The following is a 57,671-nucleotide window of genomic DNA, read 5'->3' on the forward strand; positions in this document are numbered from 1 at the left end:
GCATTCCCACGCTGGAGCGTGCGGAACGATAATCCCGACTATCGTGCGGCGCTCCGCGTCGCATGCAGTTCTGGACGATCTGCGTCCGGTCTTGAGGTTGCGGCGCGGCGCAGATTTTTGACGCGGAGCGTCACGAACGGCATTCCCACGCTGGAGCGTGCGGAACGATAATCCCGACTATCGTGCGGCGCTCCGCGTCGCATGCAGTTCTGGACGCTCTGCGTCCGGTCTTGAGGTTGCGGCGCGGCGCAGATTTGTGACGCGGAGCGTCACGAACGGCATTCCCACGCTGGAGCGTGCGGAACGATAATCCCGACTATCGTGCGTCGCATGCCGTTCTGGACGCTCCGCGTCCGATGTTGGGTGCTTGGAACGGCATGGATGATGACGTGTGCTCAGCGCTGTGACGGTCAAAGCTCGAGCTTGTATCCCACGCCGTAAAGCGACTGAATCGGGTCCTGACCAGGACAGGCCTGCTCCAGTTTGCGACGCAGGTTGCGGATGTGGCTGTCCACCGTGCGGTCGGTTACTACGCGATGATCCGAGTAGAGCCGGTCCAGCAGATGGTCTCGGGAAAAGACCCGGCCCGGTGAGCGGGCGAAAGTGGCCAACAGACGCAGCTCAACCGGGGTCAGGTCCAGGCTGACACCATTGAACGAGGCTTGATAATGCGCTTCGTCCACCTGCAAACCCTTGGGCGTGTGCGGGTCGGTTGAGGAAGTGCGACGCAGTATTGCCTTGACGCGGGCTACCATCTCACGCGGGCTGAACGGTTTGCAGATGTAGTCATCCGCACCGAGGTCCAGGCCCAGCAAACGATCGATTTCCTCGACCCGCGCGGTGATCATGACAATGGGTACGGCGCTGAAACTGCGCAGCTCCCTGCAGATGTCCATGCCATCGCGACCGGGCAGCATGATATCCAGCAGGATCAGTTGCGGCGGCTGGGCTCTGACTGCTGGCACTACCTCCAGACCGTTGCTCAGGCAGTGGGTCGAATAACCGGCAGCGATCAGGTAGTCGCGCATCAGCGAAGCCAGTTTGGGTTCGTCCTCGACAATGAGAATCGGCGTTTCGGTGGTCATGGAGGTCATGGTCGCAGCCGTCCAGGCAGGCACAGGGTCAGCCAGAGGCCGCCTGTAGGCGAGTGGTCGGCGCTCAGGGTGCCGCCGTGGGCGAGGGCGATGCTGTGACAGATCGCCAGCCCCAGACCCGCACCACCGCTGGCGCGGTTACGGGATGTTTCACCGCGATAGAATCGTTCGAACAGCCTGGGCAATTGTGCGGGATCGACGCCGGGGCCGGAATCCATGACTTCGATACGTACTTCATCATCGCGCATGGCTGCGCGAACCTGCACCGTGCCACCGGCATCGGTGTAGCGCACCGAGTTTTCCAGCAGGTTGCTGATCAACTGTTGCAGGCGGCCTGGGTCTGCGTGTACCGACAAGGGTTGAGTCGCAAGTTCCAGCTGCAAACTCAATTGACGCGCTGCGCAACGCTCTTCGAACATGTCAGTGATATTCGTCAGCAGCTCCGCCAGATCACAGTCGACCTTGCGGTAGGTCAGGGCGCCCATATCCGCCAGGGACAGCTCATACAGATCATCCACCAGCTTGCTGAGCATGCCGACTTCGCCCTGCAGGGACTTCATCGACGCCTGATCCAGTGTGCGCACGCCATCCTCGATGGCTTCCAGTTCGCCACGCAGTACCGACAGCGGGGTGCGCAGCTCATGGGAGACATCGGCCATGAATTCGCGGCGCATCTTCTCATTGCGCTCCAGGGTGTACGCCAGCTGATTGAAGTCGCGCGCCAGTTGACCGACCTCGTCATTGGAGGAAACCGCCACTCGGCTGCTGTATTCCCCGGCGGCGAGCCGATGGGTTGCTGCGGCCACACGTTTGACCGGGTCGAGCAGCGTGCGGGCAATCCACCAGGCAATCAGCACGGCCAGCAGCAGCGACAGCACACCCATCGCCAGGCTGGCGCGCAGCTGGTACTGCTGAAAGCGCTCGCCACCCGCTTCACTGACGCTCTGAAAAGGTGTGACGGCCAGCCAGCCCACGATTTTGCCGGCGACTTCCACCGGGCGCATGAACTCATCGTCATGCACGCCCGGAAACCCCATTACCAGGTTCTTCTGCGCATCCAGCAGGGCGATTCGAAACACTGCACCAGTCAGATCGGAAGTGGGGGGTGTTGCCAGTCCGGGAATGGCGAAGTCCTGTGCGGGCTCCGGGCGCATCACCTCAAACCAGCGATCCTTGTTGTCACGCATGAACTCCCAACTGCCTTCGCGAGCATAGGCCACTGCCAGACGCGGCAGGACCGGCGACATACGCTGCATGGCCTGCTCGTTGAGATAACCCAGAAAACCACGGGCAAAACTCCAGTTCGCAGTCAGACCCATGATCAGGATCACCGACAGCACGCTGGCCAGCACCGCGACAAACAGTTTGGTGGAGATGCTCGATTTCATGAAGGCTTGGGTTTTCCCTGAAGACGGCGTCCATTTAGGCCTTCGTGACCGCAAGTTTCAAGTCGGCGCAGCAATCTTCAATTTTCCTGCACATTTGCCTCGCACTCTGACATCAGGCTTTCGCCACAACGTCCTGAGGCAAACATGTCGAGCAAGATTTTCGCCAAATACCTGATGACGGTGACCTTTGTCATCTACGCAGCCCTTATCAGTCTTCTAAGCGGTTGTTCAGAGGATGATTCGCCGCCCGCTGCGCCAAAACCGACGGTTTCGGTCATCACTGTGCAGCCGCGCAGCCAGGCGCTGACCACCGAGCTGGCGGGGCGCACTCAAGCGTTCATGGTCGCCGAGATCCGTCCTCAGGTCAGTGGCATCGTTCAGCAGCGGCTGTTCGTCGAGGGGGCTGACGTCAAGGCCGGTCAGCCTTTGTATCAACTCGATAGCGCGACTTACCAGGCTGCGCTGGCAGAGGCACAGGCCGCGCTCGCCAAGTCCCGTGCCACGCTCAAATCGGCGCAGGCAACTGCCAAGCGAGATATAGGGCTGGCAAAGATAGATGCCATCAGCCAGCAGGATAAAGAAGACGCCGAAGCCAGTCTGTTGACCGCTGCGGCCGAGGTAAAAGTGGCGGAGGCCGATGTACAGACCGCGCGCATCAACCTGACATATACACGTATTACCGCGCCCATCAGTGGCCGTATCGAGACCTCGACCGTCACACCTGGCGCATTGGTGGTGGCCCAGCAGGACACGGCGCTGACCACGGTTCAGCAACTGGACCCGATTTACGTCGATGTCACGCAGTCCACCACCGAGTTGCTGCGTCTCAAGCGCGACCTGGCCAGCGGAAAGCTGCAAACCAACGGCGATGGGCAAGCCCGAATCACCCTCAAGCTGGATGACGGCAGCACTTATAACCACGACGGCCGCCTGCAATTCAGTGGCGTCAGCGTCAACGAAGGCACTGGTACCGTGACGCTGCGTGCCAGCTTTGCCAATCCAGAGCGGTTGTTGCTGCCCGGCATGTACGTGGTGGCGGTGCTGGAGCAGGCGCAGGATCACAACGCGATTCTGATTCCGCAAAAGGCCGTCACCCGCAGTGCCAGCGGCCAGACCACCGTTTTACTGGTGGTCGACGGCAAGATCGAGCAGCGGGTGATCAGTGTCGACCGCACAGTGGGCAACCAGTGGTGGGTGAGCAGCGGGCTCAAGGCCAATGAGCAGGTGGTGCTCGAGGGCGGGCAGAAAACGCCGGTGGGCACCGAAGTCAGTGTTCAGAACGCCGACAGCCCGAATTCGCCATCGCCGAGCGGCACTGTCGCTGCCACTGACGTGAAGGAGCGCTGAACATGGCTCGTTTCTTCATTGATCGCCCCATCTTCGCCTGGGTCATTGCCATTTGCATCATGTTCGCCGGCGGGTTGTCCATCAGCCAGCTGCCGCTTGAGCAATACCCCAATATCGCGCCGCCAACGGTAAAAATCTCCGCCACCTACACTGGCGCATCGGCCAAGACCGTCGAAGACTCGGTTACCCAGGTGATCGAGCAGCAGATGAAGGGGCTGGACCGGCTGACTTATATGTCCGCCTCCAGCAGCTCTGCGGGCAGTGCGAGCATCAACCTGACCTTCGCCGCAGGCACCGACCCTGATGTGGCGCAGATGCAGGTGCAGAACAAGCTGCAACAGGCTGAATCACGTTTGCCGCAAAGCGTGCAGAGTGAAGGTTTGACGGTGACCAAGGGCAGTTCCGATTTTCTGATGCTGGTTGCCCTGGCATCCGATAACGAAAGTGTCACGGGTACGCAGATAGGTGATTACATATCCAGCACGCTGCTCGACCAACTCAGCCGTATAGATGGCGTCGGCGACGTGCAGACCCTGGGTTCGGGTTACGCCATGCGTATCTGGCTGGACCCGGCCAGGCTGGAAAAGTACGCACTGATGCCCTCCGACATCAGCTCGGCGCTGGAGGCGCAGAACACCGAAGTTTCGGCAGGACAGTTGGGTGCCTTGCCGGCGGTGGCCGGGCAGCAACTGAATGCGACCATCAGCGCCCGCAGCAAGCTGCAGACGCCTGAGCAGTTCGAGAACGTGGTCGTCAAATCTTCCAGTGACGGCGCTGTCGTGCTCCTGCGCGATGTGGCGCGAGTGGAGCTGGGCAGCGAGAGCTACGACATCAACTCGGCGCTCAATGGCAGGCCAGCGGCGGCAATGGGCATTCAACTGGCGTCAGGCGCAAACGCGCTGAGCGTTGGCGAAGCGATCAAGGCCAAACTCAAGGAACTGGAGCCGTTCTACCCCACGCAGATGCAACTGAAGACAGTGATTGCCTATGACACGACACCGTTCGTGAGTCTGTCGATCAAAGAGGTGGTGAAGTCGCTGGGTGAGGCAATCGTACTGGTGGTGCTGATCATGTTTCTGTTCATGCAGAACCTGCGCGCCACGCTGATTCCGGCGATTACCGTGCCGGTGGTGCTGCTGGGCACGTTCGGCGTGCTGGCGCTGTTCGGCTATTCGATCAACACCCTGACCATGTTCGCCATGGTCCTTGCCATCGGCCTGCTGGTCGACGATGCGATTGTGGTGGTGGAAAACGTCGAGCGGGTGATGGGCGAAGAGCAACTGAGCCCGCTGGAGGCGACCCGCAAATCAATGGATGAAATTACCAGTGCGCTGATCGGCATTGCGCTGGTGCTGAGCGCCGTATTCATCCCGATGGCCTTTTTCAGCGGCTCCACCGGGATCATCTATCGGCAGTTCTCGGTAACCATTGTTTCGGCCATGCTGCTCTCTGTACTGGTTGCAATGACCCTGACGCCAGCGTTGTGCGCAACGATGCTCAAAGCCTCGGATGCTCAGTTGCATGCACAACGGGGCGGCTTTTTCGGCTGGTTCAACCGCACCTTCGACCGCAGCGCCGACCGTTACCAGCGAGGCGTTAGCGGTGTGATCAAACATCGTGGACGGGCTCTGCTGGTGTACGTGCTGGTGCTGGTGGCCATGGCTGTGGGTTATGTCAGCCTGCCCACGTCGTTTTTGCCGGATGAGGACCAGGGTGCGCTGATGGCGCAGATCCAGCTGCCGGTGGGCGCTACTGACAGCCGTACGCAGGCGGTGATGAGGCAGTTCGAGGCTTACATGCTCAAACAGCCGGAAGTCGAGGCGTTGATCAGTATCTCCGGGCTGGGGATGGGCGGTAACAGCCAGAACACTGCCAGGGCGTTCATCAAGCTCAAGGACTGGAGCGAGCGTTCCGGCAAGGGGCAGGGCGCAGCGCAGGTGGCTCAGCGGGCAACGCTGGCGCTGTCAAGCATTGGCGACGCCAGCGTGTTTGTCATGCAACCGCCTGCGGTGCGCGGGCTGGGGCAGAGTTCGGGGTTTGATGTGCAGCTCAAGGACCTTGGCGGCGTGGGGCATGAGGCGCTGGTCGCGGCACGCGAGCAGTTTATCGAGCTGGCGAAGAAGGACCCGAGCTTGCTGGGCGTGCGCAGCAACGGCCTGGACGACACCCCACAGTTAAAAGTGACCATCGATGACCGCAAGGCCGGTGCGCTGAGCCTGTCTACCAGCGACATCAATTCGACCCTGTCCACTGCGCTGGGTGGCAGCTACATCAATGACTTCCTCAACCAGGGGCGAGTGAAGAAAGTCTACGTGCAGGGCGAGGCTGCTTCGCGCATGCAATCAGCCGATCTGAACCACTGGTTCGTGCGCAACAGCAATGACGAAATGGTCCCGTTCTCGTCGTTTGCCCGCAGTAGCTGGAGCTATGGCTCGCCGTTGCTGGAACGCTACAACGGCAATTCGTCGCTTGAAGTGGTGGGTGATCCTGCGCCGGGTGTCAGCTCGGGCACGGCAATGGATGCCGTTGAAGCAATCATCAAGCAACTTCCCGAAGGCATCGGTTACGAGTGGACCGGGCAGTCCTATCAACTGCGTTTGTCCGGCGCTCAGGCGCCCATGCTCTACGCGGTTTCAGTGCTGTTCGTGTTCCTCTGCCTGGCGGCTTTGTATGAAAGCTGGTCAGTACCGTTTTCGGTCATGCTCGTGGTGCCTCTGGGCGTTGTCGGCGCGGTTCTGGCGACACGGCTCAGCGGTTTGAGTAATGACGTGTACTTTCAGGTGGGCTTGCTGACCACCGTGGGCCTGGCGGCGAAAAACGCGATTCTGATCGTCGAGTTCGCCAAACATCTTCAGGAGCAGGGCAAAAGCCTGCATGAAGCGACCCTTCTTGCCGCCCGGCAACGACTGCGTCCGATTCTGATGACTTCGCTGGCGTTCATGTTCGGTGTGCTGCCGCTGGCCCTCAGCACCGGCGCAGGCTCGGCTGGGCGCAATGCAATCGGCACTGGCGTGCTGGGCGGTATGTTCAGCGCCACCGTGCTGGGTATTTTTCTGGTGCCGCTGTTCTTCGTCGAAGTCCGTCGCCGCTTCAGTCGTTCTGCAGGCAATGCTCCTGTTGCCCAATCCACATCTACAGGTGAAGCATGATGCGTCTTTTCTGGCCTTCGCTGGCTGTCACGGCGCTGCTCACAGGCTGCGTCAACCTGGCTCCGGATTATCAACGCCCCGAAGCGCCTGTATCGAACCAATGGCTGGCGGCGACGGCGGGCCAACCTGTTGCGTCAGGCAGCGTGCCCACGGATATCGACTGGCAGAACTTTTTCACCGACAAGCGTTTGGTACGTCTGCAAACCCTGGCGTTGGTGAATAACCGTGATCTGCGCCTGGCCAGCCTGAATGTCGAGAAAGCCCAGGCTCAATACCGTATCGAGCGTGCAGCGAGCCTGCCGACCATTGATGCCAGTGGTAGCGGCACGCATACACGCACGCCGTCATCGACCTCAATGACCGGAAAGTCGTCGATCAGCCATGAGTACAGCGCGCAACTGGGTTTGAGCAGCTATGAACTGGATGTGTTCGGGCGTATCCAGAACCTTCAGGACGAAGCGCTTGAGGATTACCTGGCCTTGACCGAAACCCGGCGCAGCACGCAGATCAGCCTGATTGCCGAAGTCGCGACCGGCTGGCTCACCCTGGCTGCCGACAACCAGCTTTTGAAACTGGCTGAAGATACGCTGGCCAGCCAGCAGCAAAGCTACGACCTGACCAGAAGCAGCCATGCGCTGGGCGGCTCTTCCGGCCTGGAAGTGGCTCAGGCGCAAACCACGGTAGAGTCGGCGAGGGGCGATGTGGCGCAGTATAAAAGCCAGATTCTTCAGGACCGCAACGCCCTGCGCCTGCTGGTGGGCAGCGATCTGCCGGAGGAGCTTCTGCCCACTGCCGACGTGCCATCCGTGGCGCAACTGGTGCAGGTGCCGGACGAATTGCCCTCCAGCCTGCTGCAACGTCGTCCGGATGTGCTGAGCGCCGAACACAGCCTCAAAGCAGCGAACATCGACATTGGCGCAGCGCGTGCCGCGTTCTTCCCCAGCATCACCCTCACCGCCAATGCAGGCTCTGCCAGTACCAGCCTGTCAGGTCTGTTCACGTCCGGGAGCGGCTCATGGAGCTTTGCGCCGAGCATCAGCGTGCCGATTTTCGATGGCGGGTCCAATCAGGCCACGCTTGACTCGGCCAAGGTGGAAAACCAGATTCAGATCCAGACCTATCAGCAGACGATTCAGACTGCGTTCAAAGAAGTGGCCGATGCACTGGCGGTGCGCAGCACGCTGGACGAGCGGGTGGCTGCACAACAGGCCTATACCGATGCCAGTCGCAAGAGCTACGAACTGGCCGATGCCCTGTATCGCGGCGGGTCGCAGAGTTATCTGGAGGCACTTGAGTCCCAGCGCTCGCTGTACAGTGCCGAGCAGGAGCTGATTTCCCTTCGCCTTACCGAGCAGAGCAACCGGGTAACGCTCTACAAGGTCATGGGCGGCGGATGGAATCCGGGATGACTTTTTCTACTAGCCTTTGAATAATTGCCTCGCTTAAACGTTTTACCCTTACCTGCAGTGCGGTCATTTAGGTGCTCGCACTGTGGTTTTGATCCTTCATGAACAGGAGTTCTCATGAAACCCTCCCAGCCGAAGTACGTCCGCGCTCTGTCGCTGCTGGTCACTTCACTTATCATTCAGACGCCAGCCCAGGCTCGTACGCCGTCCTCTGCAACTGCCGACAACATTGCCCAGCTTGCGGTGGTCAAGCCGGTCAGCGCGTGCTCTGCGCTGACCGGCGTGGACCTCAACGATATCGGCGGGCAGGGCAGTCGTGTGCTATCGGCCAGTGAATCAATGCGCAACGATGTAGCAGTGTGTGCCGTGGAAGGCCGATTGGCACCGCAGATAAACTTCAGGCTTGAACTGCCTACCGGCACCTGGGCACAACGCTACCTGCAAGTCGGCTGCGGTGGGCTGTGTGGCAACATCAACTCGACCGTACGCGCCGCTGATGGCTGTAAGCCGCTTGATACTGGTGCATTTGCAGTAGCCTCCACCGACATGGGGCATCAGGCGGCAGATAACCATTTTGGCGACGACCCGCAGAAACGCGCCGATTTCGCTCACCGTGGCGTGCACCTCACCGCGCTGGCGTCGAAAAAACTGATCACTGCGTTTTATGGCCGCAAAGCTGAATACGCCTACTTCAGTGGCTGCTCGGACGGCGGCCGGGAGGCCCTGATCGAGGCCCAGCGTTACCCGGACGATTTCGACGGCATCATCGCCGGAGCTCCTGCGCTCAACTTTCAGGTACAGAAAACGCTGTACCACGGCTGGATGGCCCGCTCCAACCGAGGGGCAGACGGCAAGCCGATTCTCCTCGCGTCCAGACTGCCACTGCTGCACAAGGCCGTACTCGCCCAATGTGATGTGCTGGACGGGCAAATCGATGGCCTTGTATCCGACCCACGCATCTGCCACTTCGACCCCGCCGTACTGCAATGCAAGACAGCAGCCGACACTGCCAACTGCCTGAGCGCAGAAGAAGTGGCTGCTGTCAGACGTTTTTACGAGGGGCCGAAAGACCCTGTCAGTGGCGAACATTTGACCTTGGGCGGGCCGCAGCCTGGCTCGGAACTGGCCTGGGCAGGCGTATTCGTACCGGTCAGCGCCGATCAGACCGTCTACAGCGAAACGGCTGCACTGGAGGCCATTCGCAATGTGGTGTTCGAGAAGAACCCGAGCGCGGATTTCGATCTGAACGCACTGAACTTCGACAAGAAAACCTTTGATCAACTACGCCCGCTGCATGCGCTGTACGATGCCACCAACCCGGACCTGTCGCCATTCGCCAGCCGCGGCGGCAAGCTGATTCTCTGGCACGGCTGGGCCGACCCGAACATCTCGCCGCTCAACACCCTGGCGTACCACGAGGCGGTCGAAGCACAGATGGGCAAGACACGCACCGAGGCGTTCTCAAGGCTATATATGTTGCCCGGTGTTTATCACTGCGGCGGCGGGGAAGGGCCAAGCCTGGTTGATCTGCTGACGCCGATCATGGCCTGGGTTGAAAAAAGCCAGGCACCGGATGCGATTGTCGCCCGACAGGCAGGCCCCGAGAAGGCTGGCAACCGGCAGAGACCGCTGCCAAAAGCCCTGCCAGCATCGATGGTCAAGGAAAACGTCGGTAATCGCGGGCGTACCCGCAAGGTCTTCCCGTACCCGTTCATGGCCGAGTACGACCACAAGGGCTATTCGAAAAACGCGAACAGCTACCAGCGCGCCCAGCCATTGACCACGGAAAAAACACCGCACTGGATGGGGGCAGGCTTCTTCAAACCGTATGCGCCTCTGGAGCGTCAGGTTGATTAGCTGTTACACCTGCGCGCAGTGAGCGAATTATTTTCTCCTCGTTCTTGACATGACATGCGAACCAGTACAGAATTGCGTCCATTCCTGAGCGAGGAATTGAAAAAAACCCTTTAGATTCAATGGGTTGGAAGCCAAAGAAATACCGGTTTCCCGCGAAATGAAAATACGTTTGATGTTTAAGTGAAGCATCTTTCGTTTGAGGCCGAGTAGCAAAATGGTTATGCAGCGGATTGCAAATCCGCCTACGCCGGTTCGATTCCGACCTCGGCCTCCACTATTCAAAGCCCCGCAGATTAACGTCTGCGGGGTTTTTTATTGGGCGCGATGAAAGTGATGGGGTCCGAAAACCGAGCTCAGCCGCTATTTAAAGCGGCTTGCGTTGATATAGCCGTATTGGTTTTGCTGATAAATCGTGTAAGGCAGGAGCAGTGTATCTACGATGCCTGATAAGCCCATGTCCAGTAAAACCCACTCGGGAGCATTGGTCTTCTGATAAGCGCTACTCTGTTTGGGCTCTGCGTTCAGTTCACAAAAATCGAGCATAACTCCGCTGTAAACGCGCGGAATGGAGGAGCAATTTGATTTCCAGTCAGTGAGCTTTTCACCTGCGACGGAATCGGGCCTGAACGTTGTGTTGATTGTTCCGCATCCCGTCAACGCAAGCGTGAGCAATAGCAGGCACTGAATTTTCAGATGAAGCACACATGACTCTTTTTGGGTTACGAAACCTGGCTTCATGACTACGTTCCTTGTGTTTTCAATGCAATTGGGACGGCAGAGCGAGCGCGCGAGGCACATGCCCGTCGGTGTTGCATGATCGCCGTGGGTGTTCAATGGATGGTTGTTTCGCCGGGAATTGATCTGTCACATGCAGCACGATTATTGCTTGCCATGCCCAACCAGCCTGTCAGGCATAACCGAGGTAAACCCGATGAGCAAACCCCTTGTCCGATGGCCGATCAACCCGCGCAGAACGGCGGTCATCGTCGTAGACATGCAAAAAGTCTTTTGTGAGCCCACTGGAGCGTTGTATGTAAAAAGTACGGCGGATATCGTCCAGCCGATCCAGAAGCTGCTGCAGGCCGCGCGAGCTGCTCAGGTGACGGTGGTTTATCTGCGCCATATCGTGCGCGGCGATGGTTCGGACACCGGGCGCATGCGCGATTTGTACCCGAATGTGGATCAGATACTGGCACGGCATGATCCGGACGTTGAGGTTATCGAAGCGCTCGCGCCCCAGTCGGGTGATGTGATTGTCGACAAGCTGTTCTACAGCGGCTTTCACAACACGGACCTGGACACGGTGCTGCGCGCGCGGGATGTCGATACGATCATTGTCTGCGGTACGGTCACCAACGTGTGTTGTGAAACCACGATCAGGGACGGCGTGCACCGGGAATACAAGGTTATCGCCCTGAGTGACGCCAATGCTGCGATGGACTACCCGGATGTCGGTTTTGGTGCGGTTTCAGCCGCAGACGTTCAGCGTATATCGCTGACGACTATTGCCTATGAGTTCGGAGAGGTCACCACGACCGCCGATGTCATCCGGCGTATTGAAAGTGCGTAGCCGCACGGGAGATAAATGTGCGCAGTTCTGGGCCGTTTTTCATCTGTGCGCATTCAAACCATGCGTTCCGTTTCAGACCGTTTGATCTGGCTTGAACGGTCGATACGGCTAACTGTTTGTATGAATTGTGAATTCTTCCAGTGGCATGCTTTCTGCTCTCGTCTCGCTGACCTTCACCCTTGCCGGTGAAACTTTCCCGCACCGTGTCAGCGAGAGGAAACAGCCGTATGACTCTGCACTATGTGCCCATTATCAACCTGGCCCCTTATTTTTCAGGAGAACCGGACGGCAAGGCAGCCGTGGCGCAGGCAGTCAATCAAGCGTGTAAGGACATTGGGTTTCTGGTAATCACCGAGCACCAGATTCCCAAAGAACTTATCGATAAGGTCTCCGGTTTGACCCGCCAGTTCTTTGATTTGCCGCTAGCGGAAAAACGCAAGGTTGATCGTCCCAGCCCGGAGATGGTGCGTGGTTACAGTGCGATAGCGGAGGAGAGCCTGTCGTATTCTCTGGAAGAAAGTGCGCCGGGGGATCTGAAGGAATCCTTCTCCATCGGGCCGAGCAACGTGCCGAACGAAGATTATTACCACAACGCCGAAGCAGGCTCGCACTTCGCGCCGAATGTCTGGCCTGCCGAGGCGTTGCTGCCTGGGTTCAAAGAGGCTTATCAAGCTTATTTCGAGGCGATGAGCGAACTGGCGCAATCGTTGATGCGCCTGTTTGCTCTGGCATTGGAGCTGGAAGAGTGCTTTTTTGATGATAGAATCGACCGGCATATCAGTATGTTCCGCAGCCTGAGTTACCCGGACATCAAGACCGAAGTCGAGGCCGGCCAGCTGCGCGCCAGCGCGCATACTGACTACGGCAGCCTGACCATCGTGCGCCCCGACAATGCGCTGGGTGGCTTGCAGGTACGTAATCAGCAAGGCGAATGGGTCGATGTGCCCTATGTCGAGAACGGTTTTGTGGTCAACATCGGCGACCTGATGATGCAGTGGACCAACGACCAGTGGATTTCCACCCTGCACCGCGTGGTCAACCCGCCCATTAGCAGTGAGCAGGACAACCGTCGGCAGTCACTGGTGTTCTTCCATCAACCCAACTACGACACCTTGATCGAGTGTCTGCCCGGTTGCCTGCCGCCTGGCACCGCGCCACGGCACGCGCCGGTCACCTCGGGCGATCACTTGCTGGCCAAGTTCGTCAAACAGACGACCTTCGGCGGCAGCAAGGTGGCCTGACATGAGCACACTTTCATACGTCAACGTGTTCGCGCAGGACATCATCGGTTTAAGCGGTTTTTACTCGAAGCTGTTCGGCTTCAGTGAAATCGAGGCCATCAGGTCGCCTATTTTTCGTGGGCTGGACACAGGCAAATCCTGCATCGGTTTCAATGCACTCGATGCCTACGAATTGTTGGGGCTGGATGAGTTTACTGGTAGCACCGGTTGCCGGTTTCTCCTCAACATTGATGTCGATGAGCAATCCGAGGTGGACAGGTTGGTGCCTCAAGCAGTGGCGCTGGGTGCGCGATTGATCAAGGCGCCGTATCTGACGTATTACCATTGGTATCAGGCGGTTTTGCTGGACCCCGAGGGGAATATATTTCGGATTAACTTCATGCTTTAAGTGCTGCGGGCACGTACAACAACGGTGGCGGGTTGGGCAGTTCACCAGCCCTCACGTTTCAGGTTTTCACAGAAAAATCTACTGGCTGTACTGCTAGCTATCCGGCCCATGGAAGCAGGTCTTCAATTGTGCAACAGGCAAGGCATGCCTGATTCAAGAATTGGGGATATGGAAATGAGTGAATCTGATAGTAAGCAACCCAGACACGGTAGGGTTATCGAGCCTGCATCGCGGGGCTCGTATGCCATGGATCAGGGGATGGTACTGGAGTGGCATCTGCACGGAATAGAAAGTGGCAAAAACTTCCCTGATAAATTAGAAGGCCCTGCACACGATTTTCCTCGCACAGACGAGTATGCAGATGGCGATGTTGATAGTGCTGTCCCGCCAGTAGATGGACTGATAGTGAGTGCAGGCTGGACTGATGAGCGCGACTGTTTGAATTACACCGATACAGAGCTCACTGAGGCACTGAAAAAGAAGGGCATCATTAACACTGAAGGCTGGCCTCGCCTGAGCGTGAAAAGTGGGAGTACGTTTGACGTAACCTGGAGGTATGAAGCGACTCATGTGACGCGTGGTTATCGTTGGTTCATTACCAAAGATGGATGGGACGAGAGCACCCGATTGACGCGCAATCACTTTCAAGAGAACCCTTTTGACGAAAAAATTTCCCTTCTTCAGCCTTTTGACAAACACCGCGGTGAGCTTGAGCCGGCAATAATAGATTCGGCAGTGTTGCCGGAGGGCAAAAAGGGTCACCATTGCATTCTTCTGCTCTGGATTGTTGCAGAGTCGCCGATGGCGTTTTACCAAGCATTTGATGTCGACTTTGGTGAGTAAATCGGCATTCTGCAAGGCCTGCGGTTTAACCGCAGGGTGCTCCCAGGCTCGGGTTCCGTCTTGCATCCTGGGTGTTCAGGTTACTGGAGTGCAGCGACAGACGTGAAGACTGCGCAGCAAGCCCCAGCGATCCCATTCGCCGGTATCACTAAGGGATGTTCTCCAAATGACTCGCTCACTCTCCAGTTTGCAGCGATACCTGAAACGGTCGCCATGGTCCCGTCGATAGGCTATCTCACGTGGACTTTGCTGAACCGTCTTCATGGTTTTGGTTTTACGACCCACTTTAACTGAAAGAGTAGCCTTGCATATTTCCGAGGGCGAGAAGTCAGCGCCTTGGGCTCTGGCAACATGAAGAGGCTTAAACTGACTCACGCTTTTTATGTGGAGTTTCAAGTGTGAACAGTCTTTTAGAACGATTGCTTGCCCTTGTTTTGTTTGTGCCTCTGATGTTTGCAGGTGCGTGGCTTGGGTTTGAGATACCTGGAATAGATCACGGCACACGGACAGTATTTTTCGTCGGCTGGATGATCGCGATGGCATTTGTTGTCGATCGAATCTGCACAAGAGTACTCAGGGGAAAGTAGGCAGTAGATCCGGGATCTGTACGACCGCGCCTGGCATCTGGGTAGGGATCTGGAGATGATGCTTTCAAACCTGAACATTTCCAATAGGAAGAGCAGGAATCCAGCGTGTGTCTCGCATTTGTAACGTCGTCATCGGTTGGGGGGGCCGGGTTGCATGCTTGCGATCGTGCCGGCGAACAGAGACAAGGAAACCCGACTGGCCTTGCGCCCAATCGGGTCTGAAGCTTCACCGATAGCTATTGAAAAGGCATGGCACCAGTGGTTGGCCTACAGCCGAGCATTCACTGCCTTTGTTGTATAGAGGCTGCATCAACGACCCCATGACAAAGCCAAATAAGATGGCCACTACTAAGTAGGCTTTGGCTCGTTCTTTCGGTTTATCAGTGTTGTCCATCCAAGCCCCGAGGGTTCGTAACTGACGGCCAGCGAGGTATAGGAGGCAAAAAGCCAGAGGAAGGGCGAAGCTCAAGATTCCAATTTCAAAGCCTGGTTTCATGTTCAACTCCTCATATTTGGATCCAATCTTATAAACAATCTGTTCTTTTCTTTCAACCCGAACTTCGCGAAATACTCAGTCTTCGGTGTAGTCGATGTTCATGATGGGGGATTCTCAACTGCTGTATTTGCATACAGCAGTTGAGTCTTTCAGATTTGGGGAAGTGGTGTTCGTCAGCAGGACGCCGGAGAAAGATTTTTTTGGAATTGCGGACCACGACTGTTTTTGCAGACCAAAACAAAAAGGGCCTACTGAGCAAAATGCCCCGTAAGCCCTTGATCTATATATGGTGCCCCGAGCCGGGGTCGAACCGGCACGTCCAAAGGACGAGGGATTTTAAGTCCCTTGCGTCTACCAATTTCGCCATCGGGGCGGTAGCGCCAAGAGCAGGGAATATATACACCCGGCCCCCATGAAGCAAGCTTGAAAGCGTCACAAATGACTCGGAATGCCGCTTTTTTGCCTGCCGGAAATGCTTGGTAAATCATGAGGCTACGAAATTTTATTGGAGCAAAGGCTGACGTGCCGCGTTCAGGCGGCTCAGGCTTTGCTCTCTTTCACCACCGCATCGCTCACTACTGCCTCGACCTTGTCAGCCAGTAATCGCAGGTAGCTCGCCAGGGCGACTTCCTCCAGGCGCAGGCCTTTGCGTTGTCGGGAGCGGGGGAGTTTGGCCAGGTTGCCGAGCAGGAAGCCTTCCAGTACTGCGGGGTGGATGTAGCATTTTCGGCAGATGGCAGGGGTGTTGCCCAGTTGTTTCGAGACCGCCTTGACCATGTCGACGATGTGCCGTTTGGCGTCGGCCTCCGGCTCCCAGTGCAGTTTCTGCAACGTCGCGAGCGCCAGTGCGCTGGCTGCCCAGGTCCTGTAATCCTTGGCGGTGAAATCCGAGCCGGTGAGGCTTTGCAGGTAGGCGTTGATATCGGATGACGTCACCGCATGGCGCACGCCATCTTCGTCCAGGTACTGAAAGAGGTTTTGTCCCGGCAATTCCATGCAACGCTTGATCACATTGGCCAAGCGCCGGTCTTTGACGCTGACCTTGTGTTCAACGCCGCTTTTACCACGGAACTCAAAGAGGATCTGGCCGCCCTTGACCTCGACATGCTTGTTGCGCAGCGTGGTCAGGCCGTATGAGCGGTTTTCCTTGGCGTACTGGCTGTTGCCGATGCGGATCAGCGTCGCATCCAGCAATGAAATGACCGTCGCCATGACTTTTTCCCGGCCCATGCCCGGCTGCGCGAGTTGTGCTTCGATCTGTTTGCGCACCTTGGGCAGCGCATGACCGAACTCTATCAGGCGCGAGTATTTGTCCTGGTCGCGTATCTCGCGCCAGCGCGGGTGGTAGCGGTATTGTTTGCGGCCGCGTGCGTCACGTCCGGTAGCCTGCAGGTGGCCCATCGGGTCGGCACAGATCCACACATCGGTGTAGGCGGGCGGGACTGCCAGCGCGTTGATGCGCTTGATCTCCGACTCGTCCTTGATGCGCTCACCTTCAATGTTGAAGTAGGCGAATTTGCCGCGCAGTACCTTGCGCGTAAGGCCCGGCTGAGTGTCGTCTACATAATGCAGGTCACTGGCGGGCTGGCTGATGGCAGTCGAGTCAGGCATGGCTAATTTCCAAAGGCAGTTAAAAACACTGACCTCGGTCTTTTACCGTGGTGCCGTTTATTTGCTGACTGACCGGTTTTTCAGGGCTTCAGGCCAGTACGGCAACCGCCTTGATCTGCGCCCAGAGCGACTGACCTCTGTGCAGGTTCAACTGGTCACTGGAGTAGCGCGTGATGCGCGCGAGCAAAGGCGTGCCCCCGGCGTCCAGTTTCACCAGCACATGTGCCGAGTTGTCAGCCAGCGCTTCCTCCACCACCGTGACCGGCAAGCGGTTGAGAATGCTGCTTTGATCGTCGGGTTGCAGGTTCAGGCTGACATCCCGGGCCTGAACCTTGACGCGCAGAAGGGTGCCGATCTGCATTTCGGCGTGTGCGACGCGCATGCACAATGTGCTGTCGGGCAGCGTCACGCTCAGTAACTGGTAATGACGATCATAGGCACTGACCGTGCCTTCAATGACCACGCCTGCATCGCCGCCCATGGCCAGTGGCAGGTCCAGCCGCGCCAGTGTTTCGCGAATCGGGCCGCTGGCCAGTACGTTGCCGGCTTCAAGCAGCACCAGATGATCTGCCAGACGTGCAACCTCATCCTGAGCATGGCTGACATACAGCATGGGGATGTCCAGCTCCCTATGCAGGCGTTCGAGGTACGGCAGGATTTCACTTTTGCGCCTGGCGTCCAGTGCCGCCAGAGGTTCGTCGAGCAGCATCAGGCGCGGGCTGGTCAACAGTGCGCGTGCAATGCCCACGCGCTGACGCTCCCCACCGGACAGCTTGTCAGGTCTGCGCTCCAGCAGATGGTCGATACCGAGCAGTTCAGCGGCCTGCGGCAATTGAATGTTGCGCTGCTGACGCGGGATGCGTTTCATGCCGAATTCCAGATTGGCCCGCACGGACAGGTGCGGGAACAGGCTGGCTTCCTGAAATACATAGCCGATCGCCCGTTTGTGCGGAGCGAGGAAAACGCCTTTTTCAGTGTCTTGCCAGACTTCATCATGAACACGAATGAAGCCCTGGCCAGCTTTTTCCAGCCCGGCAATGCAGCGCAGGCATGTGGTCTTGCCCGAGCCTGAAGGCCCGAACAGTGCTGTGATGCCCGACCCCGGCAGGGTCAGGTCGGTACGCACGGTGAAATCCGGGTAGGTCATGTGCAGGCGGACTTCCATCGGTGAGGCCATGACTCAGCTCCATCCTGCTTTGGATTTACCGCTGGAATACAGCGCCAACAGCACCAGAAAGGAGAACACCAGCATCGCTCCGGCCAGCCAGTGTGCTTGCAGGTACTCCATGGACTCGACGTGATCGAAAATTTGCACCGACACCACGCGGGTTTTCTCGGGAATGTTGCCGCCAATCATCAGCACCACGCCGAACTCGCCGACCGTGTGCGCGAACCCCAGAATCGCCCCAGTGATAAAGCCAGGTTTTGCCAGCGGCAGAATCACGTGGAAGAACGTGTCCCATGGACCCGCTCTCAAGGTGGCTGCCACCTCCAGCGGACGGGCGCCAATGGCTGCAAATGCGTTCTGCAGCGGCTGGACGACGAAAGGCATCGAGTACAGGACCGAGCCGATCACCAGTCCGGCAAAGCTGAAAGTCAGTGTGCCCAGTCCCAGGCTTTGGGTAAGCTGGCCCACAGCTCCGTTGGGGCCAAGCAACAGCAACAGATAAAAGCCGATGACTGTCGGCGGCAAAACCAGGGGCAGGGCGACGACCGCGCCAATCGGCCCCTTGAGCCATGAATCAGTGCGCGCCAGCCACAGCGCGATGGGCGTGCCGATGATCAACAGGATGATGGTGGTCAATGACGCCAGCTTCAGTGTCAGCCAGATCGCCGCGATGTCGGCACTTCCCAGTGGCATTTACAGCTGGTATCCGAAGGACTTGATGATGGCGGCGGCTTTCGGGCCTTTCAGGTACTCGACCAGCGCCTTGGCAGCGGCGTTGTCCTTGCCCTTGTTGAGGATGACGGCATCTTGCTTGATCGGGTCATGCAGGGCGTCCGGCACGATCCAGGCCGACCCGCTGGTCAGTTTGCCGTCCTTGTAGATCTGCGACAGGGCCACGAAGCCAAGTTCCGCATTGCCGGTGGAAACGAACTGATAGGCCTGGGTAATGCTCTGGCCTTCGACTATTTTGGCTTTGGTTGCGTCGGTCAGGCCCAGTTTGCTCAGCACTTGCGTCGCTGCCAGACCATAAGGGGCAGCTTTTGGGTTGGCGATGGACAAGTGTTGATACTGATTGGTCTTGAGCACTTCGCCCTTGCTGTCTACATAACCGTCCTTGGCCGACCAAAGCGCCAGGGTGCCCACCGCATACGTGAAACGCGAGCCCTTGACGGTGTCGCCTTCCTGCTCAAGCTTTGCCGGGGTGGTGTCATCGGCCGACAGGAACACCTCGAAAGGGGCACCATTCTTGATCTGTGTGTAGAACTGACCGGTAGCGCCAAACGCGGCAACAAGCTTGTGGCCGGTGTCCTTCTCGAAGTCAGCGGCAATCGCCTGGATGGGCGCTGTGAAGTTGGCCGCGACGGCGACCTGCACCTCGTCGGCAAACGCGTTGGCTGTAGCTGATACGGCGAAGGCCAGGGCAGAGAACTTGAGAATGGCGCGCAGCGTGGTCGTTCGCATGGAACAGCTCCTTGATGATGAAAACGCACGCCGTCGAAATAAAGGCGTTTCGCTATATAGTTAAATATATAGCGATAGCCTGTTGTTCTGAAAGCACTGTTTTACCGGGGCGAGAGAATTTTCAGCGCGTTTTCAGCCAGTTGCCGAGTCAGTTCGGTCGCACCCAACTGGTGTTTGATACCAACTGCCTGACCTGCCCAGAGGTTGGTAAAGTCACTGCTGCCCTGTTTTTCCGCTTGTGCGCGCAACGGCATCAGGGCACCGCCTGCCATAGGGAACGCAGGAGCGAGTGGGCTGACGGGGCCAGCTTCGCGCATGATCCGGTTGACGATGCCGCGCGCCGGACGCCCGGTGAAGAGGTTGGTCAGCGCAGTCTGGTTGTCCGTTGCAGTGTGCAGCGCCTGGCGATGCAGTGCACTGACGCTGGCTTCAGGGCAGAACAGATACGCAGTACCTACCTGAACCGCCGAGGCACCCAGAACAAACGCCGCAGCAACCCCGCGGCCGTCTGCAATACCGCCCGCAGCGATGACCGGAATGCGCACGGCGTCCACTATTTGCGGCACCAGCGCCAGAGTGCCGACCTGAGTGTGCAGTTGATCGCTGAGGAACAGGCCCCGATGACCACCGGCTTCGTAGCCCATGGCAATGACCGCATCGCAGCCATGCTGCTCCAGCCAGACGGCTTCCTCGACCGTGGTCGCCGAGGAAATGATCTTTGCCCCGGTGGCTCTGACCCGTTCCAGTAGCGCTCGCTCGGGAAGGCCGAAGTGGAAGCTCACCACCTCCGGCTTGAGGCGCTCGACCAGAGCACAGGTGGCGCTGTCGAAAGGGGCACGGCTGGAGACGGGCGTCGGTGCATCGAAATCGGCCCCCAACTCTTCGTAATAGGGTTTAAGTGCCTGTTTCCAATGCTCGGCGCGTTCGGCATCGTAGGCCGGAGCCTGATGGCAGAAGAAGTTCAGGTTCAGGGGCAGATTGCCGGTATGTTGCCGAAAGGTGGTGACTTCCTGTTCGATTTGCTCAGGGGTCAGCATTGCGCAGGGCAGCGATGCCAGCCCGCCAGCCTTCGCGACAGCAATAGCCATTTGTGATCCGGTGGCTCCGGCCATAGGCGCTTGCAGCACCGGCAGCTCTATAGTTAACAGGTCAATAATGCGGGTGTCCGGCCATTGGCTCATGTGTTTCTCCGGCTTGTATTCGGGCAGTCATGCACAGGGCATTGAGCGCGAGAATAGCGTGAATGGCAAACGGCATTTCCGGCGCAACACACAGACCGCGCGGCGAGGTTGACATAAAAAACGATCGGTCTAATATTCCTGCATGACTCAATTGCCTTTAAAAACCAGACGCCCCGGGCGGCCACCGAAAGTGGACCGCGACAACCTCGAGACCCGCGAGGCACTGTTGCGCCGCGGTCTGGAAGTGCTGACCGAGCAAAGCTTCTCGGCCACCGGGCTGGATTACATCCTCAAGGAAATCGGCATTCCCAAAGGCTCGTTCTATCACTACTTCACCAGCAAGGAAGCCTTCGGCCGGGCGGTACTGGATGAATACGCTCGCTATTTTGCACAGCGGTTGGACCACTGGCTGCTGGACGAAGCGCTTTCGCCACTGGAGCGACTGGTGGGCTTTGTCCAAAGCGCCAAGAGCGGCATGGCGCGGCATGATTATCGACGCGGTTGCATGGTCGGCAATCTGGGCCAGGAAGTCGGTCTGTTGCCGGAGGGGTTTCGTGCCGTACTGGAGCAGACGCTGCTGGACTGGCAGTCGAAGCTGGCCTGCTGCCTCAGGGCCGCACAGGCGCATGGTGAGTTGGCTAGAAGTGCCGATTGCGATGAATTGGCCGCGTTTTTCTGGATCGGCTGGGAAGGGGCGGTGCTCCGCGCCCGGCTGGTCAAAAGCGACACACCACTGAACACGTTTATTGCCGGTTACCTTCGTGGTTTGCCGCAATGACTTTTTTTCAGGGCTATTTAAAGACGATCAGTCTAAATTGGAGGCGCACATGTTCAAGGGCATTTTGATCGACAAGGATGAGGCAGGTTATCGCGTCAATCTGACCGATATCGACGAAGCACAGTTGCCTGCAGGTGACGTGACGATAAACGTGTCGCACAGCACGCTGAACTATAAGGACGCGCTGGCAATCACCGGCCAAAGCCCTATTGTGCGCAGCTTTCCGATGGTGCCGGGTATTGATCTGGCGGGTACGGTGCAAGCCAGCGATACGCCTGAGTACAAGGTGGGTGACAACGTCCTGCTCAATGGCTGGGGTGTTGGCGAAGGGCACTGGGGCGGTCTGGCACAGAAGGCGCGGCTCAAGAGCGAATGGCTCATTCCATTGCCGGATGCTTTCACGCCCGCGCAGGCGATGGCCATTGGCACGGCGGGGTATACCGCAATGCTCAGCGTGCTGGCCCTTGAGAAGCACGGTTTGACACCCGACCACGGCGATGTGCTGGTGACCGGTGCCAATGGGGGAGTCGGCAGTTTCGCCATCGCTATTCTTGCCAGGCTTGGCTATCGGGTGATTGCCTCCACCGGGCGTGTTTCGGAAAGCGAATATTTGCATCAACTCGGCGCAGCGCAGGTCGTCGACCGGGCGACCCTTTCGCAGCCGGGGCGACCTTTGGTCAAGGAGCAATGGGCGGCGGCAATCGACTCTGTCGGTAGTCATACGCTGGCCAATGTGTGCGCCGGTATTCGTTATCGCGGCGTAGTCGCGGCCTGCGGTCTGGCGCAGGGTATAGAGTTTCCCGGCTCGGTTGCACCGTTCATTCTGCGCGGCGTCACCCTAGCCGGTATCGACAGCGTTACTCGCCCGCGCGCTGACCGGCTGGAAGCCTGGTCCAGGCTGGCGAGCGACCTGGACCTGGCGCTGCTGCCGCTGATCAGTCGTGAAGTTGGCTTGAGGGAAGTGATCGACATCGCGCCGCAATTGATCGCGGGTCAGATCCGTGGCCGGGTTGTGGTGGACACCGGGCGCTGAGTCGGTCAAAAAACGCTGGGTTCGCCCTTGCCACCTGACCGCGCATGTTCAATTGCGCGATGCATCCGGGCGGTGCCGAGCCCGGTTTCGCATAATTGCAACGGGATGCAACCGCCAAGTGCTTCGTTGGGTGTCACCAGCCAGCGACCGGCGCGCTCGGGTGTTTCAAGCACGCGAAGGATGTGAATGGCGATCATTGCGAGGCGGTCCAGACGCTCCGAAGCCACGGGGTCCAATGGCTGTTTCTGGCGCTGGCGACGTTCCAGCGTTGAAATTGATGCATTGAACAGCGCCTCCATTTGCCGCGGGCCGAGGGCCAGCGCGTCGCGTACCGCGCGGATCCAGCCATGCGCAAGGCCTGCCTGAATGTTCGCCAGGCGTTCGGCCTCGTTGCGCTGACTGACCTGATGGGCCAGCAACCAGAAATGCGCAGCTGCGCCGCGACGGCCATGTGCTTTGCTAGCGAGGGGCGGAATCAAGATACGTGCTTGCCTTGAGGGCCGGAAAAGTCGGCCAAGGCTATCTCAGGCAGCGCGTCGTTCAAGCTGCAGGGTGTTACCGATGATTGCCGGCTAGGCTGAAGCTGCTGAGCTGAACGAGCCGCGCCAGAGGTGTCGCACCAGGGCCCTCGTGCTAAAGTCGGCTGCCTGAATATGAATGAAGAGCGCCGCAGCTGTTCGCGCGCTTGCACCAGAAAAGGCGTCGTTCCACATGCCGCAAGACCCTTATACCGATCAGGACGCACGCATTGTCAGCCAGCCTTCGCTGCCCGACGTCAACAAGCCGCTGCGCCTCTATCTCGACCGCCTGGCACCCTCAAGCCGCCTGACCATGACTTACGTTTTGCAGGATGCGGCAGATCGTCTGGGCATGGCTGACGTCGATATTCATGACATTCCCTGGCACACCCTGCAGCCTGGCCACGTGACCGCACTGGTCGCGACGCTGCGTGAAGACGACTACGCGCCCAACACCACTTCGCTGTATGTGAACGCTATTCGCGGTGTGATGAACGAAGCCTGGCGGCACGACCTGATCAGCCACGAACAATTATTGAAAATTCGCTCGATCAAGCCGGTCAGCGGTACGCGTCTGGCCAAGGGCCGTAATATCCGCCGCACGCTGATTCGTGAATTGATGGAGGCCTGCGCTGCAGACCCCAGGCCGCAAGGGCGTCGCGACGCCGCGATCATTGCGATTCTGTACGGCTCGGGGATGCGCAAGTCCGAGTCGGTCAACCTGGACCTGTCACAGATCGATTTCGCCGAACGCAGCCTGCGGGTGCTGGGCAAAGGCAACAAGCAGTTGATCAAATATGCCCCCGAGTGGGCGTTCAAGGCGCTGAACGACTGGCTGGAATTGCGTCGCTCGTGCCTGCAGCCGGGGCAGGGCGATGACCCGTTCCTGTTCAACCGGATTCGCCGCGGCAGCCATATCACTCGCGACAGAATCACCAAACACGCCATTTACTTCATCGCCAAGCAACGCGGGCGGCAGGTGGGGGTGAACATCATGCCCCACGATTTTCGACGTTCGTTCATCACTCGTGTGATCGAAGAGTTCGATCTGTCGATTGCCCAGAAACTTGCGCATCACACGCATATTTCGACCACCGCCAGCTACGACATGCGCAGCGAGAACGAGCGCCGTAACGTGGTGGACGGGTTCGATCTTTAAGCAAAAAAAAGCCACCTCGCACAAGCGGGGTGGCTTAAAAGATCTAACCAAAGGAGTGATGAAGCAGAGCAGAGATTCACTGGCCTCGCGACGCGGATTCGCGAGGCCGGGAGATATGTTCGTTCATCGCCGACAACGGTAACACCGCCGCCCTCGATTCAATTATCAGCGTTATTGATACCCGTCATTGCCAAAAAACATATGACCCGCATGTGTTTGCGTGACCAGCCATCTGCAAAATCGATTTCTCGACCCTGAGCTATCCGGCAATCGGATAGCCAACAATTGGCAACAATTTCATGCTTTACCGGACTTGAAACGTACGGGAATGAGCATGGAAAAGTTCGATATACACCGTAAAACCCGCTTCGACTCATTGGTACATGAGTACGGGCTCGATGGCAGTCGCCTGTTGCCTTGGGAAGGCTACCCGATGCCGTTCGCTGGCGGCTGGTGCGTGGTTCGTCCGGGCACGAGCAGCGAAGCGCATACCCAGATCGACCAGGAAATCTTCATTGCCATCAAGGGCAGCGCCCGTCTGGTGGTAGGCGACAAACAGATGGATTTCGCCGTGGGCGATATCGCCGCGATTCCGAAACACACCAACCATTACGTCATCAATGATTCCGCCGAGGACTTCCACTTCTATGTGGTGTGGTGGGACATGAACTACGTGAATGCTTTCGTGGCTCAGCACAGCGAGACCACGGGGTGCCTCGATGAGTAAGTACATCGTTACCATCACGCCACCCACCCCCAACGGCGATTTGCACATAGGTCATATCGCCGGCCCGTTTCTGGCCGCAGACGTGTTCACCCGGGTCCAGCGCCAGCGCGGTCACGACTGTGTGCTGGTGTCGTATTCCGACGATTATCAGTCCTACATGCTGCGCAAGGGGCTGGAGCAGGGCGTTGATCCGGTCGAACTGGCCGGGCGTAATTCCGACCGCATCGAAGCGTCGCTGGCGGCGATCAACATCAAGCCCGACAACTGGATGCGCCCGCACAACAACCCATGGTTTGCCGAGGCGGTTGGCGAGGTGTTCAACGCGTTGCGTGACGCGGGTTCGATCGAATTTCGCGATTCCAGCGAGCCGTACTGCCCTGATTGCGATGTGTGGGGCTACGAGGCATTTGCCCGAGGCAACTGCAATTACTGTGGGGCCGAGTCCGATGCCAGCCAGTGCGAGAACTGCGCTCAGGCCCCTGACGCCGAGTTGATGACCGGTCTGCACTGCAAATTGTGCAGGCAGCCGTCGCAATGGAAAAAGGCCCATCGCGCATTTTTGAAGCTGGCTGATTTCAAGCCGCACTTGCGTGATCGCCTGCTGGGCCAGCAATGGCGCAAGCCGCTCGACAACTGGCTGCGCGATACGCTGGAGCACCTTCATGACTGGGGCGTAACCCGTCCGGGCGACGGCGGGCTCGACCTGCAGGCCGACGGCTCGTGCCGGGTCCATACCTGGTTCATGGGGCTGGCGGGCTATATGGCGGCATTTCGTGAACATGCCGACAGTGTCGGGCGTCCGGAGCTGTTCCGTCAGTACTGGCAGTCGGGGCAGGGCACGCTGGTGCATTTTCTCGGCTTTGACTGCGTGTTCAGCCACGCCATCGTCTACCCGGCGCAGCTGTCGGCGCTGCGCGATATCAAGGTGCGCCAACGCTTCATGCCCAATCAGTTTCTGAAACTGGACGGCCTGAACCTGTCGACCAGCCGCAATCATGCGATCTGGGTCGGCGATCTGGCCCGTGAAGCCTGTGCCGACAGTGCGCGCCTGTATCTGGCAAGCATCGCACCCGAGCAAAGCGAAGGCGATTTTCGTCTGACGCATTTCCGCGCATGGCGGGAGCAGATATTCAGCGAATTTTTCCCCGCGTTGCTGGACGCTGGAAAGCATCGAGATGACAACTGGTGGAGCGGTATCTGTGGGGCCGATGCCGGGCTGTTGGAAGCGTTACGCCTGCAATGGAGCAGGGCTGCAGAGCCTGCGCAGTTCTCTATGAAGGGCATGGCTCAGGTGCTGCTCGACGTCATCGCCATTGCTCGCGCACGTCTGGCCGAAGGTCGGCCCGTCAGCCATCTGGCGGCGTTCATCGCAGTGGCTGGCAAGGCGCTGATTCCGGAAATGTCAGCGCAGATCATGACCGCATTCGGACTGCCCGAAGCGCGGGTCAACGCCACGCTCATGAACGGCTCGGCCGCTGAATACTCCATCTGAACGGATGCACCACATGTTCATCGATTACGAGATAGCGGTCATCGGCGCCGGGATTACCGGCGCCAGTATCGCGGCGAAGCTGTGCAGCGCAGGTGTGTCGGTCGCTCTGATCGACAAGGGCGCAGCCGGCAGCCTGGGGGCGAGCGGTTATTCCGGCGGACTGGTTCGCCTGTACGACAGCGATCCATTGCTGATGGAGCTTGCGGCGTGGTCCATCAGCCTGATGGACGACGGCATTTTCGCGACCACTTACGCAAGCGCACTGCGACGTACCGGGGTGATCTACCGGACCGCCATGGACCAGCTGGATAATCTGTACCGGGCTATCGAGCAGCACGGCAGCGAGTGCTACCCGATGCGTCTGCTGGCGGGCCATGAGCTCGATGGCGGTCGCTATCCGCACTGCCCGGCAGTTGAGCGGGTCAACCTGTTCGAACCTCGCGCCTGCGTCGGCAATGTACGTCAGGCTGTCGCTGCGCTGTGCCACGTGGTTCGTCAGCAAGGCTTGCTGCTGGAGCATCGCGAGATCAAAGCCATCGACTGTCGTGCTGCGGACCTCGTACATATCGACATGGGAGACGCTACATTGCGTTGTCGGGCCGTAGTGGTGGCTGCGGGTGCCTGGAGTCAGCATCTGGTGCCGCAGGCGGGGCTGGAAGCCCGTTCTATTCCCTTTGCCCGGGTACTGACTGACAGCGATTGGTCAATGCCGGTGATCGATGCGGTTACTCAGAGCTACGCTATACCGCTGACTCGCCATATCGTGCAGACCGGCTGCGGCAGCCGCGATAACAGCCTCTGGCCAGAGCATCTGGCACAGCCTGATGCGCGGCATGCCGAAGACGCCTGCAAGCGCATTGCCCGGCTGTGCGGTTCGGCAACCCACCCACGTGTGCTGGATGTGCTGCCGGGTTTCGACAGTTACAGCGCCGACGGTCGTCCGCTGCTGGGTTTCTGCGCCGAGCACAGCCCGGTTTATCTGGCCGCAGGCATGTCGGGACTGGGGTTCAAGTTTGCTCCTGGTGTTGCCGGTATCGCTTTCGAGCAACTGCGCAGTCATCTGGCAGGAAAGGACCGGCCGAGCCTCGGCTGGTCGGCATTGTCGCCACGCCGACACATGCCCGCTGCCAGTCTGGCGGGGATACAGCCATGACACCGCTCGCGTCACCCTTGCCGGGTCTGCGGGTCGGGGTCAGCGCACTGTTCGACCCCCACGACACGCCGCACGCGCGGACCTTCATGAGGGCGCTGGCCGTGGCGCGCAATTGCGTACCGGGGCTTGCGCGGGTGCAATGGCACTTTCTCGACGACGGAGCCAACGCCGTTCGCGGGGCCGAAGTGGCGCGGCACATGATCGACTGGAAAGCGGATCTGGTTATTGGCCATTTTTCATCGGACGCCGCCCTTAGCGCCGCCGCGCTGTATCGGCAAGCCGGTATCGCGCTGCTGACACCGGCAGCAACGATTGATTGCCTGACGCTTGAGCACCCCAACGCATTCCGTTTCTGCCCCTCGGACCGGCAACTGGCGGGGGACCTGGTGAGCTGGCTGGCGAGCCGTCAATGGCGCCGCGTGCATGTTCAGGCTGATGACAGCGCTCACGGTCAGGCCTTGTGCGTTGCCATCTGCGAAGCACTGGTACGCGCGGGATTGCAGCGCGTCGAAGAGCCTGAGCACGCTGATGTCGAGGTATTTGCCGGCCGCCTCAAGCCCAGTCGTGAACACTGGCAGGCGCGACGACAGGCCGGGAGTAACCGCCCGCTGGTGCTGACTGACGACGCTGCCTCGCCGTACCTGGGCTGCGCAGAGGACCAGCGTGGCAAGACGTTCGTCATCGGTTTCGGCACTCCTGACCACCCAGGAAATGGCTGCCATGCCAGCGCGCTGCACCAAACGTTTTTCGCTGCCGAGCCACACACCTACTTTCGCGAAAGCCTGCTGATGCTTTACGTGCTGGCCGAACTGGCCAACGGCCGTCTTTACGCCGGGCAACTGCTGGACGCATTGCAGCACACCACCTTCAACACACCGCTGGGCGCAGTTGGCTTTGATCGGGGCGAGCTGCGAGGCGCGATGACCTGCGTCTGGACCCCGGGCCCCACAGGACTGACCACCGTCACCCGATAGCCGCAAGAAAAACCAAGAACACCGCTTCACGCCAACTCTAAGGACAGGAATTTCATGGGTAACTCGACACCACACACGTTGCACTCGGACGCCGTCTGTATCGGCTTTGGTCCAGCCGGCATCGCGCTGGCCTGTGCTTTTGAAGACGCACGGGAGGCCAATGACCCGCTCGGCTCGCTGTCCATCCGCTATCTGGAAGCTGCGCAAGACAGCCAATGGCACCGCGAATTGTTGCTGGCCGGGACTGACATCAACCATCACGTATTTCGCGACCTGGTGACGCCGCGCAACCCGCGCAGCCGCTTTTCCTTCGCCATGTACCTCAAGGAACAGGGGCGGATGTTCGATTTCGGCCTGCTGGGCCGTCCCGCCAGTCGCCATGAATGGTCGGATTATCTGGCCTGGGTTTCCAGGCAAGTGGATAGCCAGACCTGCTTCAACACGCCGGTCACCGGGATTGACCCTGTGCTGCGCAACGGTCGTTTGCATGAAGTACGGGTCTGCACGCCGCAAACCTGCTTCACGACGCGCAATGTCGTGCTGTCCAGCGGCAGCGCACCGCGCATTCCACACGCGTTCGAGGCGCTGCTTGGCCCGACTCTGTTTCACACTTCGCAGTTTCTGACCCGCCTGCAAGCCTTTGGCGAACACTTGCCCAAGCGCTGGCTGGTGCTGGGCTCGGGGCAGAGCGCCAGTGAGTCGGTGCTGGAACTGGTCAGCCGCGATCCTGCTATCGAGGTGCATTCGGTGCATCGCTCTGCCGGTTTCAAGCTCACTCAACTGGGGCAGTTCCCCAACCGGGTGTTCGCCCCGGACCACGTTGATTACTTCCATAGCCTGAGCCCCGCAGCGCGGCAGCGCTTTCTCGACTGGAGCCGTTCGACCAACTACGCCGGGATCGACCCGGATGAAAGTCAGAAGCTGTTTTCGCTGATCTACGAGGACTCCATCGCCGGACGCAAGCGTCTGCAGACCCATGCTTACAGCCTGATCAGTGCCATCGAGCACAGCGCCGAGGGCTACCGGATCGAGTTGACCGACACCTTCAGCCAGCGCACCCAAGTGCTGGAAGTCGACGCCGTTGTGCTCGGCACCGGTTATCAGCACTACCTGATACCACCGTTATTGAGTGGCTTGCAGCCATGGCTCAAGGCCGATCTGGATGGCGGCCTGCTGATTGATCGGGATTACCGCGTCGCTACGCAGGGCGAGTGCGACGTGAATATCTGGGTCAACGGTCTTTCCGAACGCAGCCACGGAATCAGCGATAGCCAGTCGTTCTCGCTGATGGCGCTGCGCGCCGAGCGTATCGCCAATGCGCTTGAGCAGGCAGTAGCACCGGCAGCCGAACCTTTGCTGGCACAGTGGAAGTGACCCTTATGTACGACTCTCTTTGCGACATCGTTCACGATCAGACCTTCCTCAAGGTGTCTGGCCTGGGCGCAGACTTTTTCCTGAAAATGGAATCACTCAACCCGGCCGGCTCGATCAAGCTCAAAACCGCCGTAGGGCTGATCAATGACCTTCAGGCTCGGGGTTTGCTGGGCCCTGACACGATTCTGATCGAGTCTTCGTCGGGCAACCTTGGCGTGGCGCTGGCGATGATCTGCGCCGAACGGGCGATACCCTTTACCTGCGTGGTCGACCCCAACAGCTCCAGCCATAACATCCGCATGATGCGCAGCTACGGTGCCGAGGTGATTCAGGTCCAGGCCCCGGATGCCAACGGCGGGTTTCTGGGAACGCGTATAGCGCTGATCAGGGAAAAGCTCGCCAGCGACCCGCGATACGTCTGGCTCAATCAATACGAGAATGCGGCCAACCCGCGTGCTCACGCCCGGACCACGGCACGCTCGATCAGCCAGCACTTCGGTCATGTCGACTATCTGTTCGTCGGTGCCGGGACCACCGGCACGCTGATGGGCTGCGTCCAGCATTTTCAGCGGCATCACCCGAGCACCAGAATCATTGCCGTCGACAGCGTCGGTTCGGTGACCTTTGGCACTCCGGCCAGCCGTCGCTTCATACCGGGGCTGGGTACCAGCCAGCATCCGCCGATCTTCAAGGCTGATGGTATTTACGCGCTGGAGATGGTTCCGGAATCCCGTACCGTCGCCATGTGTCGCATTCTGGCGCGCAGCAAGGGCTTGCTGGTTGGCGGGTCCACCGCGACGGTAATCGCTGCGGTACATGCCTGGCGCGAGCGCATCGAGCCGGGTTCGGTGGTCGTGGCATTGTCGCCAGACTGGGGCGAGCGCTATCTGGACACCCTCTACGATGACCAGTGGGTCGAGCAGCGTTTTGGCCGTGAAGTGCTGAACATGACCCTGGCGGATCTTTCCTCATCAGAGGCTGCAACATTTCCGGGAAGCGTGAAAACGCCTTCGCGAGCAAGCTCGCTCCCACAGGATGTGTGTGAATCTGTTGTCTGCGCGTGCGCAAGCCCTTGTGGGAGCGAGCTTGCTCGCGAAACCGGTGGGTCGGTGGCGACGCCTTCGGGTGCAGGCCCGCTCCCACAGGATGTGTGTGAATCTGTTGTCTGCGCGTGCGCGAGCCCTTGTGGGAGCGAGCTTGCTCGCGAAAGCGGTGGGTCGGTGGCGACGCCTTCGGGTGCAGGCCCGCTCCCACAGGATGTGTGTGAATCTGTTGTCGGCGCGTGCGCGAGCCCTTGTGGGAGCGAGCTTGCTCGCGAAAGCGGTGGGTCGGTGACAGCGCCTTCAGGTGCAAGCTCGCTTGCGCAGGAGCAGTGTTCAACCTTCTGGCTGGCTGCCGAGCGCCTGAAGCAGGCGGCGTTTCATGTGGTCGATGGCGAAGTGGTCGCGCGCCTGCTGGCGGCTGATCCGTTGACTTGCATCGAGGATGTGCAGGCGGCGTATCTGGCTCACGAGGCCGGGCGCACGATCAACCCCGACAGTTACTTTCTGCGTTTTCCCGAGGCTCCGGCCAATCGGATCATTGCCTTGCCCGCCAGCCTGTCTGGCGAGCAGGCAGTCAGTGGCATCAAGTGGATATCCAGCTTTCCGGACAATATCGAGACGGGCCTGCAACGCGCCTCGGCTGTGCTGATCCTCAATGACCCGCTCACCGGCTATGCGTTTGCCTGTCTGGAAGCCTCACGCATCAGCGCCATGCGCACGGCGGCCTCGGCGGTGCTCGGTGCGCACTGGATGAACCGCCATCAGCGCCACGTCGGACGAATGGCGTTCATCGGTGCCGGTTTCATCGCCCGAACCATCCTCGACATGTTCGTCAGCGATGGCTGGACGATGGACGCAATAACCGTCTTCGATCAACACGACGACTCGGCATCGGCGTTGGTCCGGCATGCCGCCAGTCGACATCGGTTGAACAGTCAGCCAAGCGATTTGCCGACCGCCTTGCAGGCTGACGTGGTGGTGTTCGCTACCACCGCGCCGAGCCCTTATGTGCTGGAGCCGCTGTTTCGGCCAGGGCAATTGCTGCTGAACATTTCGTTGCGTGATCTGGGCCCGGACGTCATCGCGCAGGCCAATAACATTCTTGATGACGTTGAGCACTGCCTCAAGGCTCGGACCTCACCTGACCTCGCCGTGCAGCAGTATCAGGACCGATCATTCATCACCGGGACGCTGGCGCAACTCATGACCGGGCAGGTGGAACTGAGCCCGGATCGGGCCTCGATCTTCTCGCCATTCGGTCTCGGCGTACTGGACCTTGCCGTAGGCCAGCGCGTGTATCGCCAGGCAGTGGCCGAAGGCAGCGCGTTGCCGGTGCCGACGTTCTTCTTTGAGTCGAAGCGCTGGTGATGGCCGTGCAGACGCATACCGTAGCGATTATCGGTCTGGGCTCGCGTGGTTTGAGCATTCTGGAGCAGTTGATCGGCCTGAGTCGCCATGCCGATCGGCCTTTGAATATCGAAGTGTTCGACCCGCAACCACCCGGCAGCGGGCTGCACCATGCGCAGCAGCCGGATTACCTGATGCTCAACACCACGGCCGGCCAGCTATCCGCGTTTTCTTCCGCATTCCCGGCTTGCGCGCCACCAGGTCCGACCTTTCTGCAATGGTGCCGCAGTCAGGATGTGCGCCTTGACGAGCGCGGCCATGTCAGCACGGACGGGCAGGGCAGAGCGGTTGCGTTTGGCGACTTTTTGCCGCGCGCACTGCTCGGGCGCTACTTGCAGGACAGCTATCGCTTGCTCCTGCAGTGCTGCCCGGCGCACGTGCAGGTGCGCTATCACGCCGAGCAGGTCATGACCTGTCGGCCGCTATTGGTAACGCCCGGCTTCAGGTTGTGCACTCGACGTCTGAAGATGGATGTCGATGCCGTGTTCCTCACCAGCGGGCATGCCTCTGAAACCGGCGCGCAACTGGAGGTCGGCGACACTGTGGCCATCGAGGGGCTGGGACTGACCGCGATGGACACACTTGCTCACCTGACTCAAGGGCGCGGCGGGCGCTACGTGCGCGATAGCGGCTTTGCAGGCTGGCGATATCTGCCGTCTGGACGCGAGCCCAAGGTGTTCCTGTACTCGCGCACAGGGCTGCCGTTTCATGCACGGCCGCAATGGCATGCCTGCAGCCAGCCCCCCTTGCCGAGGCTGTTTTTCACCGCTGCGTCCATAGCCCGTTTGCGCGAGCAAAAGGAGGGCGGGCAACTCGACTTTCGGGCCGATGTGCTGCCGCTGATCAAGGATGAAATGCGCGCCGTATTTTATCAGGCCAGGGTCCGGCTAGATGCGCCAGCGCAGTTGGCATCGGTGCAGCGTCTGCTGAGCGAGTCAACCGCCAGACCGGCAGCGTTTGAGCGGCTGGCCGAGCTGTGGGGTCAATTTGACCCTGAGCAATGGCTGTTGACCCAACGCTGGTCGGGTGCGCAAGGCGCGTATGGCCAATGGTTCGTCGACTGGATCAAACGGGACCTGGCGCTGAGTCGCCTGGGCACGGCAGGCAGTGCGATCTGCCAGGCACTGGAGGTCTGGCGAGATTATCGCGACCTGTTGCGCCTGATCGCAGATCGCAACGGCCTGACTGAATCGTCGACCCTGGAGTTTTATGGCGTATGGGCCGGGTTGAGCAACCGGCTGGTCGGCGGGCCGCAAAAGGAGCGCCAGGAAGATCTGCTGGCGCTGATCGAGGCTGGCGTCGTGACGATCCTGCCGCCGATGGACGATGTGCAAAGGGCCGATTTTCGCCCCGACAGCATGATTGGCGCGCGGGTCGCCCACGGCGGTCTGTCGGGCAATGGCCCGGGGCTGATCAGTGATTTGTACGAGCAAGGGCTGATTCGCGCTGCGCACGCCTGGCCTGCCGACGGTATTGAAACCGATGAGTCTGCTCGTGCCATTGGCCGCGATGGTTCTGTGCAGCAGCGGCTCTGGGTTCTGGGGCCGGCCGTAGAAGGCTGCACCTTTTACAACCACTACGTGCCCACGCCTGACCCGACCTGCCATGCACTGATCGAAGCGCGCAGGGCGGTCGAGTCATGCCTGGAGACGCTGGGAAAGCACACCTCAAGTTGCATCACATTAAAGTTTAATAAAGCTGTTTAACTTATTAATTAAAAAGGAATTACTGATATGTATGAAGTCACTTTACTGACCGCGCTGGCGGGGGCGTTCATCGTGCTGATCATCAGTCCCGGCCCGAACTTCCTGGTAATCACCCAGCTCTCGTTCAGCCAGTCACGGCAGCAGGGCATCTGTGCCGGGCTGGGGGTCGCCTCGGGCAGCATTCTCTGGGCCTTGCTGGCAGCCACCGGGTTAGGGCTTGTGTTTCAGCAGTTGCCGTGGCTGCAGCCGGCGTTGCAATTGCTGGGCGGCGCTTACCTGACCTGGCTCGGCGCCAAGAGCCTGCGCAATGCTGGCAGCCAGCCCAAACCGAGGGACATCGGTGCGCTGGGCATCGGTAGCCTGAGCCGCGCCTATCGGTTTGGCCTGCTGACTAACCTGACCAATCCCAAGGCGCTGGCGTTCTACACCAGCGTGTTCACCACCGTGACCACGCCGGGCATGCCGATGTGGGTGCGCACTGCGGGGGTATCGATCATCGCGGTGCTGGCAATTTCCTGGTTCGTGCTGCTCGCCACGTTGTTTTCGATCCCTGCCGTGCAGGCGCGCTATCAGCGGATGAAAAAGGCCATTGATATCGTCACCGCTCTTTTCATGATCGCTTTCGGTCTGCGCCTGCTGATCGGTTTGCTGCCCGCCCACTTCTTTTACTGAAATAACCTGCAAGGGACTACGTACATGCACAGCAACGACTGGCACTACCCGACTTCAATCCGTGCAGGCGCTGGACGCGTCAATGAACTGGCCGACGCCTGCCGGAAGACCGGCATAAAACGGCCGTTACTGATTACCGACAGCTTTCTCGGCAGTACCGACATGATCGCCAGCGCCGTGGAGGATTGCCGCCGCCAATTAGGCCATTGCGGCCTGTTTGACCGGGTCAAGGGCAACCCGACCGGGACCAACGTCGCCGAGGGGCTGCAAGCCTACAGAGCCGGGGATTACGACGGCGTCATCGCGTTTGGCGGCGGCTCGGCGCTGGACGCTGCCAAAGCGGTGGCGCTGATGTCCGGCCAGACCCGCCCGTTGTGGGATTTCGAAGACATCGGTCAGAACCACCTGCGCGCCGATCCAGACGGCATTGCGCCGGTAGTTGCGCTGCCGACGACGGCTGGCACCGGCTCTGAAGTGGGGCGTGCGTCGGTGATTACCGATGAGCAGGCACAGGTCAAGCGCACCATCCTGCACATTCGCATGATGCCGCGCATCGCGATTCTGGATGCCACGCTGACCCTGAACCTGCCAACGCACCTGACTGCCGCGACGGGTGCGGACGCCTTGACTCACTGCGTGGAATCCTGGTGTTCACCGGCCTGGCACCCGATGGCCGAAGCGGTGTCGGTCAAGGGCATGCAGATGATCAAGGAATATTTGCCTCGGGTTGTTGCTGACGGTCAGGACCTGGAGGCGCGGCAGCAGATGCTGGTGGCCTCCAGCCTGGGTGCCGCCGCGTTTCAGCGCGGTCTGGGCGGCGTACACGCGATTGCTCAGAGCCTGGGGGCGCTCTACGACCAGCATCATGGCTTACTGAATGCGATTCTGCTGCCCTACGTGCTGGAGGCCAATCGCTCGGTGCTGCTGAAGCAAATGGATGATCTGGCGGTTTACCTGCGGTTGCCCACGCCCGGTTTTACCGGGGTAATGGACTGGTTACTGGCGCTACGCGAGCAGATCGGCATTGCGCATACGCTGGGCGAAATCGGTATCGACGATCGCGACGCCGAGCGGGTCGGACGCATGGCATTTGCCGACGGCTGCTCGCACACCAATCCGATTCGTCATTCGGCCGAGGCGTATGCGCAGATCTTCAGCCGTGCAGTGAAGGGCCTGTGAGCGATGATTGCCTTGAATGAGCCCGCCGTGCAGCGTGTCGATAAGGTCTGGCAACGCTTCATCGACCAGCGTCGGATCGTTGGCGGGGTGTTGTTGCTGGCCCGGCAGGGACGCCTGGTTTACGCCAGCGCACTCGGCTGGGCAGATCGCGAGCAACAGATTCCGGCCACTCGCAGTACGCGCTTTCGTCTGGCGTCAATGACCAAGCTGTTGACCTCGGTGCTGGTGTTGCGGCTCTGCGAACTGGGCACCTTGAACCTGCAAGCCTCGGTAACGGACTGGCTGCCAGCCTTTCGCCCACGTCTGGTCAGCGGCCGTGAGCCTGTCATCACACTGCAGCATTTGCTGTCGCACACTTGCGGCTTGAGCTACGGCTTCGAACAAACGCCCGGTAATGCCTATGAGCGGGCAGGGGTGTCGGACGGGCTGGACTGTGTGCCGTTCGATCTACAGGAAAACCTGACCCGGTTGGCGCGTCTGCCACTGCTGTTTGAGCCGGGTAGCGCCTGGGGATACTCGTTGGGCATAGATGTGCTGGGCGCTGTGATTGAACAGGCCACCGGCATGCCGTTGTCAGAGGCTGTTGCCAAGTGGGTTACCCTGCCTTTGCGCATGGATGCGACTTCCTTCAGGCACGACCAGCAACGAACGCTGGCCAGCGCCTACAAGGACAGTGTCAACGGCCCGCAACGTATCGGCGAAAACGATGTGTTGTTGCTCGACAGCGGACAGGCGCGGCTGTCATCGGCTCGGGCTTTTGACGCAGGTGCATATGAATCTGGCGGGGCAGGCATGCTGGGCACGGCTGATGACTACCTTCGGCTGCTTGAGTGTCTGCGTCTGGGGGGCGCGCCGTTATTGAGCGCCGTCAGTACCGAGCGCTTGCTGAATAATGCGATTGGAAGCATAACCATTGCCAGTCGGGGGCCTGGCTGGAAGTTCGGCCTGGGGCCGATGATCCTTGCCGATCCCGCTGCGGTGCGGGGGCAGCAACAGGGTGTCGGGACCTGGTCGTGGTGCGGCTTGTATGGCAGTCATTACTGGGTTGATCCGGTTTCTGCGCTCAGCATGGTCGTCCTGACCAACACGGCTGTTGCGGGCGCGTGGGGTGAGTTTGCCGATACGCTTGTCGATGCGGTCTACGCGAGGCCCGAGGTCACGCCCGGGCAAACTGCTTGCGATAGCTGCTCGGGCTGATGCCCACCAGATTGCGGAAGTGTCGGCGAAAAGACTCTTCGGAGCCGAAACCGGCGCGGTCCACCACTTCGTTGAGACGCAGCTTCGAGGACTCCAGCAATTCCTTGGCGTAGGCAATGCGCTCGCCGAGCAGCCAGTCGTAAGGCGTAAGGCCGGTACTTTCCATAAAGCTGCGGTGCAAGGTGCGGGTACTGAGCGCCGCCCTTGAGGCCATTTCCTTGATGGTGTGAGGGCGCTGCAGATCGCTGCGGATCCAGTCCATCAGGTTGGAAATCGGCCCGTCGCTGGCCGACACCAGTTGCCGGGACGCATATTGCGATTGCCCGCCTTCGCGATGAGGCGGGATGACCATGCGCTGCGCCACCATGTTGGCAACGCGCGAGCCGTGATCGTTGCGCACCAGGTGCAGCATCATGTCCAGCCCCGCGGCCGAGCCCGCAGCTGTCACGATAGTGCCTTGGTCCACATACAGTTCGTTGGGTTGAATGGTCAGGCCCGGATACATGGTTGCCAGCAGGTCGGTGTAGCGCCAGTGGGTGGTGACCTTGTGCCCGTCGAGCAAACCGGCCGCGGCCAGAACGAAAGCGCCTGTACAGATCGAGCAGATCCGCGCGCCGCGTGCATGAGCAGCCTGGAGCTGTTCGATGAGCCGCTGCGGAACTGCGGACTCCACTCCGCGCCAGCCTGGCACGATGATTGTATCGGCATTCTCCAGCAGCACTTCGCCAGGCGTTGGCACGATGGTAATGCCCCCGGCGGCGGTGATCGGCCCATCGTCGACCGGGAAGGTCGCGAATTCGTACCAGTTGACCCCCAGTTCAGGTCTTTTCAGCGCAAATACTTCGACCGTGCAGCCAAATTCGAAGGTGCACAACTGGTTGTAGATGAGTGCGACAACGAGATGATTTTTCATGGCGCGATGTTACCGGATATTGGCATTTCAGCCAGTAGTTTGGCGTGATGCTACTGGGTAATCTGCACCCTGTCACCGCTTGAAACTGCTTAAACCTTAATATGATGCAAGTGGTCTGCCATGCAGGCCCTGGAGCCAACTCGTGCCACTCAATATCGGTATCTACGTTTATGACGACGTCGAGGTTCTCGACTTCGCTGGCCCCTACGAAGTGTTCACCACCGCAACACGCATGCACGCTCGCAACAGCCGCGATGACCGGCAGTTGTTCAATGTGTTCACCATCGGGCGCAGCACCGCACCAGTGCGTGCCCGCGCCGGGCTCAAGGTCGATCCGGACTTTTCGATCAACGACCATCCGGCCATCGACTGCCTGATCGTCCCGGGCGGGGTCGTGACCGCCGAACTGGAAAAACCCGACGTGATCCACTGGATCAGCGATCAGTCGGAACCCGGTCGCGTAGTGGCTGCCGTGTGCACCGGTGCCTTTCTGCTGGCCAGGACCGGCAAGCTGGCAGGCAAGCAAGTAACCACGCACTGGGAAGACATTGACGACCTCAAGGAAATGTTCCCTTCGGTAGACGTGCTCAGCACCCTGCGCTGGGTCGACGAGGGCTCATTTGTGACATCGGCAGGTATCTCCGCCGGTATCGACATGAGCCTTCACTTGGTAGAGCGCCTGCACAGTCGTGAATTGGCCGAACGCACGGCGCTGCAAATGGATTTCGACTGGACCGAGAACGACTGAGCCACTCAGTTCCCCTGCGGATACCCCTGAAGACGCCGTGCACCCGAAATGTGCATAGCCACGCCTTCAACCTGATAGCCAGCGTTCGCTTTACCCCCGCTTGAGACATTTATTCGAACGGCCGATATCCCGGCCAGTTCGGTGTTTCAGCGGGGGTTTCCTGTATTCCCGAGCCTTCGGCTCAGCGGCAGGGCCGCACCCACCTTTGCAAAACCAGAGTGCAGGACACATGAAAACCCATTTCTTCAAAGTCGTTCAAACCGTTGCCCAGCACGGTTCGTTCTCGGAGGCCGCAGCCATTCTGGGCTGCAGCCAGTCGAACATCAGCTATGCCATCAAGGAAGTCGAAGATTTTTTTGAAAAACGCCTGTTCATTCGCAGCCGTACGGGCTGCACCCTCACCCCTGAAGGCAAGGTCATCAACCAGACCCTCGGAAACATCATGGCCACACTCGAACAACTAAAAAAAATGGGGTCAGCGGCAGCGTAACCATTCATTACCACTCGCATATCCTCGAGACCAGCCTGAGCGCCTCGCTGGACTTTCTCGCCCATCACTACCCCGATATTCACTTGAACGTGCTGCACCGCTCCGAACAACACCCCTCGCTGGACGCGTTGATAAAGGAAGTAGCCGACATCCTCATCCTGCCCGGTACTGTCCTGAATGAGCATTATCTCGAGCATCATTGCTGGTCGGACCATTACGTGCTGGTGGCGGCGCGCAGCAAACAGGCAACGCCGCAAAGCTTCGCCGAGCTTTCGCAGGTGTCACGTTACGTGGCCTGGCGGCATCCCGGGGTCGAGCGTTTGCACCAGCAACTGGCATCGGCGCAGGTGCGGCTCAGTCAACGCGGCGAACTGACCTGTCTGGACACACTTCTGGATCTGGTCGCCAAGCGCCATTGCATTTCGATTCTGCCCAGGGCGTTGCTGAACGGGCGCTTCCGTGAGCTGGAGTCGATCCCGCTGCCGCTGACCGTGATGCGGCACATCAGTGTGGTGGCGCGGCCGGCCTCGCTGCTTTCCAATGCCGCCAATGCGGTGATTCAGGCACTGAAAAAGCCTCCTGTTGCCATCCCTCAACCTTATTGATGCCGCAAAACTTCGTCATAGCACGGTCGGCGAGCGTCAGACCGCGACATGAATGCAACGAATCGGGCCTTGTGGGCTCATATCCGTAAGCAATACATTCAGGGCGCTCCGCCTGCGGAGCGTCTCAGGTCGCCGATTCGAGAGGAAGACTGGACGCTATGACGATACCGGACAAGCAGTACGTGGACTGGCTGGTCGAGCAATCGATGCTTAATGCCGCAAGACAGCGCGCCAAGACCTATTCGGGGCAGGGCAGGCTCTGGCAGCGTCCTTTCGCCCTTGCACGCCCCAGAGATGCATCCGCCATTGCGTCAGTCTGGTTCACCGCCTATCCGGCTTCTATCGTCACTCGTGAAGGTGGCTCGGTGCTGGAAGCGCTGGGTGATGAAACCCTGTGGCACGCGCTGTCGGAGATCGGCATTCAGGGCATTCACAACGGCCCGCTGAAGCTGTCCGGCGGGCTGAAAGGCCGCGAGCGGACTCCGAGTATCGATGGCAACTTCGACCGCATCAGTTTCGGCATCGACCCTGATCTGGGCACCGAAGCACAACTGTTGAGCCTGTCGCGCATCGCTGCAGCGCACAACGCGGTGATCATCGATGACATCATCCCGTCGCACACCGGCAAGGGCGCAGACTTCCGTCTTGCCGAGCTGGCGTACGAGGATTACCCAGGCCTGTTCCACATGGTCGAGATCCGTGAGGAGGACTGGCCGCTGCTGCCTGAAGTGCCGACCGGTCGCGACGCCGTCAATCTGATGCCCGATGTGGTCGATCAGTTACGCGACAAGCATTACATCGTCGGTCAGTTGCAACGGGTGATCTTCTTCGAGCCCGGCGTCAAGGAAACCGACTGGAGCGCCACCGATGTGGTGCATGGCGTCGATGGCAAGGCCCGCCGCTGGGTCTACCTGCATTATTTCAAGGACGGTCAGCCTTCATTGAACTGGCTGGACCCAAGTTTTGCCGCGCAGCAGATGATCATCGGTGACGCACTGCATGCCATTGATGTAATGGGCGCGCGGGTACTGCGTCTGGACGCCAACGGCTTCCTTGGCGTGGAGCGTCGCGCCGAAGGCACGGCCTGGTCGGAAAGCCATCCGCTGTCGATCACCGGCAACCAGCTACTCGCCGGTGCGATCCGCAAGGCGGGCGGTTTCAGCTTCCAGGAACTGAACCTGACCATCGATGACATCGCGTCCATGGGTCAGGGCGGCGCTGACCTGTCCTACGACTTCATCACACGACCGGCCTATCAGCATGCACTGTTGACCGGCACCACCGAGTTCCTGCGCTTGATGCTGCGTCAGGTGCATGCGTATGGCATCGACCCGGCCTCGCTGATCCATGCCTTGCAGAACCACGATGAGCTGACTCTGGAGCTGGTGCATTTCTGGACGCTGCACGCCCACGACACCTTCCATTACCAGGGGCAGACGTTCCCGGGCAATATCCTGCGCGAGCACATCCGTGAAGAGATGTACGAGAAGTTGTCCGGTGAACACGCGCCGTACAACCTCAAGTTCGTCACCAATGGTGTCTCCTGCACAACGGCCAGCATCATCACCGCCGCGCTGGGCATTCGTGATCTGAGCACGATCAGCGATGCAGACATTCAGCAGATCCAGCACATCCACCTGCTGCTGGTGATGTACAACGCCATGCAGCCGGGCGTGTTTGCCTTGTCGGGCTGGGACCTGGTCGGCGCCTTGACGCTGCCGGCCGAGCAGGTCGACCACCTGATGCAGGACGGTGACACGCGCTGGATTCATCGGGGTGCCTACGATCTGGTCGATCTGGACCCGGAAGCCGAATTTTCTGCTGGTGACATGCCGCGTCCGAAGACGCTGTATGGCAGCCTGGTCAGTCAGCTCCAGCGACCTGATTCGTTTGCCTCGCAGCTCAAGAAGATTCTCGCTGTGCGCCGTGCCTACGACATTGCAGCAAGCCGCCAGATTCTGATTCCCGATGTCGAGCATCCAGGGCTGCTGGTCATGGTTCACGAGTTGCCTGCCGGCAAGGGCACGCAGATCACCGCGCTCAACTTCAGCTCAGAGACTATTGTCGAAACGCTGCACCTGCCTGGCATCGCGCCGGGTCCGGTGGTCGACATCATCAACGAGCGGGTCGAGGGTGATCTGACCGATCAGGGCGAGTTCACCATCACGCTGGATGCCTACGAAGGGCTTGCCCTGCGTGTGGTGAGCACCTTGCCGATCTAGGCGCCCCCTGGCTGCTGTTTCTTCAGACGATAGGCAAACTGGGCGCGACTCAGGCCCAGTAAACGCGAGGCGGCCGCCAGGTTGCCCTCGCTCTCGTCCAGCGCTTCGTGGATCAGGCGCTGTTCGAGGTCGTCGATGGAGAATGCCTGGCCTGACTGCCCCAAAGTGTCCAGCAGTCTGGCAGTCGAGGACGGCCGGGTTTCTGAAACAGAGGTCTGCCGCAACGTGCCCTCGGGGTTCAACGAGTAGGAGTCCTCCGGTAACGACTCGTTGCGGAAGATATGCACCAGATCAATCGCCTGGCCCTCGTCGCTGGCAATCAGCCCACGCTCGATCAGGTTCTGCAGCTCGCGCACATTCCCGGCGAAGTCATAACGCAGCAACGTCTTCAATGCTCGCATGGTCAAGCCGGCCGGCGTCCTGCCGTACTCCTGACAGAATCTTTTGAGAAAGGCGTTGATCAGCAACGGAATGTCATCACGGCGTTCGCGTAATGGGGGCAGGGTGATCGGGTAAACATTCAGGCGGTAGAACAGGTCCTCGCGGAACTCGCCATCGGCCACCGCCTTGCGCAAGTCGACGTTGGTCGCCGCCACCACCCGAACATTGACCTTGATACCGTGGCCGCCCCCGACGCGTTCGATCTCCCGCTCTTGCAGGGCGCGCAGCAGTTTGCTTTGCCCGGCCAGGCTCAGGGAGGTAATTTCATCCAGAAACAGCGTGCCGCCATTGGCGCGCTCGAAACGCCCGGGCCTTGAGTGCGTCGCGCCGGTGTATGCCCCACGCTCGACACCGAACAGCTCGGCTTCGATCAGGTTATCGGGAATGGCTGCGCAGTTGAGCGCCACGAACGGGCCTTCGCGGTTGCGGCTGAGCTGGTGCAACTGGCGAGCGAACATTTCCTTGCCGACGCCGGATTCACCGCTGATCAATACCGTTGCCGGGGTCATTGCCACACGCTGCAGTGCCTGGGTGGCGGCGTTGAATGCGGCGCTGGCACCAATCAGCGGCTGCTCGGTGCCGGTGGGTGGGCTTGCGTCATGGTTCGCTTTTGCCAGTGGAGGAGTTTGTTCAGGGGCAGTTGGTTTGACCACGCTCAGGTAGCCCAGGTCGCGTTCGACGTCGCCCCATTGTTCCGCGGTCTTGCCAACGACCCGGCAGTTCGCGTGGCCCATGCCGCGGCACTCCACTTCGCGGAAGACCACCATCTGCCCGAACAGGCCGCTGACAAAACCGGTGGCGTAGCCGATTTCGGTCCAGCACACCGAATCCTGCCCGATGCCATATGCCGCAACATGCTCGTCGGCTTCGCAGGAGTGGTGCCAGAGAAACTCCCCTTCGTAGAACCCGGACTCGGCGTCGAACTTGAAGTGCAACGGCTCGACCTTGGTCATGCCTTCCAGCGTGTGCAAGTGCGTACCGGCACGAAACGCCGATGTGGCATCAGCCAGTGGCCAGCGTTCGCGAATCAGCCGGGCGTCGCGCGCGCCAGACAGATAACCGGCGCGGGTGAACATTCCGCGTGCCTGCTCCTGCCCCAGACGCTCGATGATCTCGCGGCGCAAGGTGCCGAACGATGAGGTGTGCAGCAGCAACATGCGCTGATCGTTGAGCCAGATGCGCCCATCGTCAGGCGAGAAGAACAGGCAACCGGTCAATTCCTCGGCGGTGGGCGAGCCACTGGCGTCTGGCTGACTACTGTCGCCGCGAGGCAGGAAGTGCTCAGTGGAGACGCTGTGGTCGGGAAGCTCGCAGTGAGGAATTCTCATTCTTGTACCTCGGCCCGGCATTGGTCTAAATGATCAAATCATGACTCGATTAATAAACATAACTTCATCAAATGAACAAGCTCGGCCGCGTAGGATTTCCGGTCCTTGATGTTTGCTCAGTTAATGAGGTTGCCGAAAAGCCTTGTCCCAGAGCGGTTTAGCGACTATATGACAACCTGATAGCAATCCCGGCACAGGCTTTGCTCAGGCCTGTTTACGGCGCGTGCTGTCCATTGGAGTGGAGCAGGCGATTACAACCATAAAAGCCGGAGTCTGAATATGTCAGCGTCTGATAGCACCCCCCTGTTGCACCGCGCGATTGAAGCCGAATGTGTATTCAATGGCGACTGGATTCCTTCCTCATCCCCGTTATTGCCTGTCATCGAGCCTGCGACCGGCGAGCTGTTGATGAACACTGCCATGGCTGACGCGGCGGATATCGCCGTTGCCTGTCGGGAAGCTGCGCTTGCCCAGCCTGCCTGGGCGGCGCTGGGACCTCGTGAAAAGGCTGAAATATTTCTCCTGGCCGCTGATCACGCGGTCTGCGCGTTCGATGAACTGGCTTTGTATGTGGCTCGGGAGAGCGGCGGCAGTCTGCACAAGGGCCAGCACGAAGTGAATGAGGCCATTGTGTTGCTGCGCCAGGCCGCGGGTATGCTTTCGCAGGCTCATGGTCACGGTCTGATGCTGCCCAGCGCTGCCGGTCGCCTGTCTTATGCACGGCGCGTCGCACACGGTGTGGTGGGGGTGATTTCGCCGTTCAACTTTCCGTTGGTGCTGTCCATGCGCTCGGTTGCTCCTGCGCTTGCCGCTGGCAATGCCGTGGTGCTCAAGCCTGACCCGCAGACGCCGATCAGTGGCGGTTTTCTGATTGCCAGGCTGTTCGAGGAAGCAGGGCTGCCCAAAGGGCTGTTGCATGTGTTGCCGGGGGCGGCGGATGCGGGCGAAGCGCTGTGCCGCGACACCAATGTACAGATGATCACGTTTACCGGTTCAACTGCGGCCGGACGCAAGGTTGCCGAGGCTGCCGGGCGCAATCTGAAGAAAGTGTCGCTGGAATTGGGAGGCAAAAACCCGCTGGTCATTCTCGAAGACGCCGACCTTGATCTGGCTGCCAGCAATGCAGCGTTCGGAGCCTGGCTCCATCAGGGGCAGATCTGCATGGCCACCGGCCTGATTCTGGTTCACGAATCGATTGTCGCCGATCTTACCCGCAAGCTGGCAGACAAGGCGCGGGCGTTGACGGTCGGTAATGCGGCACGCGGGGAAGCTGCGTTGGGGCCGCTGATCAATAAACGCCAGTTGCAGCACGTCCACCAGGTGGTCAGCGACAGCCTGCAAGCCGGTGCGCAGCTGGAAACCGGCGGCGAATATGAGGGCCTGTTCTATCGCCCTACAGTGCTCAGCGGCGTGAAGCCCGGTATGCGTGCCTTCGAGGAGGAGATTTTCGGCCCGGTGGCCGTTGTGGTCAGCTTTTCCACCGATGAGGAAGCCATTGAACTGGCCAATCGCTCTGAATATGGTCTGGCCGCTGCCGTTATTTCCCCGAATGTGGGCCGCGCCACGGCGATTGGCGACCGACTGCGGTGCGGCATGCTGCACATCAATGACCAGACCGTGGCCGATGAGTGCATCAACTCGTTCGGCGGGCGCGGAGCGTCGGGCAACGGCTGCAGCGCAGGCAGCCCTTCAGACTGGGAGGAGTACAGCCAGTGGCAGTGGGTGACGGTAAAGAATCAGGCGCCGACCTATCCATTCTGAGTGTGCCCGGGCTTCTATGCTTTATTGCAAGTAGCGATGTGATGCAGCGACAAAACGTGATCCAACAACAATAAGAGCGCGTGACTATGAACCTGAATAATAAAACACTGATCGTTACGGGTGTGTCCTCCGGAATTGGCGCTGAGCTGGCGAGGGTGGCGCGCTTTCAAGGTGCCAGAGTGATTGGCATCGATCGCCATGAACCGCAACTGACCGTGGACGGATTCTTCCAGGCGGACCTGGCTGATCCTGACAGTATCAATGCGCTGGTCGAGCGCTTGCCCAGGCAGATCGACGCCTTGTGCAACATCGCCGGCGTGCCTGGCACTGCGCCGGTTCAGGCGGTTGCCCGAGTCAATTACCTGGGGCTGCGCCATCTGACCCAGTGTCTGCTGCCGCGCATGGCCCCGGGCGGCAGTATCGTCAACGTATCGTCGATACTCGGTGACCAATGGGCTAAACGGCTGGAACTGCACAAGGCGCTGGCCGCCACTGAAAGCTATAGCGAAGGGCAGGCGTGGCTGGCAGCCAATCCGGTCGCTCAGGAGACCTGCTACCAGTACTTCAAGGAGGCGCTGATTGTCTGGAGCTTTCAGCAGTCGCAAGAGTGGTTTCGCGAGCAGTCGGTGCGTGTCAACTGCGTCGCGCCGGGCCCGGTGTTCACACCTATTCTGGGGGATTTTGTCAGCATGGTCGGCCAGGAACGGGTTACCCGTGACGGCTTGCACATGAAGCGTCCTGCGCTGGCCGACGAGGTGGCCGAGGTGATTGCGTTTTTGTGTTCCGACGCATCGCGCTGGATCAACGGTGTCAACTTGCCGGTAGACGGAGGGCTGGCAGCTTCTTACGTGTAATGGCTGCAAGCGGTGCAACCCCGACGACACGCTCGTGGCGTCGGGGATATTGAAAAACAACAACAATAAGTACAGGAATCACAAGATGCCCAAGTCTATCTTGCGTACCGTTGCGACCGTATCAATCATCGGCCTTTCATCAACCGTCCATGCCTATGACTTGCCCGGCCTTAATCTGGGCAACACCAGCTTCTACGACGGATCGCCAGCTCCGGCAGGGCCAGGCTGGTATCTGGAGGAGTACCTTAACTACGCCAGGGCCGATCGCTTCAATGACGTGAATGGCGACAAACTGCAACTTCCCAAGCAGGATGTGGATGTACTGGCCGTGACCACGCAGCTGATTTACGTCGGCCAGCCTTTGGCCAATGGCGCGATGCCGGGTATTACCGCAATCAACACGTCGCTGGCGCATGCCGACGTGGACGATGGTCTGGATAACACCGTGCTGAGTTCGCGCGCAGGGTTTGGTGATGTGATCATCGGCCCGTTTCTGCAATTACCGACGATCACTCGTGCTGACGGCAGCCCGCTGTTGACCCAGCGTATCGAGGCGGACATTGCGATCCCGGTTGGTGCCTACAATCGCAATCGCTCGATCAACCCTGGCAGCAACTTCTGGTCGTTCAACCCGTACTACGCCGCGACTTACTGGTTTTCCCCAAAATGGTCGGCCAGCGGACGTTTCATGTACTTGTGGAACGGCAAGAACGACGACCCGCAAGCCGGGTTCGGCAATGTCTCCGACACTCAGGCAGGTCAGGCGCTGCATGCCAACCTGACCGTGCAATACGCAGTGACCGAACAGCTCTCGCTGGGTCTCAATGGCTACTGGCTCAAGCAGTTCACGGACACCCAGGTGGATGGCCATGATGTCAGTGGCCGCAAGGAAAAAGTCTGGGCCATCGGCCCCGGCTTCCTGTATGCCTTCAGCAAGGAGAACGTCCTGACGGTCAACAGCTACTTCGAACAGGGCGCGGAAAACCGCACCGAAGGCAACAAGCTGGTGCTGAATTTTCTGCACAAGTTGTAAGGCATTACTCGTCTTATAGCTATCGGCCAATGCGTAGTGTGCAGTTCCTGGCGCTACGCAGAGTGCTCGGCGTTATCCAGATGACTATCGTGCCAATGCTCCGCGTTGGCATGCATTGGGTGACGCTCCGCGTCACAAATCTGCAGCCTTGCGCGGTATCAAGGGCGAAGCAGTCTCAGGCTTTGGTGCTGCCTGTATCTCGGGCCGGATTGAATGATGAATCACGGCTGCAATGTGACGCAGAGCGTCACGAAATGCATTACCACGCGGAGCGTGGGAACGAGAACTATCGGGATTTCAGCTATGTTTTCGGGCTCTTCAAGACTTGTGCATGACGATGGACATAGCGACCTGATCACCTCGACTCCGCAGCCTTGAGCTCACGCTTCTTGAGGGCGACCGACCTGGACAGCACCGTGATCGCCGCCAGTGCGGCAATCACCAGGCCGGGTGAGGTGGCCAACAGTACGCCAGCAGTTCCCGCACCGGCTCCGAGCAGATGCCCGACAGCCAAAGGGCCGGCCACAGAGCCGAGGCGGCCGATGGCTACCGCAGCGCCGACACCGGTGGCACGTACCGAAGTCGGGTACGAAGGAGGAGCCAACGCATACAGCACCAGTTGCGCAGCCATGACAAATACCCCGGCAGCAAACCCGGCAATTGCCATCGGCACGATGCCGACCGACACGCCCACGCCCGCCAACGCAGCCAGCAAACCGGCGTAGACGAACAGCACGACCTTGGTGCCGTTGCAGCGATCCAGCAACAGCCCGCCCAGTAGCGAGCCCAGCGCGCCGCCAATATTGAACAGCATCTGCACCAGGCCCGCCTGAGGTTTGCTGAAACCCTGGCCGATCAACAGCGACGGCAGCCAGTTGAGCAGCATGTACATGACGGTCAGGGTAAAAAAGTAGCCGACCCACAAGGCCAGTGTCGTGCGAGCTCTGCCTTCACCGAACAGTGCGCTGGCACTTGAATGCCGCACAGCGCTGGCAGTCGTCTGCTGTTTAAAGGCGCTGGAATCGGGCAGTAACAGGATCATCAACGGGACCACCAGCAGTGGCACCAGACCACCGATGATGAAAGTTGTCTGCCAGTGCTCGCTGGCAAACATCGCGACCACCGCAGCCAAGGCTCCGCCCAGCGGAACGCCCGCATACATGACGCTGATGGCGAGCCCGCGATGGCGTTCGCCGACAGCTTCGGCGCACAAGGCGATCAGGTTGGGCAGCGCAGCCCCCAGCCCCAGGCCGGTCATGAAGCGCACCAGCAACAGGGCAGAAAAGCTTTCGACATAAGCAGTGCTCAGCGAGAAGACCCCGAACAGCAGTACTGCGCTTACCAGAATCTTCTTGCGGCCGATGCGATCCGCAATCCAGCCGCCAAAAAAAGCGCCCGGCAGCAGCCCGATGATCCCTGCACTGAATACCCAGCCCATCATTTTCGGGTCAAGGGCAAAGCTTTGACGAAGTCCCGCCGCCGCCGTCCCGGCAGCCTGCAGGTCGAAACCTTCGATGAGTGCGACGATAAAACACAAGATGATGGTCAGCGTCGAACGACGCAACGAACTGTTCATGGCAAGCCTCATTGTTGTTTTTGTTGTGGAGAAAAGCCTGTTCCCGAGCGCCGACGAGGCGTTGTGACAGGTGTTGATCAAGGTAACAAAAATAACTAAAAAATGAATCCGGACCAATAATTCAATAAAATCAGGAATTAGTCTTTTTAAAACATTGAGTTAGGTAGGTATTTAAAGAGTGCTAGTCAAGTAGTTAACATTATTAATGTTCGATTATCGGTCAATCTGGATTGACGTCGATACGAAATCCTCCAATTCTCCTTCCACGGACCTGCGGCCAGCGCCGGACCGAATCCAAAAACAACAACAATAAGTGGACATCCAACATGCCAACGCTCACTCGTGGTGCAGCAACAGCTGTGTCAACTCTCTTTTTCCGTGGAAAAAATTGCGGTCTCGCGCTGGGCCTGCTGGGCGTCAGCGCTATACCTGACCTCGCACAGGCTCAGGGGCTTCTGGAGGACAGCCACGGCACCTTGACGCTGCGCAATTATTATATGGACCGTGATTACAAGGACGATGGTGCCAAAACAGCCACACGGGAGTGGGCGCAGGGGTTCATTATCAACGCCGAATCCGGCTTTACAGAAGGACCGGTGGGCTTCGGTCTTGATGCGCGAACGCTGGTGGGTGTAAAGCTTGATTCCTCGCCAGACCGCAGCGGTACCGAGCTATTGCCGGTATCGGCCAGCGACGGACGGGCTGCTGACGAGTATTCACGACTGGCGCTGACCGGCAAACTTAAATTCCGCGAAACCACAATCAAGACGGGCGACGTGTCGATTTTTCTGCCGTTTGCTTTCGCCAGCCCCTCGCGCCTGTTGCCACAGACCTTTCGGGGCACGACGCTGACTTCAAAGGACATCGAAGGCTTGACCTTCAATGCCGGCTATATCGACCGGGTCAACAAGCGCGACTCCAGCAACTATCAGGCGATGACCATCGCGTCGCCGAACCGGCGCTTCAATGGTGCAGCAACGTCATCGCACATGGTTTATGCCGGGGGCGACTATCAGGTCAACAAGGAGCTCAGCGTACGCGCGTATCACGCTGAAGTGGCTGATCTTTATACTCAGAACACGCTCGCACTATTGCACAAAATGGCAATCGGCGATGGCGTGCTGACCACTGATCTGCGCAGCTTTTTCAGTAGCGACACGGGCAGCGCGAAAGCCGGAGAAGTGGATAACCAGAACCTGTCGGCGCTGTTGGGCTACAAGTGGGGAGGACACAGCGTCAGTCTTGGCTATATGCATTCGAGCGGCGATACCGCTACACCCTATGTATCGGGTACCGAACTGATGGGGTTGAGCGAGATGACCATGAGTTCTGATTTTCTCAATGCCAGGGAGCGTACCTGGCAAGCCATTTACGACTATGACTTCACTGCCGTGGGGCTTGTCGGGTTACGCAGTCGCCTGCGTTATGTGCGCGGCGACAACATCGAACTGGCCGCTTTCAATGCCGATGATCGCAAGGAGCGTGAGTTTCAGATGGAGCTGGGCTACGTCGTTCAGAGCGGCCCGCTGAAGAATATAGGCCTGCTGGCGCGCAAGTCGATCTATCGCAACGACTTCCCCGCAGGCGCCGCCTTTCGCGATGAAAACCAGACGCGCTTTATTGTCCAGTACAGCTTGCCGCTTTGGTAATCAGCCCGTCATCGACGGCAAAAATCGCCGTCGATGACGGATTTTTACGATTGGTAAACCTTTTTCAGCAGCCTGAGAAGGTCCTGACGTTCCTGGTTATTCAGCGCTGAAGTGGAATCGAGGTCACTGTCGATGGCGATCTGTTTCAGTTCGCGCAGCAATGTCTCGCCGCTCTTGCTGAGGAAGATGCCATACGAGCGTTTGTCCGGCTTGCAACGAACCCGCACGGCCAGCGCGCGTTCTTCGAGTTTGTTCAGCAAGGGGACGACCTGGGGTGGCTCGATTGCCAGAGCCTTGGCCAGATCCGCCTGCATGAGGCCGGGGTTTTGCTCAATGATCGCCAGCGCCGAGAACTGCGCCGGGCGCAGGTCGTGGGCGGAAAGACGTCCGATCAGGTTCTGGAACAGCTTGAGCTGTGCCCGGCGCATGGCATAACCGATCAGATCATCCAGCGCAGAATCCGTTGGCAAAGCTGCTTCGGCAACCTGTGCGGAGGCCTGGCAAATGTCGGCAATGTCGGATGGCTTGGCCATTGAAAGTGCAGTCCTTTTGATGGGGTGGGTCAATCAGCCGATCAGTTTGCCGAGGTTAGCGAACGATAGCTATGGGGTATACGTCACTGTGACCAGTGTATGCAGGCGGAGTGCCGACTTTTTAATTAATACCGATAACAGTTAATTGACATAACTATATTTGCCGTTTAGCTTTGAGCTATCGTCAAGCCAAGAACAAGAGAGTATCGCCATGAGCAAGTACGAAGGTCGCTGGAAAACCGTCAAGGTCGAGATCGAGCAAGGCATCGCGTGGGTCATCCTCAATCGGCCTGAAAAGCGCAATGCCATGAGCCCGACCCTGAACCGTGAAATGATCGATGTGCTGGAAACACTCGAGCAGGATCCCGACGCAGGTGTTCTGGTGTTGACCGGTGCGGGCGAGGCCTGGACTGCCGGCATGGACCTCAAGGAGTACTTTCGTGAGGTGGACGCCGGACCGGAGATTCTTCAGGAAAAAATCCGTCGCGAGGCCTCCCAGTGGCAATGGAAGATGTTGCGCATGTACGCCAAACCGACCATCGCAATGGTCAACGGCTGGTGTTTCGGTGGGGGCTTCAGCCCGCTGGTGGCATGTGACCTGGCGATCTGCGCCGATGAAGCGACCTTCGGGCTGTCGGAAATCAACTGGGGTATACCGCCTGGCAACCTGGTGAGCAAGGCTATGGCCGATACCGTGGGTCATCGCCAGTCGCTTTACTACATCATGACCGGCAAGACCTTCGATGGTAAGAAAGCCGCTGAAATGGGGCTCGTCAATGAGAGCGTGCCGCTGGTACAACTGCGTCAGGTGACCATCGACCTGGCCCTCAATCTGCTGGAAAAGAACCCGGTGGTACTGCGCGCCGCCAAGCACGGCTTCAAGCGCTGCCGCGAACTGACCTGGGAGCAGAACGAAGACTACCTGTATGCCAAACTCGATCAGTCACGCCTGCTGGACAAGGAAGGCGGGCGCGAGCAAGGCATGAAGCAATTCCTCGACGACAAGAGCATCAAGCCAGGGCTGGAAGCTTATAAGCGGTAACAAGCTACAAGCGTGAGGCTTTGACTTGAGGCTTGTATTTCAAGGTTTGAGGCTGCTCTTGAACAACAATAACAAAGAGGAATGATCATGCTGGACGTGCCCCTGCTGATCGGCGGCCAGTCGTGCCCCGCCCGTGATGGACGTACATTTGAACGCTGCAACCCGGCGACAGGCGAAGTGGTTTCGCGTGTGGCCGCAGCGACCCTGGAAGATGCCGATGCGGCAGTCGCGGCTGCTCAGGCTGCGTTCCCCGCCTGGGCGGCGCTGGCACCCGGCGAGCGTCGAGCGCGTCTGCTCAAGGCTGCCGAGCAGTTGCAGGCGCGCAGTGGTGAATTTATCGCTGCCGCTGGCGAAACCGGCGCAATGGCTAACTGGTATGGCTTCAACGTACAGCTGGCCGCCAACATGCTGCGCGAAGCCGCGTCGATGACCACGCAGATTAACGGTGAAGTCATTCCCTCCAATGTGCCCGGCTGCTTTGCCATGGCGCTGCGCCAACCCTGCGGCGTGGTGCTCGGCATCGCACCGTGGAATGCGCCGGTGATTCTTGCTACCCGCGCCATCGCCATGCCGCTTGCCTGCGGTAACACCGTGGTGCTCAAGGCATCGGAGCTCAGCCCTGCAGTGCATCGGCTGATCGGTCAGGTATTGCAGGACGCCGGGCTGGGCGATGGTGTCGTCAACGTGATCAGCAATGCGCCTGCCGATGCTGCGGCGATTGTCGAGCGTCTGATCGCCAACCCGGCCGTGCGTCGAGTCAATTTCACCGGTTCGACCCATGTGGGGCGTATCGTCGGTGAGCTTTCGGCACGCCATCTGAAACCGGCACTGCTTGAGCTGGGTGGCAAGGCACCGTTTCTGGTGCTGGACGACGCTGATCTGGACGCGGCGGTGGAAGCGGCCGCGTTTGGGGCCTATTTCAATCAGGGCCAGATCTGCATGTCCACCGAACGGTTGATCATTGATCGGAAGGTGGCGGATGCCTTTGTTGCGAAACTCACCGCCAAGATCGAAACGTTGCGTGCCGGCAACCCGGATGACAGTGAGTCGGTGCTGGGGTCGCTGGTAGATGTCGGGGCTGGCACGCGCATCAAGGCGTTGATCGACGACGCCGTGGGGCTGGGCGCAACGCTGGTGATTGGCGGGCAGTTACAGGGCAGCATTCTGCAACCGACGCTGCTCGATGGCGTGACTGACACCATGCGCCTGTACCGCGAAGAGTCCTTCGGGCCGGTGGCTGTGGTGATCCGTGGCGACGGTGACGAGGCGTTGCTGCGGCTGGCCAATGATTCGGAGTTCGGCCTCTCGGCGGCGATTTTCAGTCGCGACACCAGCCGCGCTCTGGCGCTTGCGCAGCGAGTCGAGTCGGGGATCTGCCACATCAACGGACCGACTGTGCACGATGAGGCGCAAATGCCTTTTGGCGGGGTCAAGTCCAGCGGGTACGGCAGTTTCGGCGGCAAGGCTTCTGTCGAGCATTTTACCCAGTTGCGCTGGGTGACCTTGCAAAACGGGCCGCGGCACTACCCGATCTGAATCCTCCGGTGCCGGCGTCGCCGAACTGTTGCAAAAAACCGTGTCGCCGGTAAGTCAGGCATAACAATAACAAGGCTGCAGCCTGTGCTGCTACGCTCGCCCCGAACCGCTGCAAGCCGTTGGGTGTCTGCGTACCTTGATGGAGAGAACGCACGTGAGTTCCGATATCAGATCATCAACGCTGCACAGTGAAGATAGCTCACCACGCTATCGCCAGGTCTCCATCGGTCACCCGCACATCGAGGTGCGGGAAGAGCAGGGCATTTTGCATATGCGTGCCCTGGAACCACTGGCGCAATTGCCCGATCGCTTGCTCGACCGATTGGTGCACTGGGCCAGCATCCGTCCGCAGCAAACCTTTATTGCCGCCCGCGACAGCCGTGACGGCTGGCGCAAGGTCAGTTACGCCGACATGCTCACAGACGTTCGCGCCATTGCGCAGAGCCTGTTGGCGTATGGGTTGTCCGCCGAACGGCCGTTGGCGCTGCTCTCGGGTAACGACATCGAGCATTTGCAGCTTGCACTGGGTGCCATGTACGCGGGGATTCCCTATTGCCCGGTATCGCCAGCGTATTCAGTCATGTCCCAGGATTTCGCCAAGCTGCGGCATGTTTGCGAAGTGTTGCAGCCAGGGCTGGTGTTTGTCAGCGAAGCCGCGCCGTTTCAGCTCGCCATTGATGCGGTCATTCCAGCGGATACGCCGATCATCACTGTACGCGGACAACTCGCTGGCAGGCCTCCACTGAGTTTCGCCAGCCTGTTCGATCAGCCGGGCGGGCGTGAAGCCGAGGCGGCTTTTCTGGCCAGTGGGCCGGACAGTATCGCCAAGTTCCTGTTCACCTCGGGCTCGACCAAACTGCCCAAGGCCGTAGTGACCACGCAGCGCATGCTGTGTGCCAATCAGCAAATGCTGCTGCAGACATTTCCGGTGTTCGGCGAAGAGCCGCCCGTGCTGGTCGATTGGCTGCCGTGGAATCACACCTTCGGCGGCAGCCATAACCTCGGTATCGTGCTCTACAACGGTGGCACGTTCTATCTGGACAACGGCAAACCGACCGTTCAGGGCTTTGCCGAAACCCTGCGCAACCTCAAGGAAATCTCGCCGACGGCCTACCTGACCGTGCCCAAAGGCTGGGAAGAGCTGGTCAACGCGCTGGAGCAGGACGCCGAACTGCGTGAGCGATTCTTCTCGCGCATGAAACTGTTCTTCTTCGCCGCTGCCGGCCTGTCGCAAAGTATCTGGGATCGCCTTGACCGTGTCGCCGAGCAGCATTGTGGCGAGCGTATTCGCATGATGGCGGGGTTGGGCATGACCGAGGCTGCGCCTTCCTGCACGTTCACCACCGGACCGCTGTCGATGGCTGGCTATATCGGCTTGCCTGCGCCCGGTTGCGAAGTGTGTCTGGTGCCGGTGGACGGCAAGCTGGAAGGCCGTTTCCGCGGTCCGCACATCATGCCCGGCTACTGGCGCTCGCCGCAGCAGACTGCCGACGTATTCGACGAAAACGGTTTTTATTGCTCCGGCGATGCGATCAAGCTCGCCGATCCTGCGGCACCCGAGCTGGGCCTGATGTTCGACGGGCGTCTGGCCGAGGACTTCAAACTGTCGTCCGGCGTGTTTGTAAGTGTCGGACCCATGCGCAACCGTGCAGTGCTGGAAGGCTCGCCGTACGTGCAGGATGTGGTCATCACCGCGCCTGATCGCGAATGCCTGGGTGCGCTGGTGTTTCCAAGGTTGCATGAATGTCGCCAATTGGCCGGGCTGGATACACAGGCTTCTGATGCGCAGGTGTTGGCCAGTGCGCCGGTACGCGCGTGGTTCGGCGAATGGCTGACCCGCCTGAATCAGGGTGCAAATGGCAATGCCAGCCGCCTGGAGTGGATCGTGCTGCTTGACGAACCCGCGTCTATTGACCGTGGCGAAATCACCGATAAGGGTTCGATCAACCAGCGTGCGGTGCTGCAGTGGCGGGCAGAAACAGTCGAAGCGCTTTATCGTGATCAGTCCCCGGACAAAATCAGTGCCGAGCCGACGGCATGAGCAGCGGCGGGCAATATCTGGCGTTCAGCGACGTGGCCATTGTCGACGCAGTGCGTACGCCGTGGGTCGATCTGGGCGGCGCTCTGGGGCATATTTCACCCATCGATCTGGGTATAAAGGTCGGTCGTGAGGTTCTGGCGCGTGCTGCCATTCAGCCTGATCAGGTCGACAGCGTGCTGGCTGGCTCAATGGCGCAAGCCAGTTTCGATGCGTACCTGCTGCCCCGGCATATCGGCCTGTACAGCGGCGTCGCGCAAAGCGTTCCGGCGCTGGGCGTGCAACGCATCTGCGCCACAGGTCTCGAACTGTTGCGTCAGGCTGCTCAGCACGTGAGTGAAGGCGGGCAGATGGCGCTGTGCGTTGCTGCCGAATCGATGTCGCGCAACCCGATTGCGGCCTATACCCATCGCGACGGTTTCCCGCTGGGCGGTGCCGTGCAGTTCAAGGACTTTCTCTGGGAAGCGTTGTACGACCCGGCACCGGCAATGGACATGATCGCTACGGCGGATAATCTTGCAAAACGTTACGGCTTGAGCCGTGAAGCCGTCGACGGTTATGCATTGCTCAGCCATCAGCGCGCACTGCAATCGCAGCTTGGCGGCCAATGGGCTGGCGAAATTGTGCCGGTCAACAGCCAGCGCTTTGAGCTGGAGGGGTATCAGCCGCGCGGAATCGAGTTGCCGCGAGGGGTTGAAACGGTTACGCGGGACAGCCATCCGCGAGCGACCACCCTGGCGGCTTTATCCCGTTTGCGCGCCATTCATGCTGATCGTGTGCAGACCGCAGGCAACAGCTGTGCGGTGGTCGATGGTGCGGCAGCGGCGTTGGTGGGCAGCGCTTCGCAGTCACAAAGGCAGGTACTGGCGCACCTGCTGGCCAGTGCTGTGATTGGCGTCGCTCCGGAGTTCATGGGCATTGGCCCGACGCCTGCCATCCAGCTGTTATTGCAGCGCAGCGGGCTGGCGCTGAGCGACATTGGCCGGCTGGAAATAAACGAAGCGCAGGCGGCCCAGATGCTGGCGGTGACACAAACGCTGGAACTGGACAACGAACGACTCAACTGTCTGGGCGGTTCACTGGGCCTGGGCCATCCGTTGGCAGCCACCGGGTTACGTCTGGTCATGACCCTGGCCCGGCAATTGCGCGAAAAAAACCTGCGCTACGGGATTGCCGCAGCCTGCGTAGGCGGCGGGCAGGGCATGGCGCTGCTGATCGAGAATCCGGCATTTATTGCCCGCTGAGCCTGCCCCCCTTATCCATGACTCGAAAACGACACTCAGCCATTTAAAGCGCTGCACTTGACGCAGGTCATCCTTTAGCGCTTGACCGAATTGAAGTGAACAGTGACTCTCGCGTCTCTCAACACTACGGAACCCGTCTATGCGTGCCCTCGCTGAGCTTTCTTTCGATTTCGTCTGGCATTTGATGTTCACGGATGACGATCAGCTCGACCAGGATCTGGCGGTACGCTCGCTGGAAAATCTGTCTGACTACTTTTCGGCGATGTCCGACGAAGAGAAAAGAGCGTTCATCGCTGTGGCGCATGAACGCAAGGCCCGTCTTTTTGCAGTGCCCGATGCCGATGGCTACTCGCCAATGCTGCACGCCACTGAAGACCAGGCGCAGTTTCTTGATCATGTGGTGTCCGGACAATTCTTCCAGCAGTTTGAAGAGCCCGCGGCTGTTTATGCCAGCGACCG

At 59.5% G+C, this 57,671-nt stretch carries 48 protein-coding genes and 2 tRNA genes (1 of these 50 only partly in view); 36 read left to right on the forward strand and 14 right to left on the reverse strand.

Annotated elements, in window-relative coordinates; translation table 11 throughout:
* Nucleotides 1–410 precede the first annotated feature (410 nt).
* Both RYB09_RS12975 and baeS read right to left on the reverse strand, forming a co-directional pair.
* Nucleotides 411–1,085 (reverse strand): response regulator, encoded by a 675-nt coding sequence (locus tag RYB09_RS12975; RefSeq protein ID WP_041924791.1) that lies wholly within the window; start codon nt 1,083–1,085, stop codon nt 411–413.
* Nucleotides 1,086–1,090: 5 nt separating this feature from the next.
* Nucleotides 1,091–2,482, reverse strand: a complete 1,392-nt coding sequence (gene baeS, locus RYB09_RS12980) for a sensor histidine kinase efflux regulator BaeS (protein WP_316888766.1) — start codon at nt 2,480–2,482, stop codon at nt 1,091–1,093.
* A gap of 144 nt (nt 2,483–2,626) precedes the next feature.
* Here baeS and RYB09_RS12985 point away from each other — a divergent pair, with 144 nt between their 5' ends.
* The 5 genes from RYB09_RS12985 (at nt 2,627) to RYB09_RS13005 (ending at nt 10,515) form a co-directional block, all read left to right on the forward strand.
* Nucleotides 2,627–3,829 carry an efflux RND transporter periplasmic adaptor subunit gene (locus tag RYB09_RS12985; protein WP_316888768.1) on the forward strand — a complete coding sequence of 401 codons (1,203 nt, stop codon included), beginning with the start codon at nt 2,627–2,629 and terminating at the stop codon, nt 3,827–3,829.
* 2 nt (nt 3,830–3,831) lie between these two features.
* Nucleotides 3,832–6,978 (forward strand): efflux RND transporter permease subunit, encoded by a 3,147-nt coding sequence (locus RYB09_RS12990; protein ID WP_316888769.1) that lies wholly within the window; start codon nt 3,832–3,834, stop codon nt 6,976–6,978.
* Nucleotides 6,978–8,387: an efflux transporter outer membrane subunit gene (locus RYB09_RS12995; protein WP_046832838.1), complete on the forward strand. Its 1,410-nt coding sequence runs from the start codon at nt 6,978–6,980 to the stop codon at nt 8,385–8,387. Before RYB09_RS12990 ends, RYB09_RS12995 begins: the two co-directional genes overlap by 1 nt.
* Before the next feature lie 114 nt (nt 8,388–8,501).
* Nucleotides 8,502–10,241, forward strand: coding sequence for a tannase/feruloyl esterase family alpha/beta hydrolase (locus tag RYB09_RS13000; protein ID WP_316888771.1), 1,740 nt, complete (start codon nt 8,502–8,504; stop codon nt 10,239–10,241).
* 200 nt (nt 10,242–10,441) lie between these two features.
* A tRNA-Cys gene (locus RYB09_RS13005) sits at nt 10,442–10,515 on the forward strand.
* A gap of 86 nt (nt 10,516–10,601) precedes the next feature.
* Here RYB09_RS13005 and RYB09_RS13010 read toward each other — a convergent pair.
* Complete coding sequence (locus RYB09_RS13010; protein ID WP_316888773.1) at nt 10,602–10,979, reverse strand: YceK/YidQ family lipoprotein; 378 nt, start codon at nt 10,977–10,979, stop codon at nt 10,602–10,604.
* A 193-nt stretch (nt 10,980–11,172) separates the two neighbouring features.
* On the opposite strand from RYB09_RS13010, the gene RYB09_RS13015 reads away from it, so the two are divergent.
* From RYB09_RS13015 to RYB09_RS13035, 5 genes are all read left to right on the forward strand, one after another.
* Nucleotides 11,173–11,811, forward strand: coding sequence for an isochorismatase family cysteine hydrolase (locus RYB09_RS13015; protein ID WP_316888775.1), 639 nt, complete (start codon nt 11,173–11,175; stop codon nt 11,809–11,811).
* 227 nt (nt 11,812–12,038) lie between these two features.
* A complete protein-coding gene (locus RYB09_RS13020; protein WP_316888777.1) occupies nt 12,039–13,052 on the forward strand; it encodes an isopenicillin N synthase family dioxygenase in 1,014 nt (337 codons plus the stop codon).
* Nucleotide 13,053: 1 nt separating this feature from the next.
* Nucleotides 13,054–13,440 carry a VOC family protein gene (locus RYB09_RS13025; RefSeq protein WP_002553400.1) on the forward strand — a complete coding sequence of 129 codons (387 nt, stop codon included), beginning with the start codon at nt 13,054–13,056 and terminating at the stop codon, nt 13,438–13,440.
* Nucleotides 13,441–13,608: 168 nt separating this feature from the next.
* Nucleotides 13,609–14,283 carry a lytic polysaccharide monooxygenase auxiliary activity family 9 protein gene (locus tag RYB09_RS13030; RefSeq protein ID WP_316888921.1) on the forward strand — a complete coding sequence of 225 codons (675 nt, stop codon included), beginning with the start codon at nt 13,609–13,611 and terminating at the stop codon, nt 14,281–14,283.
* 398 nt (nt 14,284–14,681) lie between these two features.
* Nucleotides 14,682–14,870 carry a hypothetical protein gene (locus RYB09_RS13035; protein ID WP_316888780.1) on the forward strand — a complete coding sequence of 63 codons (189 nt, stop codon included), beginning with the start codon at nt 14,682–14,684 and terminating at the stop codon, nt 14,868–14,870.
* A gap of 783 nt (nt 14,871–15,653) precedes the next feature.
* Here the strand turns inward: RYB09_RS13035 and RYB09_RS13040 are convergent.
* The 6 genes from RYB09_RS13040 to RYB09_RS13065 all read right to left on the reverse strand — a co-directional run bounded on the left by RYB09_RS13040 (nt 15,654) and on the right by RYB09_RS13065 (nt 20,787).
* Nucleotides 15,654–15,739, reverse strand: a tRNA-Leu gene (locus RYB09_RS13040).
* Between the two features lie 167 nt (nt 15,740–15,906).
* A complete protein-coding gene (locus tag RYB09_RS13045; RefSeq protein WP_058402843.1) occupies nt 15,907–16,977 on the reverse strand; it encodes a DNA topoisomerase IB in 1,071 nt (356 codons plus the stop codon).
* Nucleotides 16,978–17,065: 88 nt separating this feature from the next.
* Complete coding sequence (modC, locus tag RYB09_RS13050; protein ID WP_316888782.1) at nt 17,066–18,154, reverse strand: molybdenum ABC transporter ATP-binding protein; 1,089 nt, start codon at nt 18,152–18,154, stop codon at nt 17,066–17,068.
* A gap of 3 nt (nt 18,155–18,157) precedes the next feature.
* Nucleotides 18,158–18,838 carry a molybdate ABC transporter permease subunit gene (gene modB, locus RYB09_RS13055; protein ID WP_230016275.1) on the reverse strand — a complete coding sequence of 227 codons (681 nt, stop codon included), beginning with the start codon at nt 18,836–18,838 and terminating at the stop codon, nt 18,158–18,160.
* Complete coding sequence (gene modA, locus RYB09_RS13060; protein WP_316888786.1) at nt 18,839–19,606, reverse strand: molybdate ABC transporter substrate-binding protein; 768 nt, start codon at nt 19,604–19,606, stop codon at nt 18,839–18,841.
* A 101-nt stretch (nt 19,607–19,707) separates the two neighbouring features.
* The gene (locus RYB09_RS13065; RefSeq protein WP_316888788.1) at nt 19,708–20,787 is read right to left on the reverse strand and encodes a nitronate monooxygenase; all 1,080 of its coding nucleotides are present in this window, start codon (nt 20,785–20,787) and stop codon (nt 19,708–19,710) included.
* Between the two features lie 142 nt (nt 20,788–20,929).
* Here RYB09_RS13065 and RYB09_RS13070 point away from each other — a divergent pair, with 142 nt between their 5' ends.
* Both RYB09_RS13070 and RYB09_RS13075 read left to right on the forward strand, forming a co-directional pair.
* The gene (locus tag RYB09_RS13070) at nt 20,930–21,565 is read left to right on the forward strand and encodes a TetR/AcrR family transcriptional regulator (RefSeq protein ID WP_032701265.1); all 636 of its coding nucleotides are present in this window, start codon (nt 20,930–20,932) and stop codon (nt 21,563–21,565) included.
* Between the two features lie 49 nt (nt 21,566–21,614).
* Nucleotides 21,615–22,598, forward strand: a complete 984-nt coding sequence (locus tag RYB09_RS13075; RefSeq protein ID WP_316888790.1) for an MDR family oxidoreductase — start codon at nt 21,615–21,617, stop codon at nt 22,596–22,598.
* 5 nt (nt 22,599–22,603) lie between these two features.
* On the opposite strand, the gene RYB09_RS13080 is transcribed toward RYB09_RS13075, so the two are convergent.
* The gene (locus tag RYB09_RS13080; RefSeq protein WP_316888792.1) at nt 22,604–23,077 is read right to left on the reverse strand and encodes an antitoxin Xre-like helix-turn-helix domain-containing protein; all 474 of its coding nucleotides are present in this window, start codon (nt 23,075–23,077) and stop codon (nt 22,604–22,606) included.
* Between the two features lie 232 nt (nt 23,078–23,309).
* Between RYB09_RS13080 and xerC the strand changes: the two genes are divergently transcribed.
* The 11 genes from xerC (at nt 23,310) to RYB09_RS13135 (ending at nt 37,199) form a co-directional block, all read left to right on the forward strand.
* Nucleotides 23,310–24,275 (forward strand): tyrosine recombinase XerC, encoded by a 966-nt coding sequence (gene xerC, locus RYB09_RS13085; RefSeq protein ID WP_057413424.1) that lies wholly within the window; start codon nt 23,310–23,312, stop codon nt 24,273–24,275.
* 334 nt (nt 24,276–24,609) lie between these two features.
* Complete coding sequence (locus tag RYB09_RS13090; protein ID WP_057454823.1) at nt 24,610–25,002, forward strand: cupin domain-containing protein; 393 nt, start codon at nt 24,610–24,612, stop codon at nt 25,000–25,002.
* On the forward strand, nt 24,995–26,494 hold the full coding sequence (locus tag RYB09_RS13095; protein WP_316888796.1) for a methionine--tRNA ligase: 1,500 nt from the start codon (nt 24,995–24,997) through the stop codon (nt 26,492–26,494). Before RYB09_RS13090 ends, RYB09_RS13095 begins: the two co-directional genes overlap by 8 nt.
* 13 nt (nt 26,495–26,507) lie before the next feature.
* On the forward strand, nt 26,508–27,647 hold the full coding sequence (locus tag RYB09_RS13100) for an NAD(P)/FAD-dependent oxidoreductase (RefSeq protein WP_122260054.1): 1,140 nt from the start codon (nt 26,508–26,510) through the stop codon (nt 27,645–27,647).
* Nucleotides 27,644–28,621 carry an ABC transporter substrate-binding protein gene (locus RYB09_RS13105; RefSeq protein WP_316888798.1) on the forward strand — a complete coding sequence of 326 codons (978 nt, stop codon included), beginning with the start codon at nt 27,644–27,646 and terminating at the stop codon, nt 28,619–28,621. Before RYB09_RS13100 ends, RYB09_RS13105 begins: the two co-directional genes overlap by 4 nt.
* A 54-nt stretch (nt 28,622–28,675) precedes the next feature.
* Nucleotides 28,676–29,995, forward strand: coding sequence for a lysine N(6)-hydroxylase/L-ornithine N(5)-oxygenase family protein (locus tag RYB09_RS13110; RefSeq protein WP_122259966.1), 1,320 nt, complete (start codon nt 28,676–28,678; stop codon nt 29,993–29,995).
* A gap of 5 nt (nt 29,996–30,000) precedes the next feature.
* Nucleotides 30,001–32,406, forward strand: coding sequence for a 2,3-diaminopropionate biosynthesis protein SbnB (gene sbnB, locus RYB09_RS13115; RefSeq protein ID WP_316888800.1), 2,406 nt, complete (start codon nt 30,001–30,003; stop codon nt 32,404–32,406).
* On the forward strand, nt 32,406–34,151 hold the full coding sequence (locus RYB09_RS13120; RefSeq protein WP_316888802.1) for an FAD/NAD(P)-binding protein: 1,746 nt from the start codon (nt 32,406–32,408) through the stop codon (nt 34,149–34,151). Before sbnB ends, RYB09_RS13120 begins: the two co-directional genes overlap by 1 nt.
* Nucleotides 34,152–34,178: 27 nt before the next feature.
* A complete protein-coding gene (locus tag RYB09_RS13125; protein WP_316888804.1) occupies nt 34,179–34,823 on the forward strand; it encodes a LysE family transporter in 645 nt (214 codons plus the stop codon).
* 24 nt (nt 34,824–34,847) lie between these two features.
* Nucleotides 34,848–36,002: an iron-containing alcohol dehydrogenase gene (locus RYB09_RS13130; RefSeq protein WP_316888805.1), complete on the forward strand. Its 1,155-nt coding sequence runs from the start codon at nt 34,848–34,850 to the stop codon at nt 36,000–36,002.
* A 3-nt stretch (nt 36,003–36,005) separates the two neighbouring features.
* On the forward strand, nt 36,006–37,199 hold the full coding sequence (locus RYB09_RS13135) for a serine hydrolase domain-containing protein (protein ID WP_316888807.1): 1,194 nt from the start codon (nt 36,006–36,008) through the stop codon (nt 37,197–37,199).
* Here the strand turns inward: RYB09_RS13135 and ftrA are convergent.
* Nucleotides 37,159–38,112, reverse strand: a complete 954-nt coding sequence (ftrA, locus tag RYB09_RS13140; protein ID WP_002553443.1) for a transcriptional regulator FtrA — start codon at nt 38,110–38,112, stop codon at nt 37,159–37,161. The genes RYB09_RS13135 and ftrA overlap by 41 nt on opposite strands.
* Nucleotides 38,113–38,254: 142 nt before the next feature.
* Here ftrA and RYB09_RS13145 point away from each other — a divergent pair, with 142 nt between their 5' ends.
* The 4 genes from RYB09_RS13145 to treS all read left to right on the forward strand — a co-directional run bounded on the left by RYB09_RS13145 (nt 38,255) and on the right by treS (nt 42,177).
* A complete protein-coding gene (locus RYB09_RS13145; protein ID WP_005734627.1) occupies nt 38,255–38,860 on the forward strand; it encodes a DJ-1/PfpI family protein in 606 nt (201 codons plus the stop codon).
* Between the two features lie 229 nt (nt 38,861–39,089).
* Entirely contained in the window at nt 39,090–39,350 is a 261-nt protein-coding gene (locus RYB09_RS13150; protein ID WP_002553444.1) for a LysR family transcriptional regulator, read from the forward strand.
* 35 nt (nt 39,351–39,385) lie between these two features.
* A complete protein-coding gene (locus RYB09_RS13155) occupies nt 39,386–39,955 on the forward strand; it encodes a LysR substrate-binding domain-containing protein (RefSeq protein WP_230018864.1) in 570 nt (189 codons plus the stop codon).
* A 158-nt stretch (nt 39,956–40,113) separates the two neighbouring features.
* On the forward strand, nt 40,114–42,177 hold the full coding sequence (gene treS / locus RYB09_RS13160) for a maltose alpha-D-glucosyltransferase (RefSeq protein ID WP_002553446.1): 2,064 nt from the start codon (nt 40,114–40,116) through the stop codon (nt 42,175–42,177).
* On the opposite strand, the gene RYB09_RS13165 is transcribed toward treS, so the two are convergent.
* A complete protein-coding gene (locus tag RYB09_RS13165) occupies nt 42,174–43,946 on the reverse strand; it encodes a sigma 54-interacting transcriptional regulator (protein ID WP_316888810.1) in 1,773 nt (590 codons plus the stop codon). The two genes, treS and RYB09_RS13165, sit on opposite strands and share 4 nt — an antisense overlap.
* Nucleotides 43,947–44,225: 279 nt before the next feature.
* Here RYB09_RS13165 and RYB09_RS13170 point away from each other — a divergent pair, with 279 nt between their 5' ends.
* From RYB09_RS13170 to RYB09_RS13180, 3 genes are all read left to right on the forward strand, one after another.
* Complete coding sequence (locus RYB09_RS13170; protein WP_316888811.1) at nt 44,226–45,707, forward strand: benzaldehyde dehydrogenase; 1,482 nt, start codon at nt 44,226–44,228, stop codon at nt 45,705–45,707.
* Between the two features lie 86 nt (nt 45,708–45,793).
* On the forward strand, nt 45,794–46,561 hold the full coding sequence (locus RYB09_RS13175) for a coniferyl-alcohol dehydrogenase (RefSeq protein ID WP_122280994.1): 768 nt from the start codon (nt 45,794–45,796) through the stop codon (nt 46,559–46,561).
* Nucleotides 46,562–46,646: 85 nt separating this feature from the next.
* Nucleotides 46,647–47,594, forward strand: a complete 948-nt coding sequence (locus RYB09_RS13180; protein ID WP_044323274.1) for a transporter — start codon at nt 46,647–46,649, stop codon at nt 47,592–47,594.
* 355 nt (nt 47,595–47,949) lie between these two features.
* On the opposite strand, the gene mhpT is transcribed toward RYB09_RS13180, so the two are convergent.
* Nucleotides 47,950–49,170 (reverse strand): 3-(3-hydroxy-phenyl)propionate transporter MhpT, encoded by a 1,221-nt coding sequence (gene mhpT / locus RYB09_RS13185; RefSeq protein ID WP_316888814.1) that lies wholly within the window; start codon nt 49,168–49,170, stop codon nt 47,950–47,952.
* A 326-nt stretch (nt 49,171–49,496) separates the two neighbouring features.
* Between mhpT and RYB09_RS13190 the strand changes: the two genes are divergently transcribed.
* On the forward strand, nt 49,497–50,819 hold the full coding sequence (locus tag RYB09_RS13190) for an OprD family porin (RefSeq protein WP_316888816.1): 1,323 nt from the start codon (nt 49,497–49,499) through the stop codon (nt 50,817–50,819).
* Between the two features lie 44 nt (nt 50,820–50,863).
* On the opposite strand, the gene RYB09_RS13195 is transcribed toward RYB09_RS13190, so the two are convergent.
* On the reverse strand, nt 50,864–51,352 hold the full coding sequence (locus tag RYB09_RS13195) for a MarR family winged helix-turn-helix transcriptional regulator (RefSeq protein WP_058402865.1): 489 nt from the start codon (nt 51,350–51,352) through the stop codon (nt 50,864–50,866).
* 211 nt (nt 51,353–51,563) lie between these two features.
* On the opposite strand from RYB09_RS13195, the gene RYB09_RS13200 reads away from it, so the two are divergent.
* The 5 genes from RYB09_RS13200 to RYB09_RS13220 form a co-directional block, all read left to right on the forward strand.
* Entirely contained in the window at nt 51,564–52,394 is an 831-nt protein-coding gene (locus tag RYB09_RS13200; protein ID WP_316888818.1) for a p-hydroxycinnamoyl CoA hydratase/lyase, read from the forward strand.
* An 87-nt stretch (nt 52,395–52,481) separates the two neighbouring features.
* Nucleotides 52,482–53,930: an aldehyde dehydrogenase gene (locus RYB09_RS13205; RefSeq protein WP_316888819.1), complete on the forward strand. Its 1,449-nt coding sequence runs from the start codon at nt 52,482–52,484 to the stop codon at nt 53,928–53,930.
* A gap of 154 nt (nt 53,931–54,084) precedes the next feature.
* Nucleotides 54,085–55,971, forward strand: a complete 1,887-nt coding sequence (locus RYB09_RS13210; RefSeq protein WP_316888820.1) for a feruloyl-CoA synthase — start codon at nt 54,085–54,087, stop codon at nt 55,969–55,971.
* On the forward strand, nt 55,968–57,212 hold the full coding sequence (locus RYB09_RS13215; RefSeq protein ID WP_316888824.1) for a thiolase family protein: 1,245 nt from the start codon (nt 55,968–55,970) through the stop codon (nt 57,210–57,212). Before RYB09_RS13210 ends, RYB09_RS13215 begins: the two co-directional genes overlap by 4 nt.
* A gap of 139 nt (nt 57,213–57,351) precedes the next feature.
* Nucleotides 57,352–57,671: the 5' portion of a hypothetical protein gene (locus tag RYB09_RS13220; protein ID WP_057402539.1), read on the forward strand. 25 nt of this gene lie beyond the right edge of the window; only the first 320 of its 345 coding nucleotides appear in the window; the start codon lies at nt 57,352–57,354; the stop codon falls past the right edge of the window.

Origin of the sequence: Pseudomonas syringae group sp. J254-4, assembly GCF_032586855.1 — a bacterium.
GTDB classification, from domain to species: Bacteria; Pseudomonadota; Gammaproteobacteria; order Pseudomonadales; family Pseudomonadaceae; genus Aquipseudomonas; species Aquipseudomonas amygdali.

Bases quoted from the DNA above. Each gene is read 5' to 3' on its own strand.
- RYB09_RS12975 (WP_041924791.1), bottom strand. From the start codon at position 1,085: ATGACCACCGAAACGCCGATTCTCATTGTCGAGGACGAACCCAAACTG.
- baeS (WP_316888766.1), bottom strand. From the start codon at position 2,482: ATGAAATCGAGCATCTCCACCAAACTGTTTGTCGCGGTGCTGGCCAGC.
- RYB09_RS12985 (WP_316888768.1), top strand. From the start codon at position 2,627: ATGTCGAGCAAGATTTTCGCCAAATACCTGATGACGGTGACCTTTGTC.
- RYB09_RS12990 (WP_316888769.1), top strand. From the start codon at position 3,832: ATGGCTCGTTTCTTCATTGATCGCCCCATCTTCGCCTGGGTCATTGCC.
- RYB09_RS12995 (WP_046832838.1), top strand. From the start codon at position 6,978: ATGCGTCTTTTCTGGCCTTCGCTGGCTGTCACGGCGCTGCTCACAGGC.
- RYB09_RS13000 (WP_316888771.1), top strand. From the start codon at position 8,502: ATGAAACCCTCCCAGCCGAAGTACGTCCGCGCTCTGTCGCTGCTGGTC.
- RYB09_RS13010 (WP_316888773.1), bottom strand. From the start codon at position 10,979: ATGAAGCCAGGTTTCGTAACCCAAAAAGAGTCATGTGTGCTTCATCTG.
- RYB09_RS13015 (WP_316888775.1), top strand. From the start codon at position 11,173: ATGAGCAAACCCCTTGTCCGATGGCCGATCAACCCGCGCAGAACGGCG.
- RYB09_RS13020 (WP_316888777.1), top strand. From the start codon at position 12,039: ATGACTCTGCACTATGTGCCCATTATCAACCTGGCCCCTTATTTTTCA.
- RYB09_RS13025 (WP_002553400.1), top strand. From the start codon at position 13,054: ATGAGCACACTTTCATACGTCAACGTGTTCGCGCAGGACATCATCGGT.
- RYB09_RS13030 (WP_316888921.1), top strand. From the start codon at position 13,609: ATGGAAATGAGTGAATCTGATAGTAAGCAACCCAGACACGGTAGGGTT.
- RYB09_RS13045 (WP_058402843.1), bottom strand. From the start codon at position 16,977: ATGCCTGACTCGACTGCCATCAGCCAGCCCGCCAGTGACCTGCATTAT.
- modC (WP_316888782.1), bottom strand. From the start codon at position 18,154: ATGGCCTCACCGATGGAAGTCCGCCTGCACATGACCTACCCGGATTTC.
- modB (WP_230016275.1), bottom strand. From the start codon at position 18,838: ATGCCACTGGGAAGTGCCGACATCGCGGCGATCTGGCTGACACTGAAG.
- modA (WP_316888786.1), bottom strand. From the start codon at position 19,606: ATGCGAACGACCACGCTGCGCGCCATTCTCAAGTTCTCTGCCCTGGCC.
- RYB09_RS13065 (WP_316888788.1), bottom strand. From the start codon at position 20,787: ATGAGCCAATGGCCGGACACCCGCATTATTGACCTGTTAACTATAGAG.
- RYB09_RS13070 (WP_032701265.1), top strand. From the start codon at position 20,930: ATGACTCAATTGCCTTTAAAAACCAGACGCCCCGGGCGGCCACCGAAA.
- RYB09_RS13075 (WP_316888790.1), top strand. From the start codon at position 21,615: ATGTTCAAGGGCATTTTGATCGACAAGGATGAGGCAGGTTATCGCGTC.
- xerC (WP_057413424.1), top strand. From the start codon at position 23,310: ATGCCGCAAGACCCTTATACCGATCAGGACGCACGCATTGTCAGCCAG.
- RYB09_RS13090 (WP_057454823.1), top strand. From the start codon at position 24,610: ATGGAAAAGTTCGATATACACCGTAAAACCCGCTTCGACTCATTGGTA.
- RYB09_RS13095 (WP_316888796.1), top strand. From the start codon at position 24,995: ATGAGTAAGTACATCGTTACCATCACGCCACCCACCCCCAACGGCGAT.
- RYB09_RS13100 (WP_122260054.1), top strand. From the start codon at position 26,508: ATGTTCATCGATTACGAGATAGCGGTCATCGGCGCCGGGATTACCGGC.
- RYB09_RS13105 (WP_316888798.1), top strand. From the start codon at position 27,644: ATGACACCGCTCGCGTCACCCTTGCCGGGTCTGCGGGTCGGGGTCAGC.
- RYB09_RS13110 (WP_122259966.1), top strand. From the start codon at position 28,676: ATGGGTAACTCGACACCACACACGTTGCACTCGGACGCCGTCTGTATC.
- sbnB (WP_316888800.1), top strand. From the start codon at position 30,001: ATGTACGACTCTCTTTGCGACATCGTTCACGATCAGACCTTCCTCAAG.
- RYB09_RS13120 (WP_316888802.1), top strand. From the start codon at position 32,406: ATGGCCGTGCAGACGCATACCGTAGCGATTATCGGTCTGGGCTCGCGT.
- RYB09_RS13125 (WP_316888804.1), top strand. From the start codon at position 34,179: ATGTATGAAGTCACTTTACTGACCGCGCTGGCGGGGGCGTTCATCGTG.
- RYB09_RS13130 (WP_316888805.1), top strand. From the start codon at position 34,848: ATGCACAGCAACGACTGGCACTACCCGACTTCAATCCGTGCAGGCGCT.
- RYB09_RS13135 (WP_316888807.1), top strand. From the start codon at position 36,006: ATGATTGCCTTGAATGAGCCCGCCGTGCAGCGTGTCGATAAGGTCTGG.
- ftrA (WP_002553443.1), bottom strand. From the start codon at position 38,112: ATGAAAAATCATCTCGTTGTCGCACTCATCTACAACCAGTTGTGCACC.
- RYB09_RS13150 (WP_002553444.1), top strand. From the start codon at position 39,090: ATGAAAACCCATTTCTTCAAAGTCGTTCAAACCGTTGCCCAGCACGGT.
- treS (WP_002553446.1), top strand. From the start codon at position 40,114: ATGACGATACCGGACAAGCAGTACGTGGACTGGCTGGTCGAGCAATCG.
- RYB09_RS13165 (WP_316888810.1), bottom strand. From the start codon at position 43,946: ATGAGAATTCCTCACTGCGAGCTTCCCGACCACAGCGTCTCCACTGAG.
- RYB09_RS13170 (WP_316888811.1), top strand. From the start codon at position 44,226: ATGTCAGCGTCTGATAGCACCCCCCTGTTGCACCGCGCGATTGAAGCC.
- RYB09_RS13175 (WP_122280994.1), top strand. From the start codon at position 45,794: ATGAACCTGAATAATAAAACACTGATCGTTACGGGTGTGTCCTCCGGA.
- RYB09_RS13180 (WP_044323274.1), top strand. From the start codon at position 46,647: ATGCCCAAGTCTATCTTGCGTACCGTTGCGACCGTATCAATCATCGGC.
- mhpT (WP_316888814.1), bottom strand. From the start codon at position 49,170: ATGAACAGTTCGTTGCGTCGTTCGACGCTGACCATCATCTTGTGTTTT.
- RYB09_RS13190 (WP_316888816.1), top strand. From the start codon at position 49,497: ATGCCAACGCTCACTCGTGGTGCAGCAACAGCTGTGTCAACTCTCTTT.
- RYB09_RS13195 (WP_058402865.1), bottom strand. From the start codon at position 51,352: ATGGCCAAGCCATCCGACATTGCCGACATTTGCCAGGCCTCCGCACAG.
- RYB09_RS13200 (WP_316888818.1), top strand. From the start codon at position 51,564: ATGAGCAAGTACGAAGGTCGCTGGAAAACCGTCAAGGTCGAGATCGAG.
- RYB09_RS13205 (WP_316888819.1), top strand. From the start codon at position 52,482: ATGCTGGACGTGCCCCTGCTGATCGGCGGCCAGTCGTGCCCCGCCCGT.
- RYB09_RS13215 (WP_316888824.1), top strand. From the start codon at position 55,968: ATGAGCAGCGGCGGGCAATATCTGGCGTTCAGCGACGTGGCCATTGTC.